Origin of the sequence: Phytohabitans aurantiacus, assembly GCF_027923225.1 — a bacterium.
GTDB classification, from domain to species: domain Bacteria; phylum Actinomycetota; class Actinomycetes; order Mycobacteriales; family Micromonosporaceae; genus Phytohabitans; species Phytohabitans aurantiacus.
In genome coordinates this window covers 1-55,954 of record NZ_BSDI01000056.1, presented here as the reverse complement: position 1 = coordinate 55,954, position 55,954 = coordinate 1, and the positions used below count along the sequence as shown (strand labels likewise).

General features: G+C 70.4%; 54 protein-coding genes (1 of these 54 cut by a window edge). 28 read left to right on the top strand and 26 right to left on the bottom strand.

All coding sequences use genetic code 11. The features are described from left to right. On the bottom strand, nt 1-244 hold the start of the coding sequence (locus tag QMG73_RS37330) for a S8/S53 family peptidase (RefSeq protein WP_281903699.1). It extends 881 nt beyond the left edge of the window; only the first 244 of its 1,125 coding nucleotides appear in the window; it begins with the start codon at nt 242-244; its stop codon lies beyond the left edge, outside the window. Between the two features lie 151 nt (nt 245-395). On the opposite strand from QMG73_RS37330, the gene QMG73_RS37325 reads away from it, so the two are divergent. After that, nucleotides 396-3,044: a CHAT domain-containing protein gene (locus QMG73_RS37325; protein ID WP_281903698.1), complete on the top strand. Its 2,649-nt coding sequence runs from the start codon at nt 396-398 to the stop codon at nt 3,042-3,044. Nucleotides 3,045-3,070: 26 nt separating this feature from the next. Here the strand turns inward: QMG73_RS37325 and QMG73_RS37320 are convergent, their stop codons facing one another. Then, nucleotides 3,071-3,463: a hypothetical protein gene (locus tag QMG73_RS37320; RefSeq protein ID WP_281903697.1), complete on the bottom strand. Its 393-nt coding sequence runs from the start codon at nt 3,461-3,463 to the stop codon at nt 3,071-3,073. Nucleotides 3,464-3,624: 161 nt separating this feature from the next. Here QMG73_RS37320 and QMG73_RS37315 point away from each other — a divergent pair, with 161 nt between their 5' ends. Further along, the gene (locus QMG73_RS37315; RefSeq protein ID WP_281903696.1) at nt 3,625-4,245 is read left to right on the top strand and encodes an RNA polymerase sigma factor; all 621 of its coding nucleotides are present in this window, start codon (nt 3,625-3,627) and stop codon (nt 4,243-4,245) included. Beyond that, the gene (locus QMG73_RS37310; RefSeq protein WP_281903695.1) at nt 4,220-4,681 is read left to right on the top strand and encodes a hypothetical protein; all 462 of its coding nucleotides are present in this window, start codon (nt 4,220-4,222) and stop codon (nt 4,679-4,681) included. The genes QMG73_RS37315 and QMG73_RS37310 overlap by 26 nt, the downstream gene beginning before the upstream one ends. 18 nt (nt 4,682-4,699) lie before the next feature. Here the strand turns inward: QMG73_RS37310 and QMG73_RS37305 are convergent, their stop codons facing one another. Continuing rightward, the gene (locus QMG73_RS37305; protein WP_281903694.1) at nt 4,700-5,884 is read right to left on the bottom strand and encodes an NAD(P)/FAD-dependent oxidoreductase; all 1,185 of its coding nucleotides are present in this window, start codon (nt 5,882-5,884) and stop codon (nt 4,700-4,702) included. A gap of 50 nt (nt 5,885-5,934) precedes the next feature. Then, a complete protein-coding gene (sigJ, locus tag QMG73_RS37300) occupies nt 5,935-6,795 on the bottom strand; it encodes an RNA polymerase sigma factor SigJ (protein WP_281903693.1) in 861 nt (286 codons plus the stop codon). Nucleotides 6,796-6,858: 63 nt separating this feature from the next. Between sigJ and QMG73_RS37295 the strand changes: the two genes are divergently transcribed. Together QMG73_RS37295 and QMG73_RS37290 are read left to right on the top strand one after the other, a co-directional pair. After that, nucleotides 6,859-7,620: a GNAT family N-acetyltransferase gene (locus QMG73_RS37295; protein WP_281903692.1), complete on the top strand. Its 762-nt coding sequence runs from the start codon at nt 6,859-6,861 to the stop codon at nt 7,618-7,620. Nucleotides 7,621-7,657: 37 nt separating this feature from the next. Continuing rightward, entirely contained in the window at nt 7,658-8,263 is a 606-nt protein-coding gene (locus QMG73_RS37290; RefSeq protein WP_281903691.1) for a cadmium resistance transporter, read from the top strand. 341 nt (nt 8,264-8,604) lie between these two features. On the opposite strand, the gene QMG73_RS37285 is transcribed toward QMG73_RS37290, so the two are convergent. The 5 genes from QMG73_RS37285 to QMG73_RS37265 all read right to left on the bottom strand — a co-directional run bounded on the left by QMG73_RS37285 (nt 8,605) and on the right by QMG73_RS37265 (nt 13,498). Next, nucleotides 8,605-8,988, bottom strand: coding sequence for a hypothetical protein (locus tag QMG73_RS37285; protein ID WP_281903690.1), 384 nt, complete (start codon nt 8,986-8,988; stop codon nt 8,605-8,607). 72 nt (nt 8,989-9,060) lie between these two features. After that, complete coding sequence (gene secD / locus QMG73_RS37280) at nt 9,061-11,262, bottom strand: protein translocase subunit SecD (RefSeq protein WP_281903689.1); 2,202 nt, start codon at nt 11,260-11,262, stop codon at nt 9,061-9,063. Between the two features lie 42 nt (nt 11,263-11,304). Continuing rightward, nucleotides 11,305-11,667: a hypothetical protein gene (locus QMG73_RS37275; RefSeq protein ID WP_281903688.1), complete on the bottom strand. Its 363-nt coding sequence runs from the start codon at nt 11,665-11,667 to the stop codon at nt 11,305-11,307. A gap of 68 nt (nt 11,668-11,735) precedes the next feature. Further along, the gene (locus QMG73_RS37270; RefSeq protein ID WP_281903687.1) at nt 11,736-12,914 is read right to left on the bottom strand and encodes a CU044_5270 family protein; all 1,179 of its coding nucleotides are present in this window, start codon (nt 12,912-12,914) and stop codon (nt 11,736-11,738) included. Continuing rightward, entirely contained in the window at nt 12,911-13,498 is a 588-nt protein-coding gene (locus QMG73_RS37265) for an RNA polymerase sigma factor (protein WP_281903686.1), read from the bottom strand. The genes QMG73_RS37270 and QMG73_RS37265 overlap by 4 nt, the downstream gene beginning before the upstream one ends. 192 nt (nt 13,499-13,690) lie before the next feature. Between QMG73_RS37265 and QMG73_RS37260 the strand changes: the two genes are divergently transcribed. Beyond that, entirely contained in the window at nt 13,691-13,960 is a 270-nt protein-coding gene (locus tag QMG73_RS37260) for a hypothetical protein (RefSeq protein WP_281903685.1), read from the top strand. A gap of 27 nt (nt 13,961-13,987) precedes the next feature. Here the strand turns inward: QMG73_RS37260 and QMG73_RS37255 are convergent, their stop codons facing one another. Beyond that, complete coding sequence (locus tag QMG73_RS37255; RefSeq protein WP_281903684.1) at nt 13,988-14,749, bottom strand: methyltransferase domain-containing protein; 762 nt, start codon at nt 14,747-14,749, stop codon at nt 13,988-13,990. 58 nt (nt 14,750-14,807) lie between these two features. Here QMG73_RS37255 and QMG73_RS37250 point away from each other — a divergent pair, with 58 nt between their 5' ends. Further along, a complete protein-coding gene (locus QMG73_RS37250) occupies nt 14,808-15,224 on the top strand; it encodes a MerR family transcriptional regulator (protein ID WP_281903683.1) in 417 nt (138 codons plus the stop codon). 284 nt (nt 15,225-15,508) lie between these two features. Further along, on the top strand, nt 15,509-17,221 hold the full coding sequence (locus QMG73_RS37245) for an HNH endonuclease signature motif containing protein (RefSeq protein ID WP_281903682.1): 1,713 nt from the start codon (nt 15,509-15,511) through the stop codon (nt 17,219-17,221). Here QMG73_RS37245 and QMG73_RS37240 read toward each other — a convergent pair. The 4 genes from QMG73_RS37240 to QMG73_RS37225 all read right to left on the bottom strand — a co-directional run bounded on the left by QMG73_RS37240 (nt 17,202) and on the right by QMG73_RS37225 (nt 21,219). Next, a complete protein-coding gene (locus QMG73_RS37240; RefSeq protein WP_281903681.1) occupies nt 17,202-17,711 on the bottom strand; it encodes a hypothetical protein in 510 nt (169 codons plus the stop codon). The genes QMG73_RS37245 and QMG73_RS37240 overlap by 20 nt on opposite strands. 75 nt (nt 17,712-17,786) lie before the next feature. Then, nucleotides 17,787-18,518 carry an SGNH/GDSL hydrolase family protein gene (locus QMG73_RS37235; RefSeq protein WP_281903680.1) on the bottom strand — a complete coding sequence of 244 codons (732 nt, stop codon included), beginning with the start codon at nt 18,516-18,518 and terminating at the stop codon, nt 17,787-17,789. Between the two features lie 55 nt (nt 18,519-18,573). After that, entirely contained in the window at nt 18,574-19,725 is a 1,152-nt protein-coding gene (locus QMG73_RS37230) for an alpha/beta hydrolase family protein (RefSeq protein WP_281903679.1), read from the bottom strand. 12 nt (nt 19,726-19,737) lie between these two features. Next, nucleotides 19,738-21,219 carry an alpha/beta hydrolase gene (locus QMG73_RS37225; RefSeq protein WP_281903678.1) on the bottom strand — a complete coding sequence of 494 codons (1,482 nt, stop codon included), beginning with the start codon at nt 21,217-21,219 and terminating at the stop codon, nt 19,738-19,740. A 26-nt stretch (nt 21,220-21,245) separates the two neighbouring features. On the opposite strand from QMG73_RS37225, the gene QMG73_RS37220 reads away from it, so the two are divergent. The 5 genes from QMG73_RS37220 (at nt 21,246) to QMG73_RS37200 (ending at nt 25,293) form a co-directional block, all read left to right on the top strand. Then, complete coding sequence (locus QMG73_RS37220) at nt 21,246-21,857, top strand: sensor histidine kinase (RefSeq protein WP_281903677.1); 612 nt, start codon at nt 21,246-21,248, stop codon at nt 21,855-21,857. Continuing rightward, entirely contained in the window at nt 21,848-22,492 is a 645-nt protein-coding gene (locus QMG73_RS37215) for a response regulator transcription factor (protein ID WP_281903676.1), read from the top strand. The genes QMG73_RS37220 and QMG73_RS37215 overlap by 10 nt, the downstream gene beginning before the upstream one ends. Nucleotides 22,493-22,674: 182 nt before the next feature. Further along, entirely contained in the window at nt 22,675-23,553 is an 879-nt protein-coding gene (locus tag QMG73_RS37210) for a CPBP family glutamic-type intramembrane protease (protein WP_281903675.1), read from the top strand. Beyond that, nucleotides 23,501-24,091 carry a carboxymuconolactone decarboxylase family protein gene (locus tag QMG73_RS37205; RefSeq protein WP_281903674.1) on the top strand — a complete coding sequence of 197 codons (591 nt, stop codon included), beginning with the start codon at nt 23,501-23,503 and terminating at the stop codon, nt 24,089-24,091. The genes QMG73_RS37210 and QMG73_RS37205 overlap by 53 nt, the downstream gene beginning before the upstream one ends. Nucleotides 24,092-24,186: 95 nt before the next feature. Then, nucleotides 24,187-25,293 carry a serine hydrolase domain-containing protein gene (locus tag QMG73_RS37200; RefSeq protein ID WP_281903673.1) on the top strand — a complete coding sequence of 369 codons (1,107 nt, stop codon included), beginning with the start codon at nt 24,187-24,189 and terminating at the stop codon, nt 25,291-25,293. Between the two features lie 66 nt (nt 25,294-25,359). On the opposite strand, the gene QMG73_RS37195 is transcribed toward QMG73_RS37200, so the two are convergent. After that, nucleotides 25,360-27,438 (bottom strand): RICIN domain-containing protein, encoded by a 2,079-nt coding sequence (locus QMG73_RS37195; protein ID WP_281903672.1) that lies wholly within the window; start codon nt 27,436-27,438, stop codon nt 25,360-25,362. Nucleotides 27,439-27,602: 164 nt separating this feature from the next. On the opposite strand from QMG73_RS37195, the gene QMG73_RS37190 reads away from it, so the two are divergent. The 6 genes from QMG73_RS37190 (at nt 27,603) to arfA (ending at nt 34,548) form a co-directional block, all read left to right on the top strand. Further along, nucleotides 27,603-28,607, top strand: a complete 1,005-nt coding sequence (locus QMG73_RS37190) for a LacI family DNA-binding transcriptional regulator (protein ID WP_281903671.1) — start codon at nt 27,603-27,605, stop codon at nt 28,605-28,607. 158 nt (nt 28,608-28,765) lie between these two features. After that, complete coding sequence (locus QMG73_RS37185; protein ID WP_281903670.1) at nt 28,766-30,025, top strand: ABC transporter substrate-binding protein; 1,260 nt, start codon at nt 28,766-28,768, stop codon at nt 30,023-30,025. After that, a complete protein-coding gene (locus QMG73_RS37180; RefSeq protein ID WP_281903669.1) occupies nt 30,025-30,933 on the top strand; it encodes a carbohydrate ABC transporter permease in 909 nt (302 codons plus the stop codon). The genes QMG73_RS37185 and QMG73_RS37180 overlap by 1 nt, the downstream gene beginning before the upstream one ends. Further along, complete coding sequence (locus QMG73_RS37175) at nt 30,933-31,757, top strand: carbohydrate ABC transporter permease (protein WP_281903668.1); 825 nt, start codon at nt 30,933-30,935, stop codon at nt 31,755-31,757. The genes QMG73_RS37180 and QMG73_RS37175 overlap by 1 nt, the downstream gene beginning before the upstream one ends. A gap of 44 nt (nt 31,758-31,801) precedes the next feature. Continuing rightward, nucleotides 31,802-33,031, top strand: coding sequence for a family 1 glycosylhydrolase (locus QMG73_RS37170; RefSeq protein ID WP_281903667.1), 1,230 nt, complete (start codon nt 31,802-31,804; stop codon nt 33,029-33,031). 2 nt (nt 33,032-33,033) lie between these two features. Continuing rightward, nucleotides 33,034-34,548 (top strand): arabinosylfuranosidase ArfA, encoded by a 1,515-nt coding sequence (gene arfA, locus QMG73_RS37165; protein ID WP_281903666.1) that lies wholly within the window; start codon nt 33,034-33,036, stop codon nt 34,546-34,548. Nucleotides 34,549-34,823: 275 nt separating this feature from the next. On the opposite strand, the gene QMG73_RS37160 is transcribed toward arfA, so the two are convergent. Genes QMG73_RS37160 through QMG73_RS37140 form a run of 5 tightly spaced genes read right to left on the bottom strand, consistent with a single transcriptional unit; the run spans nt 34,824 to nt 41,395 of the window. After that, nucleotides 34,824-35,483, bottom strand: a complete 660-nt coding sequence (locus QMG73_RS37160) for an ATP-dependent endonuclease (protein WP_281903664.1) — start codon at nt 35,481-35,483, stop codon at nt 34,824-34,826. Nucleotides 35,484-35,522: 39 nt separating this feature from the next. After that, nucleotides 35,523-36,902, bottom strand: a complete 1,380-nt coding sequence (locus QMG73_RS37155; RefSeq protein WP_281903662.1) for a glycosyltransferase family 4 protein — start codon at nt 36,900-36,902, stop codon at nt 35,523-35,525. A gap of 41 nt (nt 36,903-36,943) precedes the next feature. Beyond that, nucleotides 36,944-37,669, bottom strand: a complete 726-nt coding sequence (locus QMG73_RS37150) for a hypothetical protein (RefSeq protein WP_281903661.1) — start codon at nt 37,667-37,669, stop codon at nt 36,944-36,946. Beyond that, nucleotides 37,669-39,804 (bottom strand): RNA polymerase recycling motor ATPase HelR, encoded by a 2,136-nt coding sequence (gene helR / locus QMG73_RS37145; protein WP_281903660.1) that lies wholly within the window; start codon nt 39,802-39,804, stop codon nt 37,669-37,671. The genes QMG73_RS37150 and helR overlap by 1 nt, the downstream gene beginning before the upstream one ends. 19 nt (nt 39,805-39,823) lie before the next feature. Then, nucleotides 39,824-41,395: an MDR family MFS transporter gene (locus tag QMG73_RS37140; protein ID WP_281903659.1), complete on the bottom strand. Its 1,572-nt coding sequence runs from the start codon at nt 41,393-41,395 to the stop codon at nt 39,824-39,826. A 233-nt stretch (nt 41,396-41,628) separates the two neighbouring features. Here QMG73_RS37140 and QMG73_RS37135 point away from each other — a divergent pair, with 233 nt between their 5' ends. The 3 genes from QMG73_RS37135 to QMG73_RS37125 are packed head-to-tail and all read left to right on the top strand — an operon-like array spanning nt 41,629 to nt 44,574. Then, nucleotides 41,629-42,396 carry a DinB family protein gene (locus QMG73_RS37135; protein ID WP_281903658.1) on the top strand — a complete coding sequence of 256 codons (768 nt, stop codon included), beginning with the start codon at nt 41,629-41,631 and terminating at the stop codon, nt 42,394-42,396. 5 nt (nt 42,397-42,401) lie between these two features. Further along, nucleotides 42,402-42,977, top strand: coding sequence for a hypothetical protein (locus tag QMG73_RS37130; protein ID WP_281903656.1), 576 nt, complete (start codon nt 42,402-42,404; stop codon nt 42,975-42,977). 10 nt (nt 42,978-42,987) lie between these two features. Then, complete coding sequence (locus QMG73_RS37125) at nt 42,988-44,574, top strand: FAD-dependent monooxygenase (RefSeq protein WP_281903654.1); 1,587 nt, start codon at nt 42,988-42,990, stop codon at nt 44,572-44,574. 10 nt (nt 44,575-44,584) lie between these two features. Here QMG73_RS37125 and QMG73_RS37120 read toward each other — a convergent pair whose 3' ends face one another. Beyond that, nucleotides 44,585-44,989, bottom strand: coding sequence for a nuclear transport factor 2 family protein (locus QMG73_RS37120; protein ID WP_281903653.1), 405 nt, complete (start codon nt 44,987-44,989; stop codon nt 44,585-44,587). A 49-nt stretch (nt 44,990-45,038) separates the two neighbouring features. On the opposite strand from QMG73_RS37120, the gene QMG73_RS37115 reads away from it, so the two are divergent. After that, nucleotides 45,039-45,482: a MarR family winged helix-turn-helix transcriptional regulator gene (locus QMG73_RS37115; protein ID WP_281903652.1), complete on the top strand. Its 444-nt coding sequence runs from the start codon at nt 45,039-45,041 to the stop codon at nt 45,480-45,482. Here the strand turns inward: QMG73_RS37115 and QMG73_RS37110 are convergent. Together QMG73_RS37110 and QMG73_RS37105 are read right to left on the bottom strand one after the other, a co-directional pair. After that, the gene (locus QMG73_RS37110) at nt 45,479-46,816 is read right to left on the bottom strand and encodes an FAD-binding oxidoreductase (RefSeq protein WP_281903651.1); all 1,338 of its coding nucleotides are present in this window, start codon (nt 46,814-46,816) and stop codon (nt 45,479-45,481) included. The genes QMG73_RS37115 and QMG73_RS37110 overlap by 4 nt on opposite strands. 62 nt (nt 46,817-46,878) lie before the next feature. Further along, the gene (locus QMG73_RS37105) at nt 46,879-47,832 is read right to left on the bottom strand and encodes a DUF3500 domain-containing protein (protein ID WP_281903650.1); all 954 of its coding nucleotides are present in this window, start codon (nt 47,830-47,832) and stop codon (nt 46,879-46,881) included. Nucleotides 47,833-48,026: 194 nt separating this feature from the next. Between QMG73_RS37105 and QMG73_RS37100 the strand changes: the two genes are divergently transcribed. Both QMG73_RS37100 and QMG73_RS37095 read left to right on the top strand, forming a co-directional pair. Further along, nucleotides 48,027-49,781: a histidinol-phosphate aminotransferase family protein gene (locus QMG73_RS37100; RefSeq protein ID WP_281903648.1), complete on the top strand. Its 1,755-nt coding sequence runs from the start codon at nt 48,027-48,029 to the stop codon at nt 49,779-49,781. Between the two features lie 78 nt (nt 49,782-49,859). Continuing rightward, a complete protein-coding gene (locus QMG73_RS37095; protein ID WP_281903646.1) occupies nt 49,860-50,105 on the top strand; it encodes a phosphatidate cytidylyltransferase in 246 nt (81 codons plus the stop codon). A 108-nt stretch (nt 50,106-50,213) separates the two neighbouring features. On the opposite strand, the gene QMG73_RS37090 is transcribed toward QMG73_RS37095, so the two are convergent. Continuing rightward, complete coding sequence (locus QMG73_RS37090; RefSeq protein ID WP_281903644.1) at nt 50,214-51,791, bottom strand: hypothetical protein; 1,578 nt, start codon at nt 51,789-51,791, stop codon at nt 50,214-50,216. A gap of 141 nt (nt 51,792-51,932) precedes the next feature. On the opposite strand from QMG73_RS37090, the gene QMG73_RS37085 reads away from it, so the two are divergent. Further along, complete coding sequence (locus QMG73_RS37085; protein ID WP_281903642.1) at nt 51,933-52,895, top strand: hypothetical protein; 963 nt, start codon at nt 51,933-51,935, stop codon at nt 52,893-52,895. 10 nt (nt 52,896-52,905) lie between these two features. Here QMG73_RS37085 and QMG73_RS37080 read toward each other — a convergent pair whose 3' ends face one another. After that, nucleotides 52,906-54,099 (bottom strand): FAD-dependent oxidoreductase, encoded by a 1,194-nt coding sequence (locus QMG73_RS37080; protein ID WP_281903641.1) that lies wholly within the window; start codon nt 54,097-54,099, stop codon nt 52,906-52,908. A gap of 84 nt (nt 54,100-54,183) precedes the next feature. On the opposite strand from QMG73_RS37080, the gene QMG73_RS37075 reads away from it, so the two are divergent. Beyond that, nucleotides 54,184-54,654 carry a MarR family winged helix-turn-helix transcriptional regulator gene (locus QMG73_RS37075; protein WP_281903640.1) on the top strand — a complete coding sequence of 157 codons (471 nt, stop codon included), beginning with the start codon at nt 54,184-54,186 and terminating at the stop codon, nt 54,652-54,654. Here the strand turns inward: QMG73_RS37075 and QMG73_RS37070 are convergent. Then, nucleotides 54,558-55,136: a hypothetical protein gene (locus QMG73_RS37070; RefSeq protein ID WP_281903639.1), complete on the bottom strand. Its 579-nt coding sequence runs from the start codon at nt 55,134-55,136 to the stop codon at nt 54,558-54,560. The genes QMG73_RS37075 and QMG73_RS37070 overlap by 97 nt on opposite strands. A gap of 417 nt (nt 55,137-55,553) precedes the next feature. Here QMG73_RS37070 and QMG73_RS37065 point away from each other — a divergent pair. Next, nucleotides 55,554-55,954: sigma-70 family RNA polymerase sigma factor (locus QMG73_RS37065; protein ID WP_281903638.1), on the top strand; the 401-nt coding region annotated here is incomplete at its 3' end.

The following is a 55,954-nucleotide window of genomic DNA, read 5'->3' as shown; positions in this document are numbered from 1 at the left end:
TGTACATCAGCACGTCGAGGTCGCCGATCGATCGCACCGGTGATCCCTTCGGCAGACTCAGCGCGTAGGCGCGCTGTGCGGCGTCGGCCAGTTCGACCAAACCGGGGAGCCGGGCGATGTCGGCGCCGAGGGTTGGCAGCCGCACCAGAGCGAGTCCCAGGTCGTCGTCGGCGGACGGCTCCTCGTGGTTCACCGAGAGATCGCGCAGCGCCGTCGTGACGGTGGCGAGGTGTGGTATCGCCACAACGATCTCGTTTGTCCTGAATAGTTCGTAGTTGATGCGCTGGCTGGCGTTCTCGCCCATCTTTCGGCCCCTCTATCGAGAGCTGGTGTGCCGGTACGCTCACTGGTGCGGAGCAGTCCACGGCCCGGCTGATACAGGAGCGGTAGCCGTCGTGAGTGACACGCTCGTTCAGCAGGCGCGCGAGGCGCTCCGGCTCGCGGATGGCGATCCGCGCCGGTCCGCCGCGCTGGGTTCGCAGGTTCTCAAACGGGCCGTGGCGGCGAGCGATGCGGCGGCCGCCGCCGTGGCCGAGCGAGCGCTGGGGCTGGCCGCCATCCACCTGCAGAACCTCGACATCGCCCTGCGGCACCTGCGGGCCGCCGTCGCGCAAGGCCAGGCGGCGCGGTCGCGGGAGCTGACCGGTGAGGCCCGCATGACGCTCGCCTTCGCATTGAACCGGCGTGGCCGGCCACGACTGGCGTTGCGCGAGATCGACGCCGCGCTGGTCGACCTCACCGGTGTCGGGCGCGCCCGCGCGCAGGCGCAGCGCGGTGCGATCCTGCACCAGCTGGGCCGGTTCGACGCGGCGCTGGCCAGCTACCAGATGGCGCTGCCCATGCTGCGCCGCGCCCACGACGACCTGTGGACCATGCGGGCCCTGCTCAACCGCGGGCTCCTGCACGGGCACCGGCACCAGTTCGCGGCGGCCGAAACCGACCTGCGCGAAGCCGAACGGCTGGCCCGCAGCCTGGGCCTCGGCCTGCTGGAGGGCTTCGTCCACCAGAACCTGAGCGAGATCAACGCGCTGCGCGGTGACATCCCGACCGCGCTGAACTACCTGCACCGGGCCGAACAGCGGGTGGGGCTGCTACAGCCGGTGGCCGGCTCGCTGCTCGCCGACCGCAGCCAGTTGCTGCTGTCGGTACGGCTGGCGGTGGAGGCACGCGAGGCCGCCGAGCTGGCCGTCGCGGCCTTCGAGCGCGAACGCCGCCGGATCGCGGTGCCGGAGGTGCGACTGCTGGTCGCGCAGGCGGCCAGCGTCCAGGGCGACCTGGAGACGGCCCTGCGGCAGGCGCGGCGGGCGGCCCGCGAGTTCGCCCGCCACCAGCGGCCGCAGTGGGCGGCGGTGGCCCATTACCTGGTACTACGGACCCGCATCGCCGACGGCGACAAGTCCCGGGTGGGCGTCGGTCGGCTCGAACGCGTCGCCGACGCCCTGGCGGCGGCCGGCTGGCCCGGTCCCGCGCTGGAGGCCCGGCTGCTCGCGGCCCGGTTGGCCCTGGAACGGGGGCTGCGCACCCGCGGCCTGGCGCAGCTCGCCCTCGCCAGCCAGGCCCGGCACCGCGGACCGGCGACCCTGCGCGCCCGCGGGTGGTACGCGCAGGCCCGGCTGCGCCTGGCGGCCGGCAACCGGCGCGGCGCGAGCGTCGCGCTGCGCACCGGCTTGCGCATCCTCGACGAGTACCGTGCCACGCTCGGCGCCACCGACCTGCGCGCCCACGCCTCCGGCCACCGGGTCGAGCTTGTCGACCTGGGCCTGCGCATCGCGATGGCCGGTGGCCGCACGGCGCGCGTCTTCGCCTGGGCCGAGCAGGGCCGCGCCAGCCACCTGCTGCTGCGACCCGTCCGGCCGCCGGACGATCCGGTGCTCGCCGCGGCCCTGGCCGAGCTGCGCAAGATCGTCGCGGAGATCGATCAGGCGCGCCGCGCGAGCCGGCCGGTCGGCCGGCTGCTGCAGCGGCAGGTCATCGCCGAGCGCAGGATCCGCGACTACAGCCGCCTGCCGCGTGCCGAGGCGGCCACGCCGCCCGTCGGTCCGGTCACCTCGGCGGTACTGGCGCCCGCGGTCGGCGCCGACGCGCTGCTGGAGTACGTCGTCATCGACGGCACCCTGCACGTCGTGAGCCTTGTCGACGGGCACCTGCGCCGGCACGTCGTGGGGCCCGCCGGCGCCGTCCGCGACCTCGTCGACCGCATCGCGTTCACGCTGCGCCGCCTCGGCCGCCAGCACGCCGACGCCGCGAGCCGATCCGCGGCCGTGGCGCTGCTGCGGCACTCCGCCGCCGTGCTTGACGCCACGGTGCTCGGTCCAGTCTCCACAGTGGTCGGTGACCGGCCGCTGGTCGTCATTCCGACCGGACCGCTCCAGTCCCTGCCGTGGTCGACGCTGCCGTCGTGCGCCGGACGCGCGGTCACCGTCGCTCCGTCGGCGGCGCTTTGGTACGCGGCCAACGGGCTCCCGCCGGCACCGGTCGACCGCGTCGAGGTGGTGGGGTACGGGCTGCCCGGCGCCACGGCGGAGGCCAAGACGATCGCGGCCCTGTACGGTGTCGACCCGCTGCTCGGTCCACAAGCGACGGTCACCGCGGTCACGGCCAGGATGAACGGCGCCGGCATCGCCCACCTGGCCACGCACGGCCGGCTCGAACCGCAGAACGCCCTGTTCTCCTCGCTCCTGCTGGCCGACGGCCCGCTGACCGTGTACGACCTGGAACGGCTGGACCGGGTGCCGCGCATGGTGGTCCTCGCGGCCTGCGACAGCGGGCGGAGCGTGGTCGGCGCGGGCGACGAACTGCTCGGCATCAGCGCGACCTTCCTGGCGCGGGGCGCGCAGCAGGTGGTGGCGTCCGTGGTGCCCATACCCGACGTGGAGACCACCCCGCTCATGATCGCCTTCCATCAGCTGGTCGTCCGGGGACATCCGGCGCCGCGGGCGCTGGCCGAGGCGCAGCGCCGGATCGCCGCCGACGGGGGAGCGGCCATGGCGGCGGCGGCCGGCTTCGTCTGCATCGGCGCGGCGTACACCCTCTCGCACGCCTAGCCGGCCGGCCGCCGTCAGGGCTTGGGTCAGGCGGAGACCACGAACATCGGGCTCAGCGCGGTCGACAGGTCGACGCGCAGTCCGGAGGTGACCTTGTACGTGGCGATGGCCTGGAGGACGTCGCCCTCGTCAGCCGACCACGTCGGGTCGATCGTGACCCGCAGCTCCTGGTTCAGCGGGTCCGCCTGCGGCGCCAGCGAGTTGGACACGGTCTTGCGCTGCACCACCGTGGAACGGCTGAGGTTGACCACGGAGACGAACAGGTCCTCCTTCGTGATCACCTCCATGAGCTCCTGGCCGATCTCCACGTTGGCGACGACCGCGAACTCGGCGCCGTTCGCGACCGTGTCGGCCGTGAAGAAGGTGCCGTTGTCGACCGGGTAGAGCAGCTTGATGTTGGCGTCCTGTTGTCCGGGCATTGTTCTGTACCTCCGACGGTTGCGTATGTGCTGTCTCGACGGACGCGCCCGGCCGCCGGCTGATACCGGTCTGCCCGATGTCGTATCAAGGACTTCGCCGCCCGCTCTGATGCAGAAGGGAGCAACGTACGAGGTGTGGGCCGCTGGACGCAGGAGGAGCCATGCGCGACGACCCAGTTGTCGTAATGCTGGTCGCCCGCGCCCGGTCCGGTGAGGCCGAGGCGTGGCACCAGATCGTCGACCGGTACGCCCCGCTCGTGTGGGGCATCTGCCGGCGTTACCGCCTGAGCCAGGCCGACAGCGAAGACGTCGGGCAGAACGTGTGGCTCAAGCTGCACCAGCACCTGGCGAGCCTGCGTGACCCGGCGGCACTGCCCGGCTGGCTCGCCCGGACCACGTACCACGAGTGCCTGGCCGTCCTGCGCGCCGCTCAGCAGCGACGCCGCGCCGAGCTGGCCGACGAGGCGCCGGTCGCCACGGACGGCGGGTTCGCCGCCATCGAACGGGACTGGGAACGAGAACGCTGGCACATCGCGCTGCGCGAGGCGTACGCCCAACTCCGCCCGCACTGCCGGGAGCTGCTCGCGCTGCTGTTCGAGGATCCGCCGGTGCCATACCGTGAGATCGGTGAGCGCCTGGGTATGAAGGTCGGGTCGATCGGGCCCACCCGGGAGCGCTGCCTCGCGGACCTGCGCCGCTGCCGGGCGCTCGCCATGCTCATCGAGGCGGAACGCGCACGGGAGGGAGGTGAGGTGGATGTCCGACCAATGGTGGAACGATGACGATCTGCTGCTGCGGGCGCTGGGTGAGGCGGTACGCGGCGGTGGCGCGGTGCCGCCGGAGTTCGTCGCTGCCGGGCGGGCGGCCTTCTCGCCGCCGGACCTCGACGCCGAGCTGGCCGCCCTGATCTACGACTCGGAACGCGAGCCGGCCCTCACGCGTACCGAGACGGCGACGCTGCGGGCCCTCACCTTCGCCGCGCCTTCGCTGACCATCGAACTGGAGCTGACACCGACCGGCATGACCGGCCAGGTGGTGCCGCCCACGTCGGTGGCGATCGAGGTGCACACCGCCAGCGGCGAGACGCTCACGGTGACCACCGACGAACTCGGCTGGTTCACTGTGGACCGGGTACCGGACGGCGCCCTGCGCCTGCGCTGCCGCGACCGGGACCGGCTCGACGTCGTCACCACCTGGATCACCGCCCGCCACGAGTGAGCCCGTACGGTGGTGAGATCACGCGACCGGCTTGTTGCGCTTGCCGCCGGTCGTGGCGAGCATCCGCGACGAGATGGCCAACCGCTTCGACAGCCCGTAGGTCTTGATCGGGCTGCTGCTGACCGACTCCTTGTAGAAGATCGCCGCCCGACCGGTGATGTACCAGGGCCGAGGCGTGTCGTCGCCGTACGTGAACTGGATGACCGCGTCCCGCCGTCCGAGGCTCACCGGCTGGTGGATGTAGCCGAAGCGGAATGGCTTGAGCCGCTTGCCCCGCACCTGGCGAGCGATGTTCTCGCCGGCGTGCGCCGCCATCGGCATGCCGCTCTGGCAGGTGCCGTGGATGACGCCGTACGCCTGCCGGACGGCGGCCGCGTCGCCGATCGCGTAGATCTCCGGGTGCGAGACCGACCGCAGGGTGGTATCGGTGACGACGCGTCCGTGCTCGTCGGTGGCGATCCCGGCCTCGGTGGCCAGCGGGGCCACCCGCACGCCGGTGGTCCACAGGCAGCCGTCGCCGGTGACGAACTCGCCCCCTTCCAGTTCGACCCCGCCCGGCAGGACCTTCGTCACGCTGACGCCCGCCCGGACGGTCACGCCGAGCCGGTCCAGTGCCGCCATCAGGTACGCGCGGGCCTTGGCGCCCATCATCTCGGCCGGCTCGCCCCGGCTCAGCAGGGTGACCCGGACGTTCGGGTGGGACTCGGCGATCTCGGTCGCGGCCTCGATCCCGGTCAGGCCGGCGCCGCAGACGAGGAACTCGCTGTCACCCTGGCGGGCGAGGTGCGCGGCCATGTCCTGTGCGCTGCTGGGGCTGTTGAGGGTGAAGGCGTGCTCGGCGACCCCGGGGACGCGAGCGGTGTCGGTGGCGCTGCCGACCGCGTAGACCAGCGTGTCGTAGCCGAGCCAGACCTGGCCGGCGTCCGCGGTGGACACCTCGACGGTGCGCGCGGCGGTGTCGATCCTGGTCACCCAGCCCTGCGTGAAGTCGATGCCGGTACCGGCCACCAGGTCGGCGATGCGGTGCTCGGCGAGCTGCTGGCCGGTGGCGATCTGGTGCATCCGCAGCCGCTCGGTGAACCGGTCCCACGGGTTGACGATGGTCACGTGTACCCGTCCCTTGGCCCGTTTCGCCGCGCCGAGGGCCGCGAGCATGCCGGTGTACCCGGCGCCGATGACAACTACCTGCTTGATGTCGGTCATGCCACGAGGACGAGACAGCGGCACCGGACCGTGAGCCGCTGTGACCGCCGTCACAAACCGGCGACGGCGGTCAGCTTCTCCGGGTTGCTGATCAGGAGGATCTCCTCGGCAAGGCCATCGACGAGGTGCAGCACGAGGACCACCACCGGGGTGTCGGCGGAGTAGATGACGATGCCGGGACCGCCGTTGACCTCGGTCACCACGACGCGCGGCTCCGGCGGCATGCGACCGCCGAACGTGACCAGCGCCCGCGCCACCAGGTCGATCCCCTCGATCACCTTTTGCGGTGCCGGTGCCAGGCCGCCTCCGTCGCAGACCAACCGGACGTCGGGCGCCAATACCTCCATCAGCTGGGTGAGGTCGCCGCCGGTGCTCGCCGACATGAACGAGGCCGTCACCTTGCGCCGGGTCGCCTGATCGGTGTCGTACCGGCGCCGCCCGCGCCGCACGTGCTCCCGGGCGCGTGACGCCGTCTGGCGCACCGCCTCCGGGCTGCGCTCGACGATCGTGGCGATCTCGGCGAGGGAGTAGCCGAACGCCTCGTTGAGCACGAAGACCGCCCGCTCCAAGGGAGACAGCGACTCCAGGATCAACAGCATCGCCAGCGACACCGACTCCGAGCGGGCGACGTCGTCAGCGACGTCCGGCGAGGTCAGGATGGGCTCGGGCAGCCACGGCCCGACATAGGTCTCGCGCCGGGACGCGGCGCTGCGCAGGCGGTCGATCGCCAGCCGGGTGACCACCTGGACCAGGTAACCCTTCGCGTTGTCGACCTTCTCGGCGTCGACGGCGCTCCACCGCAGCCACGCGTCCTGGACCACGTCTTCGGCGTCGCTCCAACTGCCCAGCACCCGGTATGCGACCGAGGCGAGCAGCGAGCGATGTTCGTTGAAGATCGTGTCCTGTGGCACCGGCCGAGCCTAGCCTGCCGCCCTGCTCGGGCGCGCCGCACGGCATTCGGAATCATTACCAGCATGACGATCGGAACGAACGCCGCCGGCCGGCCCACGGCCCTCGCTGAGGCGCCGCTGCTTCAGGCCCGCAACTCCGCCGCCTTCTGGACCGCGACCGCACGGTCCCGCGGTCACGAGGTGATCAGCCGCCCCGGCTTTCTCGCCGCCGCCGGTGACGAGCGCGCCGGCCTGCGCGTACTGATCCAGGAGCCCGACCTCGGCGCCGACGAGCGTGCCGAGATCACCGAACTGGTGCGTAACGCCCCGGGTCCGGTGGAGATCGAAGACCCGTTCAGCACGACCGACATGAGCCACCTGGGCATGCGCACCTGGCAGATGCCCGTCATGCTGCGCCAGCCCGGCCCTGTCACCGCCCCGGCGATGGAGGTGACCCCGGCGCGGGACGAGAAGGACATGCACGCGGCCGAGCGTGTCGTGATCGAGAGTTTCGAGCTGACCAGGTTCGAGCCGTACCAGGCCGGCGAGGTGTTCCCCATGGCGCTGCTCGACCAGCCGGGTGTGGACGTGTTCGTGGCGCGCCTCGACGGCGAGGTCGCCGGTGCGGGCGTCACCGTCACGACGGGCGGGTACGCCAGCCACTACTGGGTCGGCACCTCGTCGGTGTTCCGCTCCCGTGGCGTCGGCCGGGCGGTCATGCTCGGCTCCCTCGCTCCGCTGGCGGGCCTGCCGGTCACCCTGACCGCGTCCCGGCTGGGCAGGCCGCTCTACGAGTCCCTCGGCTACACCGCCGCCGCGGACTCCACCTGGTGGGCCTCGCACTGACGATCTATCACGTGACGCCGCCGTACACTGCCGGCTCGTGGGAGATCTCGTCGGCACGGTCGTGACCGCCGCTGGCGTGTTCGCGGGCACGAACGTCGACGACCTGATCGTGCTGACGGTGCTGTTCCTGTCCGCGCGGGCGGCGGCCAGGCCCCGACCCTGGCATATCTGGGCGGGCCAGTACGCCGGCATCGGGGTGCTGGTGGCGGTCTCGGCCGTGGCCGCGCTCGGGCTGTCGATCGTGCCCGACCGGTGGGTCGGGTTGTTGGGCCTGGTGCCGTTCGCGTTGGGCGTGAAGGGTCTGGTCGCAGCGATCCGGGCGCGCGGCGACGACGACCCGCCGGCGCCCGCGGTGGCGACGGGAGCGGTGTCGGTCGCCGGGATCACGATCGCCAACGGCGCGGACAACATCTCGGTGTACACGCCGCTGTTTCGCACCATCGGGCCGGGCGGCAGCCTGCTCACCGTCGCCGTGTTCGCGGTCGGGGTGGCGCTGTGGTGCCTGGCCGGGTCGTGGCTGGGCTCGCACCGTACGGTGATCGCGGTGGTGCGGCGGTTCGGGCACTGGATCGTGCCGGGCGTGTTCATCCTGATCGGCGTGGTCATCGTGGTCGAGTCCGGCGTGCTCGGCCGCTTGTTCTAGGGACCCTTTGGCGCCAGGTTCAGGACCGGGCTCTGAGCTACCGCGGCGTTCGCCGTGCTCCATGCCGCTGCTCCCGCGGCCTCACCCGCCGCGTCCAGTCGCGCTCAAGATCCCGACAAAATCCCCGATTTTGTCGTGTTGGAGGCGGTTGGAGGCTGCATTATCAGGGATTTCGCTGCTACGTCCGGGTGGGTTGTGTAGCCGCGGAGGGCGAGGCCGCGGGAGCAGCGGCGCTGGAGCGCCGCGGACGTCGCGGTAGCCCGATGGCGTGTGGCGATCTGCTGCCCCTCGAAGGCAGGCTTTCACGGTCCATGGCCGGCGGTGATGCCGGGCCGCCTGTATTAGGGCATCCGGCCTATCAGCAGTCCGCCCAGGAGTAGTAGGACCGCTGTTGCCACGGGCCAGGGCCACCACCGGCGGTCCCGCCAGGTGCGGGTCACCGACAGGACGAGGCAGACCGCGCCCGGGATGGTCGCGGCGGCCAGCAGGAGCCAGTACGTGCGCTGCTCCGGCTGCCAGCACGCTCCCCGCCCAGCGGTCAGCGGATCGCACGGCTCGTCGCCGGGACCGGTCAGCGCGGGCAGCCACCACAGCAGCAGGTACGCGTACAGGGCCAGGATCGGCGCGGCGACCACCGCGAGCGGGATCGCCACGAGCCGCCGGATCGTGTGCGTGCGGCGGGGCACGGGCCACGCGTCGAGCTCCGCGCTGGATGGAGACGTCACGCGCACATCATCGCCACTGGACGCCCGGTGCGGAAGAGGGTGGCCCGGCCCGCCACCGGGCCGGGCCATCGCTCATCGCCGCGCGGTGCCGGGTTCGAACCGGACGGCCAGTGGCGTGGCGAGAAACACCGACGAGTACGTGCCGACGCCGATGCCGACCAGCAGCGCCAACGCGAAGTCCACAAGCGACCCGCTGCCCAGTATGGCGAGCGCGCCGAGGATGAAGACGGCGCCGAGCCCGGTGTTGACCGTACGCGGGATGGTCTGCAGGCAGGCCCGGTTGGCGAGCTCGGCGAGGTCACGCCGGCGCGGCTTGCCCCGGACGAGTTCCCTGATCCGGTCGAAGACCACGACGGTGTCGTTCACCGAGTACCCGATGACGGTCAGCAGCGCCGCGAGGAACACCCCATCGACGGGGCGCCCCAGCCAGGCGAACACCCCGATCACCAGTACCACGTCGTGCAGCATCGCCAGCACCGCGGCGGCGCCCCACCGCCACTGGAACCGGACGGTCAGGTACAGCAGTTGCGCGGCGAGCGCCACGGTGAGCGCCACGAGGGCGTTGCGCCGCAACTCGGCGCCCAGGCTCGGGCCGACCAGCTCGTCCCGTACCGGTGTCGCGGTGCCACCGCCGGCTTCGGCGAGCGCGGTGCGGACCCGCCGTTCGGTGCCGTCGTCGAAGCGACCGGCCCGCACCGCGACGTTGCCGTCTCCGGACTCGTTCACCACCGCGTGCGGCAGGCCGGTCGACTCCACCGCCGCGCGGGCGGTATCGGCCGGCAGCGGCTGCGCCGTCGTGTACTCGACCATCCGGCCGCCGGTGAACTCGACGCCCAGGTTCAGTCCCCGGGAGGCGATGCCGGCGAACGCGAGGACGACGGCCACTGTGGACACCGCCAACCACAGCCGTCCGCGTGACATCAGGGCCGGTTCGCGCCGCTCGATCGCCCGCCGTACCCAGCCCGCGTGGCCGAGCCCGCTCCACGCCGGCCGGCTCCACAGCCACCGCCGGCTGACCGTCGCCTCCAGCAGCAGCCGGGTCAGGATCAGCGCGGTGAACATCGACGCGATGACGCCGACGCTGAGCGTCACCCCGAATCCCCGTACCGGCCCGGAGGCGAGCACGAACAGCAGGCCGGCGGCCAGCAGTGTGGTGACGTTCGAGTCGGCGATGGCGGACAGGGCGCGGCGGAAGCCGCGTTCGGTGGCGTGTGGCAGGCTGCGGCGGCCGCCCGCGAACTCCTCCCTCGCCCGTTCGAAGACGAGCACGTTGGCGTCGATGGCCATGCCGATCGCGAGCACGAACCCGGCCAGGCCCGGCAGGGTCAGCGTCGCGCCCAGGGCCAGCAGCGCCGCGTACGAGACCAGGCCGTACGCGGCGAGCGCCACCGCCGCGAGGCCACCGGCGATGCGGTAGACCCCGGCGATGAACAGCATCGTGGCGGCCACGCCGATCAGGGCGGCCCACGTCGAGGCGTCGATCGCGGCACGGCCCAGGGTCGGGCCGACGGTCCGCTGCTCGACGATCTCCACCGGTACCGGCAGCGCGCCGGCCCGGATCAGCAGGGCCAGGTCCTTTGCCTCGGCGGCGGTGAAGCGGCCGGTGATGCGCATCGAGTCACCGGAGTACCCGACGTCGCAGACCGCCTCGGCGCCCATCTCCGGCGAGCTGATCACCTTGTCGTCGAGGACGATCGCGAGCCGCCGGGTCGGGTCACCGGGCGGTGCGCAGGCGAGCTTGGCCGAGAGCCGCTGCCAGTCGTGCTCGGCCCGGCTGTCGGCGAACTTCACCACCACCTCCCAGCCGCCGAGCTCGCCGATGACGGCGTTCGCGTCGTCGATCCGTTGCCCGGCGAGCGCCACCGGACCCAGTGGCAGCGTGCGACCGCTCTCGTCCGGCAGTACCCGGTCGGCCCCGGCCTCGGCCGCGAGCACCGGACGGAACGCGAGCTGTGCGGTCTTTCCGATGACCGCGACAGCGGTCGCGGGGTCGGTGACGCCGGGCAGTTCGACGATGATCCGGCGGTCGCCGGAGCGCAGGAGCGTCGGCTCGGTGACGCCGAGCTCGTCGACCCGCCGGCGCAGCACCTCCAGGGTCTGGTCGGTGGTGGCGCGGTTGGCCTGATTCAGTTCTCCGTCTTTGGTTTCCAGCACGATCTGGGTACCGCCGCGCAGATCCAGCCCAAGCTTCGGCGGGCGGGTGGCGACCAGCCATCCGCACACGCCGAGCACGATGAGGGCGAGAAACGCGCGCGCGGCAACGGCGCGCGACACGATGAAGTCTCCTTTGAGGACAGTGCTAACAGGACGCGGAAATCACCGCGTCGCTGGCGGCGCCCTGCCCTGGAACGTCTCGCGGTGGAGCCCGGGGCGCTGTTGCCCCTCGGCCGCGCGCACCACCCACCACAGCGCCGGGGGCGCCACGCTGACCGCGGCGGCCCAGGTGGCGCTGGCGACCTCGGCACCGGCGGCCGCCGCCCCGCCCCGCTTGACCAGCAGCAGCCCGACCTTCGCGCGCAGCTCCGGCGTGAGCGGGGCGGCGAGGACGGCATGGACGGTGCTGGCCGTCTGGCCCGTATCGTGCCGCGGGGTGGCGTCAGCGGGCCCGGTGACCGCGATCGTGCCGAGCAACAGCGCGACGACGATCGGCAGGCGCTGTGCCCACTGTCGCGCGGTCATCCCCGAACGGTACAGGCTCCCTCGCAAGCGAGGGAGCCCATATGAGCCTGTTGGTAAGCCTGCGAGCGTCAGGGGCGCTGGCCGGCCCGGTCCACAATGCCTGTTCGCAGGATCGACCACTTCTGCAGGATGGTGCCGGGCTTCATGCTCCCGAGGTCCTGGATGCGGACGGAGTCGACGGCGCCCGGCGGCTGCCCGGTGTGCTCCGGGCCGGTCACGCGGTACTCGGCGGCGATCGAGTTGTGGCCGAGGAACGCATACGTGCCCGGGGCGAAGACCAGTTCCTCACGGACGCCGATCTCGGTGCGGGTGACGGCCACGCCGGCCCGTCCGGCGGCGTCGGTGACGGCCGGGCGCAGCTCGACGCCGGGGATCCGGGCCGCGGCCCGGAAAGCGGCCGCCTGTACCGCGGGGGAGTGGTTCTGCCACAGCAGCCCCGCCAGCCTCATGAACGCCCGCTGGTCCTCGGAGATCTTGACGTAGCGGCCTTTCCGCGAGCCCGGCTCCAGGATCCACACGTAGTGGTCATGGTTGTCCGCGGGGTCGTACAGGTAGGTCAGCAGCCCGTCCGGGTCGGTGGGCACGTCGGTGTGCTGGTAGGCCGGTTCCGGCACGCACGGCACCTTGGGAGTGGTGTCCGGCCGGTCGATCGTCTCGGCCCGCAAACCGTTGCGGCAACCGGAGAGCTTCGTGCGGGCGCCCGTGTCCTCGGTGACCAGTCCGTCGCGGGTGCCGTCGACCGACAGCCAGGTCCGCACCCGCACCGGTCCCTCGACGCGTGTCTTGCCGTCCTTGCCGGTCTTCGAACGCACCTCCACCGACTCGACGTACACGAACTGGTTGTCCCTGGCCGCGGCCAGCGGGGTGGCCTCGGCGTGCTGGGCGGCCAGCAGCAGCACCCCCGAGGCACCGGCGGGCGCGGGCGTGCCGGTGGGTGCCGGTGTGCTCGTTTCGGCGGTCGGCGGGGCGGGCGCGTTGCCGGCGACGTTGGCCACGTTGCCGGCGATCAGCCCGGCCGCGATGGTCGCGGCGACGGTGGCCGGTGCGCCGATCCGCCAGGCCAGGCGCGCGCCGGCCGGCCAGCTCGCGGTACGGGGCAGCAGCCCGCCACGGGACCGGTCGTGCCGCACGGCGTGCATGACCCGGTGGCGCAGGTCGGCCGGTGGGTGCGCGCCGGTGGGCTTGAGTGTCTCGCCGAACTCCTCGACCAGCCGCAGCTCGTCGGGCAGCGTGGGATTGGGTGTCATCGCTCCTCCTCGGACATGCCGGACGGGTCCACGCCGCCCAGCGCCTCACGGACCTTGCGGCGGGCCCGGTTGAGCCGGGACCCGACGGTGCCGGGCGGGATGCTCAGTGCCGCCGCCACCTCGTCGTAGCTGAGCTGACCCCAGGCCACCAGCAGCAGCACGTCCCGGTCGCCGCGCGACAGCGCGGCCAGCGCGGCTGCCAGCGGCCGCCGGGCCGCGTCGGCGATCACCCGGGTGGCCACCTCGTCCGCCGGGCCTTCGAGTACGCCGTCCGGCGCGGCGCGGGCCATCGCGCGGTACCGGGCCTTCTCCTTGCGGTGGTGGCTGGCCAGCTTCCGGGTGAGGATGCCGAACAGCCAGGGCCGGGCGTCGGGGCGGGACAGGTCGTACTGCCCGCGCCCGCGAAACGCCGACAGGAACGCGTCCGCCACGACATCGTCGGCACCCTCGGCGCCGACGCGCTGGTGGGCGTACCGGTACAGCGTCGCGGCGTACCTGTCGTAGATCACCGCGAACCGGTCGGGGTCACCCAGCGACGCCTGGATGATCGCGGCATCGGTGTCGGCGTGCGTGTCCGTGCTCACCCCGTTCACCGCGCCCCCGGACGATCGTGGTACCCGATCACTTCGTACCTCCCGTCGCGAGCCGTCACCTGTATCTACGCACGCGACCGGGTTCCTCTTCACGGTCGCCGGTGACCGGCACAGTCAGGCTCGTGAAAGGTCCACTGTGCTGCACTGGCGACCTGCATACCGGAAAGGGACAGGGGGATCGTGATGACTCGTATGCGCAGGGCCGCGATCGGAGCCGTGCTCGCGGGCGTGCTCGGCGTGACCGGGCTCGCCGCCGCCGGACCAGCCAACGCCGCCGCGCCGGCCGGCGCCGCCGAGGGCCCGAGCACGATGATGTGGCTGCAGTACGGCCCGTACAGCACGCTGGAGGTCTGCGACATCGTCCGCGCCCTCCACGGGCCGAAGACCTCGCAGTGCGGTTGGCATTTCTACGACTGGCGGACCTACGGCTGGTACTTCGGCTCGGATCACTGAGGTCTTCCGGCCACTGGAATCCGCGGGTCAGCGGGTGGCGGCCGCCAGGAACATCGGGATGGCCAACATCAGCCGCCCGCCGCCTGCCCGCTGGGACTGCTCGGTCACCCACGCCTCGGCCTGCTCGGCGCTGATGGCACCGGCCCGCCGGGCGGCGTCGGCGTGCCCGGCGAGCAGCGGCCGCACGGCGGCATCGGTGAACACCGTGGTGTGGACCTCGAACTCCACGTCGCGGAAGCCGTTGTCCAGCAACAGGTTGCGGTAGGCACGTGCGATACGTGGATGGGGAACCGTGTCGGCGCGGGCGTGCACGATGCGGCGGGTCAGGTCGGGCAGGTCCGAGTCGATGACCATCGTGTCCCAGTCCTGCCCGACCAGCACGATGCGGCCGCCGGGCGCGAGGACCCGGCGCGCCTCGGTGAGGGCGGCGGCTGGGTCGGGCAGTACGTGGTAGACCTTGTCGGCCCGGTAGCCGTGGGCCTGCCCGTCGTCCAACGGCAGGTCGGCGGCGTCGGCGGCGCGGATGTCGAGGCCGGGATACCGGCTGCGCGCGACGGCCAGCATCGCCGGGTCCAGGTCCACGCCGATGCTCCGGGCTCCGCGCCGGGCGAGTTCGGCGGCGGCGCGGCCGGTGCCGCACCCGACGTCGACCATTGTCGTGCCGGGGTCCGGCCGTAGGAGCTGGTAGCCGCGCGCGCGTAGCGCGACGGCGTCGGGCATGGTCTCGGCGGCGTCGAGCAGGCGGACGAGCCGTTCGGTGTCCGTGTAGGCGGTGTGCGTGTCGGGCATGTGCGCGAGTGTGCGACTTCAGGTCGACCTGAAGTCAACCGCCGGGGAGTATTGGGCGATGGAGTACTCGATCGGGGAGCTGGCGGCCCGCTTCGGTCTGGCCACGCACGTGCTGCGGCATTGGGAGGAGGTGGGATTGCTGTCACCGGCCCGCCGGGTGGCGCGCCGGCGGGTATACGGCGTGACGCACGTGACCCGGGTGGCGGAGATCCTGCTGGGCAAGGAGGCCGGGTTCAGTCTCGAACAGTTGCGGGAGCTGTTCGAGGCTCCGGATCGGGCACGGCGGCGAGACCTGCTGCGCGGCCAGTTGGCCCAGGTGCGCGAACGCATCGCCCGGCTCACGCTGTCGCAGACGATGCTCCAACACGGGCTACGGTGCCGGCACCAGGACTACCAGTCGTGCCCGCGTTTCCAGGAGATGGTGCTCGCGCGGTCGGACGGAGCCGATACGGCGGAGGTTCTGGCGCACCACTGAGCCGATGGCGCTCGCGGTCATGTACGGCTAGTGCGGTGATCACGAACGTTAGTGTCTCTAATTAGAGGGGCAGTTGGCTTCCACGATCCACAGCCGGCGGTGATCCCGGGCCGGCGAACTGGTTTTGTAGCCGCCGTCGCACGACCACCCCGACGAGGGCAGGTCGTGTGCCGCGAACGGCATGGCGCGGCCGCGATCACCATTGTGGACAGACGGCGATCCTGACCCCGGCCGGGTTGGCGGTGGGGCAACGGATGTCGGTGGGTTTCGGTAGAATCGAACGTGTGATCGAGAGGCTGGTCATTCCTGAAGATCTGGCGGAGATGCCGCCTGGTCCGGGGTTGGCCGCGGTCCTCGCGCGTATCGACCGGTCGTGTGTCAACGGCCACGACATGGTCACCGTCATGCAGGCCCGCGCCCGTCAGGTCGCCCACGATCAGGCCGAGCTGTTGGCGGACATTGTGGAGGTGGCGCACTGCCCGCCCGGCACCTTTAACAGTCCGGTCGAGCGGTTGAAGGGGTTGAGCCGGTATCCGGATGATGAGGTGCGGGTCGCGTTGTGCTGGACGCGCCGCGCCGCCGGCGAGCAACTCACTCTCGCCTTGGACGTGGTCGAACGGCTCCCCGACGTGTACGCCGCTTTGCGGGCTGGGCATATCGACATTCCGCGGGCTCGGGTGTTCTGCGACGTGCTCTCCGTGCTGCCCGAAGACACCGCACGGGAAGCGGCGGCGCGGCTGTTGCCGGTCGCGGATGGTCTGACGACGGGGCAGTTGCGGGTGCGGTTGCAGCGGCTGGTCATCACCATCGATCCTGACGCGGCTCGCAAACGCCGTGACAAGAGTGTCGTGGATCGGCGTCTGGATCACGGGCTGTTGCCGGAGGGCACCGCGTTTCTGGGCGGCACCAACCTGCCCGCCGAACGGGCTGCGGCAGCGTCGGCGCGGATCGACGCGATCGCCCGCGCCGCCCGCCGCGGCGGCGATGAACGCACACTGGACCAACTACGCGCCGACACCTTCCTCGACATACTCGAAGGCCTCAACACCGCCACGGCGATCTCCACCGCACCAGCGTCACCCGGCACGGACCAGACCACCCGCACGCCCGGCACAGCGCAGGCCGCCCGTCCCGCCGGACCGGCAAAGGCCGCCAGCCGGCCCGAGCCGGGCGCAACGGCCTGCGGGGACACCGCGCCTGGCAGCGCCGGCCCAGCCAGCGCCACGACCGGCCCGGTGCGCGGCGGCGTCGAGCTCACCGTGCCGCTATCCACCCTCATCGGACTGACCGAGCTACCCGGCGACCTCGCCGGCTGGGGGCCGGTCATCGCCGACATCGCACGACAAGTCGCCGCACAACAACAACGCAGCCGATGGCGATTCACCGTCCACGACGGCAACACCCTCTACACGGGCGTCACCCGCCGCAGACCCACCGCCGACCTAGCCGACCACATCAGCGCACGGGATCGGACATGCCGAGCACCCGGCTGCCGCGTACCCGCCCACCAAGCCGACATCGACCACATCAAAGACTGGGCACACGGCGGACCGACCGAAGAACGCAACCTCGGCACGCTGTGCCGGCATGACCACGGGCTCAAACATCACGGCCATTGGGAGTACCACCAAATCACACCCGGCGTCTTCCAATGGCGCACCGCCCTCGGCCACACCTACCGCGTCCCACCCGAACCACGACCAATCGATGCCCGTTGCTCCCGCAGTCTCACCCACCGCGTTCCGCAACCCGCCGCCAGCCCGCAGGGATGGATCGTGGAAGCCTACTGCCCTCCAGGGGCAGCGGATCGCCACAGACGCCGCCGACATCCATTCCACCAACACCACCCGGACGGCAACGGACCCTCACCGCCCTGGAGAAACGCACCGGCTGTTCGAGATGGCGCATTTCATCGGGGTCACCCGTCCGGGCTGGCTACAGTAGCTGCGAACGTCGGCACTCGTGGATGGGGTTTGGTCACTTGGCCCAGGTGTTGAGCCTCACGACATTGTCGTTCCACACGTCACCCACGTAGCGCTGGTTGCCGATCGCGCCATACCGGACGTCCGACGCCCGGTTGGTGATCGTGGACCAGTAGCACTGCCCGAAGAGCTCGTACGAGCTGAGGTTGAACATCCAATAGCTGTCCATCCTGAGCGAGTAGCCTTCTCGGTCGCAGGTACCGTATTCGCCGTAGATCTCAGCGTTGTATCCGCCGTAGTCGGCGTGTTCGTGGAGTCGGGCCAGCAAGGTCGACGCGTTCGCGCGCAGCTGGCTGGTGGCCTCGCTACCGCACACTTCCTTCAGCGGAATCGTCTTGGTCGACTCGTCTGCCGGCTGTGCCACCAATACGCAGCCTTCCTTCGGCGGTGACGCGGCGGCAGGTGCGGCCACGCCGACAGACGCGATCAGCCCGATGACCAGTGCACCGAATCGGCGACGTGCTCGTGGTACGCGAACCAATGGTGTGTCCCTTCCGTGTGTCATCACGGCGACCGTACGCGAGGGTGCTGACGAATCGGTCACGCAACCCTTTCGCGGCGCTGGCGCACGCGTGGATCTTCACGAAGAGCAGGAGTGCAACGCTTCGTAGATCCCGATGGCGAACATCCGGTGCCCTATCTTCCCGGGGTGGATGCTGTCCGGGAGTTGCTCCCACGCGAAGCTACCGCTGGTGTCGAAGAACGGCCGGAGATCGAGCCAGCACGTGCCCCGCTCGTCCCGAACCTCGATCATCTTCGCGATGTACTGCTGCTGCGTATACGGCGTCCGGAAGGCATCGGGGTACATCATCAACGGGGGGTTGACGATGAGGAACTTCGTGCCCGGTGACACCGCGAGAATGTGATCCATCAGCTGAAGGTAGTTGGCCTTCAACTGCGCCGGAGTAACGATCGGGTTCGCCAACTGCTCGTTCGTCCGCCAGTCCATAGTGACAATGTCCGGCTGAGAGTTCCGGACGCACTCCGTGATCCACCATCCGCCGCCGCCGGGGAGGAAGTCTGTGATCTTCGTGGCGCCGACGGCCGAGCCGATGTCGACGTGCCACGCGTGCGTTGCTCCCTGTGCCTTGACCCGCTCCGGCCACCCCTGGTCCGGGGTGTCCTGAACTCCCCAGTTGGTCATCAGGGAGTCGCCCATCACGGACACCTTCAGCTGCGTGCCAGCGGGAGCCGGGGTACAGCCGTACTGCGTCTGAGCCGCCTTGCGTACTTCGAAGTTGGACGGTGCGGCAGATGCTGCGGTTCCGGATCCGACGATGCCAATCATGGCTATCAGTGCAAGAAGCTTCACGCTGGTTCCCTCTCTCATTGCCGTCTGGCGGGACAGTGTAAGTATTTGGCTCGGGTCAGAGAGTTGGGCTTGCGGCGACGTTGAGTCCTTCGAAGGTCACCTCCGGGAAGGCGGCCGATGGGCGGTCGAGCAGCGGCTGGCGCGCGTTCGACAGCGTTTGTGCGAAGAACGCCCAGACGTACGCCTGCTGGATCGCCAGCGCCCGTGCGGGTTCGATGGCACCGAAGTGGCCGTAGAGGTGGCGGTCGACGCCGAACTGGTCGAGCAGCACCCCGAGGTCGCTGAAGTCGCTGTGACCGGCGTCGTCGACGTGCAGTTCGCGGCGCCAGCCCCGCAGGTTCGCCCAGTAGGTCGCCCAGGTCGGGTCCAGGGCGCGGGTGTGGTAGGCGCCGCCGAGTTGGAGGAACGGGCGGCAGGTGAGAGCGCCGGCGTCGCTGGCCGGCGGTAGCACGCTGCCGTCCAGGTTGAGCCCGGACTTGATGGGCTGGCCGGCGAGGATGGCGTTGGCGGCGGTGGAGCCGCCGGCGGAGTGGCCGAACATGCCCGTCCGGGTCAAATCGAGCTGGCCGTCGAAGCCCGCGACGATGTGGCCGGCGTTGATCCGCGCAAGCTCGGCGAGGACGAAGCCGACGTCGGCCACCCGGGTCCGCTGGGCGAGGAAGCGGTCCGGCTGAACGGTGTGTTCGAGGCGGCCGCCGGGGAACTGCACGACGTACGCGTCGAAGGTGTGGTCGATGGCGACGACCACGAAGCCACGGCTGGCCAGATCCTGCACGACGGTGGTGCCGAACGCCCGAGGGTTGCCCAGGCCGGGCGAGTACAGCACCACCGGGTGCCCTCGGTGCCGCCGGCGGATCGGGGCGCCCTCGTGCCCGGCGGTGCGGACGGTCCGCATGAGCTCGGGCGCGAGCTGGCTGGCGGTGGCGACCTCGCCGGCCGCCTCGTGCGGCATGAACGCCGCGACCGGTCCGGTCGGGCGGCTCGCCGGGTACCAGAGCTGGACCATCAGCTCACGAACCGGCCGGGACGGCTCCAGCGGGTCGGGGCGCGAGTCGTCGATCAGGTGTACCGCCACGGTGCCGACGGGGTGCGGGCCGGTGGGTGCGGGCAGCGCCGCGCCCACCGCGGTGCCGGCGGCGGCCGCCGGTGCGGGCGGCGTGGCCGCGGCCGATGCCAGCGTCAAGACCAGGACAAGAGCAAGGTTCACTGTGCGCATCGTTCAGCCCTCACAGACGCGGTGCGCCGGCGCCTTTGGCCGGAGCAGGTACTGGTCGGAGGCGGTCCGGGCGCACTCCGAGGTGTGGTACGAGGTGTGGCCGTCGCCGGTGCGGGTGAGCAGGGCGGCGCCCTGGATCTGGGCGGCGAGGCTGTGCGCCCACCGGTAGGGGTCGGAGGGATCGTGTACCGCGTGCACGATCAGACTGGGTACGCCCCGCACGTCCAGGAGCCGGTGCGGGTTGGCGGCCGGGACTGGCCAGTCGATGCAGAAGTTGACCTGCCACGTTTCGGAGGCGCCTTGCAGGTGCGGGGCGAGCTGGCGGCCCATCTGGATGCGCTGGCGCATCTGGGCGTAGGTGCGGATCTGCGGCGCGTACTCCATGCAGCCGATGGCGAGCCGGTTGAAGTAGCCGGCCTGGTACACCCCGGCCGGTGCCGCGGCGAACGCCGACGCGTCGCCCGCGACGGCGGCGGCGAGCGATCGGGAAAGGCCGGCCCAGGACACGTCGGGGCCGAAGATGGCCGGTTCCTTGAGGACCAGCAGCCGGATGGTGCCCATCCGGATGTCTTCGCCGGTCGCCGCCCGCACCGCGCCTTCGACGGGTATCGGGTACCGGTCAGCGGCGGCGACCAGGCGGTCGAAGACGGCGCCGACGTCCTGCCCGCGCAGCGCGCACTCCGTCGCGGTGTCGCACCAGCGGGCGAACCGGTTGAACGAGTCCTCGGCGGCCATCATTTCGTCGGCCACCTGCTGGCCCTCGGGCTGGCTGTGGTCCAACGCGGCGTCCAGCACCATGGCGCGGGTCTGTCGCGGGAACAGCTCGGCGTAATTGGCCGCGAGCTGGGTGCCGTACGAGATGCCCAGCCAGCTCACCTGCTTCACGCCGAGCGCGACCCGCAACGCCTCGTGGTCGCGGGCGACGCTGACCGTGTCGGTGTGCGCCATGAGCGATCCGGTCTTAGCGAGGCAGCTTTCCCCGACCGCGCGGTTGTGCCGGCGCATCGCGTCGAACTCCCGCTCCGACCGGGGGAACAGCGTGGTGGCCTCGGTGAACGCCGGTACATCGCATTGGGGCTGGGGGCTGCCGCCGGTGGCGCGCGGGTCCAAGCCGACGATGTCGAAGCGGGCGCGAAGGGTGGGTGAGAAGTACCAGTCGTCGGCCACGACGTAGTGGACTTCGCCATCGCCGGGCCCGCCCGCGTTGAAGAACAGCGTGCCGACGCGGTGCGCCGGGTCGTCGGCGGGGCGCCGCGCCACGGCTACGGTGATCTGCTCGCCGCGTGGCTTGGACCAGTCCACCGGCACCCGCATGGTGCCGCACTGCTTGGTGGGCGCCGTCGGGCACGGGGTCCAGTCGACGCTGAATCCGGGTGGTCCCGCCGAGGTCGGCCCCGCGTAGGCGGCGGGGACGTATCCGGCGATGACGGCGACGGCCAGCAGTCCGCTGGCGAGTACGCGTATCCGGGCGCGAAGTCGTGGCATGTCGTTTCTCCTGACCTGGATCGGCTGTGCGGGGGTCCCGGGTGCGGGTGCTGGAGGCCGGCCAGCGGGAGCGGCAGCGGTTGGAGCGCGACCTGCACGACGGCGCGCAGCAGCGACTCATCGCACTGTCCTTGGACCTTGGCCGGCTCAGCGCCCGCCTCGGGGCAAATCACGAGGCGCAGGGCACGCTCGCCAAGGCCAAGCAGGAGATCGCCCAGTCACTGGACGAGCTGCGCGACGTGGCGCGCGGCCTGCATCCCGCCGTGCTGACCGGTCACGGCCTGCCGGTGGCTCTGGAGTCGCTGGCCGCCCGGGCGGCGGTGCCGGTCCGGCTCACCCTGCGCCTCAACGGCCGGCTCGCCGAGCAGGTCGAGGTCGCGGCGTACTACGTGGTCTGCGAGAGCCTGGTCAACATCGACAAGCACGCGCACGCCTCGTCGGCCACAGTGGACCTCTGCCACCGCGACGGGCAGCTCGTCGTCGAGGTCGTCGACGACGGCACGGGCGGCGCCGACACCGAACGCGGCACGGGCCTGCGTGGGCTCGCCGACCGGGTCGAGGCGCTCGGCGGCCGGCTGCGGATCTGGACCCCGCACGGCGGCGGCACCCGGGTGCGGGCGGAGATTCCATGCGGGTAGCCATCGCCGAAGACAGCGTCCTGCTGCGTGAAGGGCTGGCCAGCCTGCTGGCCGACGCCGGATTCGAGGTGACCGCCCGCTGCGGCGACGCCGAGCAGCTTCACCGGGAGATGCTCGTCGCGCAGCCCGACGTGGCCATTCTCGACATCCGGCTGCCGCCGACACACCGCGACGAAGGGCTGCGGGCCGCGATCGACATCCGCGCCCGGTACCCGCGGGTCGGCGTGCTGGTGCTCTCGCAGTACCTGGAGATCGGGCTGGCCATGAAGCTGCTGGCCGACTCCGCCGACGGCGTCGGATACCTGCTCAAGGACCGCATCAGCGACGTGCCCGACTTCCTGGCCGCCGTCCGGCGCGTGGCGGTCGGCGGCTCCGCCGTCGATCCGGTGATCATCTCGACGCTGCTGGCCAAGCGGCGGCGGGACGACCCGCTCGGCGCGCTCACCCCGCGCGAACGCGAGGTGCTCGAGCTCATGGCGGTCGGGCACTCCAACCAGGGCATCGCCGACCGGCTGGTCATCACGTTGCGCGCCGCCGAGAAGTACGTCTCCAGCATCTTCGGCAAGCTCGGCATCCCGTCCACCGGCAGCGAGTCCCGCCGGGTCCTCGCCGTGCTGCTCTACCTGCGTTCCTGACCGCGCCCGCCGCGGCGAACACACCAGAAAACCGCCCCCCGACCGGCCTGTTTCCCGCCTGTCCGCGTCCCCGCGCCGGTGCCACCTTGAAGGTCATGAGAAGCCGCGTCATCCAAGACGGCGACCCCGGCGGCGAACGCCCGCGGCGGTCACCGCAGCCGGCCGGACCCGTGGAGGCACCCATGTCCAGAATCCTGTCGCCGATCCGGCGGCATCCCCTCGTCGCGTTCTTCGTCCTGGCCTACGCCCTCGCCTGGGGCGCCATCCCGTGGGACAGCTTCTTCGCCCCGGGGGCGCTGATCGCCGCCCTCATCGTGGCGTTCATCCGGGACGGGCTGGGGGGCCTGCGCGCGATCGGCGCGCGCCTGATCCGCTGGCGGGTCCACTGGATCTGGTACGCCCTCGCCCTCGCCGTGCCGCTGTCCGTGCACGCCGCCACCATCGGGCTCAACATGGCCGCCGGCGCGCCCGGGCCGGATACCGGCCAGTTCCATCCCTGGTACGGTGTCGCGCTGGTCATCGGCATCAACATCGTCAACCCCACCGGCGGGCCGTTCGGTGAAGAGCCCAGCTTCCGTGGCTTCGCGGTGCCCATCCTGCAGGAGCGCCGCACACCGCTGGCCGCGGCCGCCGTCCTGGCCGTACTGGTCACCGGCTGGCACGCCCCGCTGTTCTTCATGGACTCCTTCGGGCTGGAGCCGATCGAGGCGGTCACCACGCTCGCGGTCACGTTCTGGTACGTGTGGCTGTTCAACCAGGCCCGGGGCAGTGCGTTGATCACCCTCATCGCACACGCGACCGAGGGGAGCGTCGAGTACCGGGCCGGCGACCTGTGGCCGGCTGGCGCCGACTCCACCCGCCTCACCTGGCTCTACCTCGCCGCCTGGACCCTGGTCGTCGCCGTACTGATCGCCGGCCACTGGCGCTTCTGGACCCGTCCGGCACCCGCCGAGGCCACGGACCGCGCGCGACCCGACCGGAACCGGGATGGTGCCCCACAATGGACGGATGGACCGCGTGAGAGCGTCGATTCCGTTTCCCGGCACGGTGCGCAGGGCTGAGAGGCCGCGGGTGCGGCCCGGCGACCGCGACGCGCTCGGTGTGGTCAACACCGCGGTGTGCGCGGTCGCCGCGAGGCGCTTCGGTGTCCCGGTGCCGAACGTGTTCGCCACCCTGGCACGGCACCGCAGGCTGTTTCGCGCGTGGCTGCGCTTCGCGGCGCGGCTCATGCCATACGGCACGCTGCCCCGGGTCGACGCCGAGCTGGTGATCCTGCGGGTCGCGGTCGAGTGCGGCAGCGACTACGAGTGGCATCAGCACGTGCGGCTGGCGCGCCGGGCCGGGCTGAGCGACGAGCAGATCGAGCGGGTCGGCGCCGGGCCGGACGCGCTGGGCTGGACCGATCACCAGCGCGCCCTGCTGCGCTCGGTCGGCGAGCTCACCGTCGACCGCACGATCGGCGCCGACACGTGGGCCGCGCTGAGCACAGCCTACGACCAGACCCAGCTCATCGAGGTGTGTCTCCTCATTGGACAGTACGAGATGCTGGCCGGCACCCTCAACGCGCTGGGTGTCGAGCCCGACCCCATCGTTCCCTGACAGGGCCTTCGGGGGCGAACCAGGGTGGTCCCCGATATGTCCGCCGTCCCTCGTGCGCGAGGCTCGATCTTGACGGACTTCCCACGGGGGTGGAGATGAAGAAGGCGTATCGGGCCCTGCTGACCACGACGGCGGCGTTGGCGGTGCTGGCGGCACCGGCCGCGGTCGCCGCCGCGCCGAAGAAGCCGGACCGTTCGGGGCTGCAGAGCCGGTTGGACGGCATCGTGGCCGCCGGTGCGGTGGGCGCGCTGGCGCGGGTGCGTGACGAGCGCGGGGTGTGGCGGGGCGCCAGCGGCGTCGCCGAGCTGGGCACCGCGCGGCCGGTACCGGTCGACGGCCGGTTCCGGGCGGGCAGCATCACCAAGACGTTCGTCGCCACCGTGATCCTGCAGCTGGTCGACGAGGATGAGTTGCGGCTCGACGATCCGGTCGCGGCGTGGCTGCCCGGCGTCGTCACCGACGATCGCATCAGGGTGCGCCACCTGCTCAACCACACCAGCGGCCTGTACGACGTCGTGCGCACCCTGCCGATGCCGCCACAGCCGGAGTTCTTCGCCAACCGGTGGCGTACCTGGACCTCCGACGAGCTGATCGCGCGGGCGCTGGCGCATCCGGCGACGTTCGAGCCGCCGGGTGAGGCGTACTCGTACTCCAACACCGGCTACCTGCTGCTCGGCGAGATCATCGAGAAGGTGACCGGGCAGCCGTACGACGCGGAGATCGAGCGCCGGATCATCTGGCCGCTGGGCCTGTCCGGCACCACGTTGCCGGGCACGTCGCCGCGGATTCCGGGGCCGCATCCGCACGGCTACGTGCCGGGCGACGGGGAGGGAAATCTGCTCGACTACACGCGGATGAACCCGTCGCTGTTCGGTGCCGGCGGCGAGCTCATCTCCACGGCGAAGGACCTCGACACCTTCTTCGCCGCGCTGCTCGGTGGGCGGCTGCTGCCCGGTCACCTGCTGGCGCAGATGAAGGAGCCGGCCGTCGAGGGTCGCGGCTACGGGCTCGGGCTGGCCTGGTGGGTGACCTCGTGCGGGATCCCCGTGTACGGCAACGACGGCGACGCGCTGGCGTACCAGGCGTATTCGTTCTCCACAGTGGACCTGAGTCGCCAGGTGACGGTCGCGCTCACCCCGAACCACACCGGTGACCTCGACGACCTCGTCGAGGCGTTCGTGAGCGAGGCGGTCTGCGGCTGACCCCCGCCGTGATCAGGGCGTCCCTCAAGTCGCTAGAACGACTTGAGGGACGCCCTGATCACGGGACTACTGGATGCCCTCCTTCGCGATCCGCCACTGCTGGCAGGTGCAGCCGGTGCTACCCCACTGGTCGACGACGGCGCCGTCGGCCTGCGAGTTCTGGTACACCTCCAGGTACTTGCCGCTGTTGCGGTTGATCACGTTGTAGTAGCCGGACGTGGTGGGTACGAGGCTCCATTCCTGGGTCGCGTTGCTGGTCGGACCCCACTGGCCGGCCTGGGTGCCGTCGGCCGTCGAGGCGGACGGGATCTCCAGGTACTTCCAGCTGTTCTTGTTCGTGACGTAGAAGTAGCCGCCGCTGCTGGTGCCGATGCGCCAGACCTGGCGGGGGTTGCCGACGAAGCCGTACTGCACCGCGCCGGCGCCGTCGGCGGTCGAGCCGTTCGCGATCTCCAGGTACTTGCCGCTGCTGCGGTTGACGACGCGGAACTCCGCGGGCATCGCGGTGCTCGTCTGGTACACGGCGATCATGTCCAGCTCGGCGTAGGTGCCGCTGTAGGTGAAGCGGATGGTGTTGTTGCCCGCGTTGAGGCTCGCGGTGAGCTGCGCCCACCGGTACCGGCCCCAGTCCACCGTCGGCGGGTAGCTGATGGAGGTCGCCGCCCCGCCGTTCACGCTGACGGCGTGCGAGCTGTTGGCGCCCGTACCGTTGTCATAGCGGACGTTGACTGTGTAGCTGCCGGCGCTGGGCACGCGGACGTTGAACTCGACGTAGCTGTTCGAGAAGTTGATGTTTCCGATCTTCGAGCCGTTCGAGGCGTCGAAGTGGGTGACGGTCTGCACGTTGCTGAGCGTGGCCCGCTCGGCCTCGTAGTACTGCGCGGCGGTCGGGATGGTGCCGACCCGGATGTCGTTGTAGCCGGTGCTGGTGTTCTCCACGTTGGTCGCCTGGTAGAGGGTGAGCCCGTCGGGGCTGGTGTCGAAGCCCTGCGCGAAGCCGGAGAAGTAGCCGCCCTGGGTGTCCGATGCGTCGTAGGTGACCGCGTACGGCAGCCGCTCCCACGATCCCTGGCCCAGGTTGTAGTTGGCGTAGAAGTGCTGGCCGCCGCTGATGGCACCGGCGGAGGTCAGGCCCCACTTGGACGAGACGAGCACCGTGCCGTTCGGGCCGCCCTGCGGGATCCAGCGGACCATCGGCGACGAGCCGATGCCGCGGCCGTCGGCCAGCGTGATCGGCGTGCCGAGACCCGCGGGCCAGGTCACACCGTCGGAGCTGAGCTTGAAGTAGGCGGGCGCGGTGTTGAGGCTCTGGCTCGGCCGGTTGACCACCTCGTACGTGGCGATGTACTGCCCGTTGCCCATCCTGGCCACGGTGATCATGCCGGGCCGGTCGCTCTGGTTGCCGACCGCCGCGACGTTGCCGACCGCTCCCCAGGTGGCACCGCCGTCGGTCGAGCGGCGGTAGACGACGGCCTGGAGCACGCCGCTGGCCTTCTGCCGCTCGTCGCTGTAGTAGACGACCAGGTTGCCGGAGGAGTCGAGGTTGATGGCGGGTTCCCAGACGGTGGTCGTGGTGGAGGAGGGGCTGGGGTCGTAGGTGGCGGGACCACCGGTATCCACTGTGGACAGGAACGACCAGGTGGAGCCGCGGTCGGTGCTCTTGTAGACGACGATGCGGCTGCTCGACCGGTCGGCGGGCATGATCATGCCGGCGAGCAGGATGGTGCCGGCCGCGAGGCTGCCCACCTGCTGCGGCACCTCGTACAGGTAGGGCTGCGAGGTGAGGGTGAGCGTCGGGAAGGTCTGGCTCGGTACGACGTTCGTGACCAGGCTCCAGCTGGAGCCGCCGTTGGTGCTGCGGTAGATGGGGTAGACCTGTACGCCGTTCACGTAGATGAGCTGGTCGAAGGTGACCAGGAGCTGACCGTTGTACTGGCCGTTGTTCTTGAGCGCGATGACCTTCGCGTACGTGGTGCCCGCCGGGTCGAACGAGCTGCCGGCGGCGGGGGAGTAGACGAGCGACCCGTTGCCGGTGGTGACGGCCGCGGCAGGGCTGCTGGGCAGGATCGCGGTGAGGCTGCCGGCGAGGAGCGCCGCCGCGGCGAGGAGTGCTCGCCGCCGGGGACGTGGGCGCGTGAACTGCATGGTTGTGCCCCTTCGGTGGGTGACAGGGCCCCGCGAGGTAAGCTTCTACAACGTTGTAGAGACTCACAGTGCGCAGCTCGGGAGGGATCGTCAATGGTGACCTAGGTCACAGCTATGCTCTGAGACAGTTGGAGGCGCTGTCGATCAATGCCCGGGAGTGATGGATGCCAGCGACGATGCACGACGTGGCCAAGCTGGCCGGTGTGTCGGTCAAAACGGTGTCCAATGTGCTCAGCGGATACCCCTACATCCGCGAGACGACCAAGGCCAAGGTGCTCGCGGCGGTCGACGAGCTCGGGTACCGGATGAACATCTCCGCGCGCAACCTGCGCGCGGGCCGCACCGGCCTGATCGGCCTGGCCGTGCCGGAGCTGAGCCTTCCGTACTTCGGCGAGCTCGCCGACGCCGTTATCCGTGCCGCCGAGGAGCGCTCCTGGACGGTACTGGTCGAGCAGACCGGCGCCGACCGTGAACGCGAGGTCGGCGTGCTCTCCGGAGCCCGCCGGCAGCTGGTCGACGGGCTGATCTTCGCCCCGCTGACCGTCTCCTCCGCCGACATCGAGCAGTTCCGCGGCGACTTCCCGATCGTGCTGCTCGGTGAGCGCACGTTCGACGTGGCGGTCGACAACGTGACCATCGGCAACGTCGACGCCGCCCGCACGGCGACGGCCCACCTGATCGAGACCGGGCGGCGCCGGATCGCCGCCATCGGCACGCACCCGACCGACGCCGAAGGCCCCGCGGTCCTGCGCCTGGAGGGCTACCTGGCCGCGCTGCGCGAGGCGGGCATCGAGCCGGACGCCGAGCTGATCGTGCCGGCCGGGCTCTGGCACCGCGCCGAGGGGGCGGCCGCCATGCGGCAACTGCTGGAGGCGGGCACCCGCTTCGACGCCGCCTTCTGTTTCAACGACACGCTCGCCCTGGGCGCCATGTACGCCGTGCTGCGCCACGGTCTGCGCGTGCCGGAGGACATCGCGATCGTCGGGTTCGACGACATCGAGGATGCCCAGTACTCGATGCCGCCCCTGTCGTCGATCGCGCCTGGCCGCGAGCAGATCGCCCGCGCGGCCGTCGATCTGCTGGCCAAGCGGATCGAGGAGCGGGAGCACCCGCACCAGCAGGTCGTGGCCGACTTCGAGCTGCGGGTCCGCGAGTCCACCGCGGGATAACCGGCCCTCGATCCATTACCGGCCCGTTACCAAACTGTGACATGCCGCGTCATTGACGCCCGCCGCGAGCGTGACCAATCCTCTTCTACATCGTTGTAAAAGCGCCCTGAGCGCGGGAAACTCAAACGACCGCAGTTACGCGGAATGAGGTATAGACCATGAAACGACGCTCCCTACTGCTCGCCGCGGCGGCGACCGCCCTCGCGCCCGCCGTCGCCGCGTGCGGCAAGGACGACAGCGGTCAAAGTGGTGGAAAGACCACGATCACCTTCTGGAACGGCTTCACCGACGCCGACCGGCCGGTCGTCGAGGAGATCGTGCGGCGGTTCAACTCCTCGCAGAGCGAGGTCGTCGTCGACATGACGATCCAGCCCTGGGACACGATCAACCAGTCGCTGCTGTCCGCGTACGCCGCGAAGAAGGGCCCCACGATCGTCGGGCTGCCCGCCGAGCAGTTCACCGGCTACGTGACGGCCGGGGTGTGGGCGGACGTGGAGCAGGCGTACAGCGGCGGCGGGCTCGACCCGGCCACCCTGCCGAAGGCCAGCATCGACGCCACCACCTACAAGGGCAAGCGGTACGGCGTGCCGATGTCGGCCGCGGCCGGGATGCTCTACTACAACAAGGCGCTGTTCACCAAGGCCGGCCTCACGGCGGCGCCGACCAGCATGGCCCAGGTCGGCGAGTACGCGGTCAAGCTGAGCAACCACAGCGCCGGCGACGAGACCAAGAGCCAGTACGGCTTCCTGCTGCCCGACCACGGTGCCCTGCCGCACTGGGCCGTGCTGTGGTGGGCCGACGGTGGCGGCGTCGTCGCCGAAGACAACAGCCGCTCGCTGCTCGGCGACCCGGCGAGCATCGCCACCGCCCAGTACTGGACCGACCTGATCGCCAACAAGCACATCTCGCCCGCCGGCGTGAGCGGCGTCGACGCCGACAACCTGTTCGCGGCGGGACGGGCCGGCATGGTCATCAACGGGCCGTGGTCGTCCGGCGCGTTCACCAAGGCCGGCATCGACTTCGGCATCGCGCCGGTGCCACCCGGCTCGGCCACCCAGGCGGCCGCCGCCATCAGCGTCAACATGCAGCTGGCCGCCAACGCCTCCGACGCCCAGAAGGAGGCCGCGACCAAGTTCTTCGCGTTCTGGAACAACACCGAGTCCCAGACGTACTGGGCGGTCAAGACCGGCTACCCGCCGAACCGCACCGACGTACCGGCCAGCGCGCTGGCCGAGAACCCGACCTCGGCCGGGTTCAGCGCGGCCAAGGGCGCCCGCCTCTACCTCGCCGGCCTGGCGAAGGCCAGCCAGATCGACACCGACGTGGTGGTGCCCACCGTGCAGAAGATGACACAGGGCAAGGGCACCGCGGCCCAGCTGCTGCCCGATGCCGCGAAGCAGATCGACGCCCTGCTCTGATGATGTCCGCCCGCACCCGGCGCCGGCGGCGCTCACCCATCGAGCGCCGCCGCGCACTGACCGCGCTGTCGTTCCTCGCCCCGGCGCTGACCGTCATCGCGGTGTTCGTCCTCTGGCCGATGGCCAACGCCCTGCGCACCTCGTTCACCGACGCGCGCATCATCGGCGGCGGCGACTGGATCGGCACCGCCAACTACAGCCGGCTGCTGTCCGACGACCGGTTCACCAACGCGCTGGGCAACACCGCCGTCTACGCCCTGGTGACCACGCCGGTATCGGTCGCGCTCGCCCTGGGCGCCGCGCTGCTGCTCAACCGCGCGATACCCGGACGCGGCTTCTTCCGGGCCGTGCTGTTCTTCCCGTTCGTCGCCTCGCTGGGCATCATCTCCATCGCCTGGGCGTTCGTGCTCGACCCCCAGGTCGGCATCGTCAACCACTGGCTCGCCCAATTAGGACTGTCCATCGGAGACGGTGTGCGGGACCCGGACTGGGCCATGCCGGCGGTCATCCTCGTCGGCATCTGGCGCAACACCGGCTTCTTCATGGTGATGTACCTGGCCGGCCTCCAGACCATCCCGCGGGAGTTCCAGGAGGCGGCGGCCATCGACGGCGCGGGCGCCATCCGGCGGTTCCGCAACATCACCTGGCCGCTACTGGCCAACACCACGATGTTCGTGGCCATCATCGCCTCGATCTTCTCGTTCCAGGCCTTCGACCAGATGTACGTGATGACCGCGGGCGGGCCGTTCTTCAGTACCGAGACGCTCGTCATGCTCATCTTCGACACCGGGTTCCAGGACTTCGACATGGGCTACGCCTCGGCCATGTCGTGGGCGCTGGTGCTCATCATCATGGCGCTGAGCCTGGGCCAGATGGCCTACTTCCGCCGGCGGACGGTGCAGTACTGATGACCATTTCACGTCCAATCAGGACCTTCGCCTCCGTCGCCGTGCTGGCGCTGCTGTCGCTGGCCTTCCTGCTGCCGTTCCTGTGGATGCTCAGCGCCTCGCTGCGCACTCAGGGCGACCTGCTGGCCAACCCGCAGACGCTGTGGCCCGAGCACATCACGTGGGACAACTACCGCGAGGTGTGGCAGCGCATCCCGTTCGGCCGGCAGTTCCTCAACACCGTCGTCTACGCGGGCATCATCACGGTGGTGTCGGTGCTCCTGGACTCGATGGCCGGCTACGCGTTCGCCCGGTTCACCTTTCCCGGTCGCGGCCCGCTGTTCGTCGTCGTACTGGTCACCCTGATGCTGCCCATCCAGGTGACGCTGATCCCGGTATTCCAGCTCCTCAACGACCTCGGCTGGATCAACACGTACCAGGGGCTCATCGTGCCGCGCGTCGCCGACGCCTTCGGCATCTTCTTCATGCGCCAGTTCTTCCTGTCCCTGCCGCGCGACCTCGAAGACGCCGGGCGCATCGACGGGTTCTCCGAGTTCGGCATCTGGCGCCGCATCATGATGCCGCTCGCGTGGCCCGCCGTGCTGACGCTGGGACTGTTCAACCTGCTCTACAACTGGAACGACCTGCTGTGGCCGCTCATCGTGACGACCGACGAGAACATGCGCACGCTGTCCGCCGGGCTCGCCCTGTTCAAGGGCCAGCACAGCGCCGAGTACGGGCTGCTGATGGCCGGCGCCATTCTCGCGCTGCTGCCGATGGTGGCGGCGTTCGCGCTGGTGCAGCGCAGGTTCATCGAAGGCATCGCCACCACCGGGCTGAAGTGACAGGGCTGAAAGTGACAGGGCTGAAAGTGACGGGGACGGGCACAATGCGTTGGTACGAACAGAACAAGCTGCACTTCGCCATCGGCTTCGAGGACACGTTCATCCCGCAGACCCGGCCGGGGGAGCGGGCGCTCGACGAGTACGAACTGACCGGGCACTACGAGCACTGGCATGAGGACTTCGGAGCGGCCAGCGCCGCCGGCGCCAGCATGGTCCGCTGGGGGATTCCCTGGTACCGGATCCAGCCGGCCCGCGACCGCTGGGACTGGAGCTGGCTGGACCGGGTCGTCGACCGGCTGTCCGAAGTAGAGCTGGAGCCGATCGTCGACCTCATGCACTACGGCACTCCACTGTGGTTGGAGGAGCAGTTCGCGCACCCCGACTACCCGAAGCTGGTCGCCGAGTATGGCGCGCGGGTCGCGGAGCGCTATCCCGGGCGGCTCAACGCCTTCACGCCCCTCAACGAGCCCCTGCTGAACGTCCTCTACTGCGGTGAGTACGCCTACTGGCCGCCGTACCGCAAGGGCAACGAGGGATTCGTGACCCTGCTGCGCGCCATCAGCCGCGGCATCTCTCTTACCCAGCGGGCCATCGCCGACGTCGCGGGCGAGCACGCCAGCTTCGTACACGTCGAGGCGTCGTTCCGGTTCACCGGCGACAGCGACAAGGTGCCCTTCCTTCGGGAGCGGGCATACGTGGTGCAGGATCTGGTGACCGGCCGCCTCGACGACCGGCATCCGCTGGCCGGGCACCTGCGCGCGCACGGGTTCACCGACGAAGACTTACGGTGGGCACACGAACACGCCGTCCAGCCCGACGTCATGGGCGTCAACTACTACCCGATGCACTCGACAGAAGTGGTCGAGGCGGGCTCCACACAGGACGGTGGCCCCTTCGACCTGCGCCCGCGCGTCAACGCCTGGACCGAGGGCCTGGTCGACGTGCTGACCGCGTACGCACAACGATACGGCCGGCCGGTGTTTCTCACCGAGACCGCCTGGACCGGCACCGTGCGGGAGCGGCTGGACTGGCTCGACGCCTCGGTCGCGGCGGTGCACGGGCTTCGCGACAGCGGCGTCGACGTCATCGGATACACCTGGTGGCCGCTGTTCGACATGATCGAGTGGACGTACCGGCACGCCACCGGCCCGGCGCTCGACCATCGCCTCGCCATGGGCCTTTTCGACCTGGAAGAGGGCACGCTGCGGCGCCTGCGCAACCCGGTCGCCGACCGGTTCCACCACCACGCCACGTCTGGTTCGCAGGGAGTTTGATCATGCTCAAGGGATTCGTCACCCTCGACCCCGAGGCGCGCGTGGCGCCGGTGCGCCGCCGGCTCTTCGGCTCCTTTGTGGAGCACCTCGGCCGCTGTGTCTACACCGGAATCTACGAACCCGGCCACCCCACCGCCGACGCCGACGGCTTCCGCAGCGACGTCCTGGACCTGGTGCGGGAGTTGGGCGTCTCCACGATCCGGTACCCCGGTGGCAACTTCGTCTCCGCGTACCGGTGGGAGGACGGCATCGGACCGGTGGCGCGGCGCCCGGCGCGGCTCGACCTCGCGTGGCACAGCACCGAACCCAACACCGTCGGCGTCGACGAGTTCATGCGCTGGTGCCGCCTGGCCGGTGTCGAGCCGATGCTCGCGGTCAACCTCGGCACCCGCGGCATCCAGGAGGCGGTGGACCTGCTCGAATACTGCAACATCGAGTCCGGAACTCGCCTGTCCGACCTGCGCCGCGAACACGGCGCGAAGAACCCGCACAACGTGCGAATGTGGTGCCTGGGCAACGAGATGGACGGGCCCTGGCAGGTCGGGCACCGCAGCGCCGCCGAGTACGGCCGGCTCGCCGCACAGACCGCCCGCGCCATGCGGATGGTGGATCCGAAGCTCGAACTCGTGGTCTGCGGCAGCTCCAGCTCCAGCATGCCCACCTTCGGCGCCTGGGAGCAGACGGTGCTGGGGGAGACCTACGACGAGGTCGACTACATCTCGGCGCACGCCTACTACGAGGAGCACGACGGTGACAAGGCGAGCTTCCTCGCCTCCGCCGTCGACATGGATTACTTCATCGGCTCGGTGGTCGCCGCCGCTGACCTGGTGCGGGAGAAGGGCAAGAAGCAGAAGCGGATCAACATCTCCTTCGACGAGTGGAACGTCTGGTACCAGTCACGCCTGGCCGCCGAGCTGCCCACCGACTCCTGGCCCGTGGCACCGCGGCTGCTGGAGGACCAGTACTCGGTGCTCGACGCGGTCACCATCGGCGGCCTGCTGATCAGCCTGCTGCGCCACAGCGACCGGGTACACGCCGCGTCGCTCGCCCAACTGGTCAACGTCATCGCCCCGATCATGACCGAGCCCGGGGGACGGGCGTGGCGGCAGGCGGCCTTCCACCCGTTCGCCCTGACCTCCCGGTACGCGGCCGGCGAGGTCCTGCGGGTACAGCCAGCCTCACCCAGCCAGAAGACCCGCCGCTACGGCGACGTGCCGATCCTCGACGCGGTGGCCACAGTGGACGATGATGGGCAGGCGTCGGTGTTCGCCGTCAACCGCTCACCGGCCGAGGCGATGACCCTCGCGGTCGACGCGCGCACGCTTGGCGACGCCCGCATCGTCGAGTGCGTAACCCTGTCCGACCCAGACGCCTACCGCGTCAACACCGCCGACCACCCCGACGCCGTGGTTCCCCGTCCAAACACGACCGCGACAGTCGCCGACGGCCGCGCCGAGCTCCTGCTCCCGCCCGCCTCCTGGACCATGCTCCGCCTAGCCCCACCCCCCACGAGCTAACCCCACCCCCCCCACGAGCTAGCCCTCCCCCACGCCGCGCCGCTCACCCCGTCCGAGCCCTTGCCGTCGATCAAGGCCAATCGCATGGATCAAGGGCGAATACACGCGGAAAAGAGATCCAACCACGTGCGTTCGCCCTTGATCGGCGCACCGGGCGTGGCGACACGCCGTGCCGCGCGGTCGGCGGGTGGGTGTGGATGCGCGGACCCTGAGGCCGCGGGAGCAGCGGTCTTGCGCGCGGCGGGCGTCGCGGTAGCTCGAATCTTGGAAGGTTTTTAGACGGCGGTGAGGAGCGCGTCTAGGGGGCGGGGTAGGGCGTTTTGGCGGGTCGTTGCCTCGACCAGCAGGCGCGCGTAGCGCAGGTTGCGGCGGGAGCTGCTGCGCAGGAAACGCCACAGTTGCGCGCCGGGCTCGCGGCCGCGCCAGGCGGGTTGGGTCTGGAACGAGCGGAACGCTCGCAGGTCGCCGTGGGCTTCGAAGAGTGCTTCCACGTCGGCGGTGCCCATGGCGCGGATCAGCTCGTCTTCGAGGTCGTCGACGCAGACGTAGAAGCCGAGGTGCTCCATGTCGGCGCGGGTGCGGGGCGAGCCGACCCCGGCGGCGTCCAGGCCGCGGCGGAAGATCTCCTCTTCGCGCAGGTCGCACAGGCCGGCGAGGCGCAAGCCGGTGCCCAGCGGGCCGAACCTCGCCAGGAAGCGGCCGATCGCGTGCGCGCCGCCGATCGGCACGACGACGACCCGTTCCGCGTCCAGATCACGGCCGAGGCAGGCCGCTGCCGTTTCCAGGGCGATCTGGTCGCTGATGCCCTCGACGAGCACCACGGCCAGGGCGGACTCGGCCTTCGCCAGGGCGCGTCTCGTCGCCAGGAGCGAGGCGGCGTTGCCGCCCAAACGACCATCGAGCGCTTCGCCGGCAAGCTCGCTCGCGCACGCCATGGCGCAATGATCGGCGTGCGCGAGCGGATCGACAAGTGATTAACGAGCGGTCAGGCGGCCGATCTCGTCGAGCAGCTTGGAGACCTGGCTGACCACGCTGAAGTTCTCGGTGGCGTACGCCTCGGCGACCGCGCCCTTGGAGCCCTTCCAGTTCTCCTCGACGGCGCGGACCACGGCGGCGGCGAGCGACGCCGCGAGCTCCTGCCGGTTGTCGGTCTCCGGCACGAGCACGCCGACCTCGGGGGTCACGAAGTCGCGCGGGCCGCCGGAGTCGGCGCCGATCACGGGCGTGCCGCAGGCCATGCACTCGATGAAGACCAGGCCGAAGGGCTCGCGGTAGGAGGGGAAGCAGCCGACGTCGGCGCAGTTGAACAGTACCGCGAGCTCGTCCTGCTGCCGCGGGCCCAGGAAGTAGGTGCGCCGGAGGCCGAGGTCGGCGGCGAGGTCGTGCATCTGGACCTGCGCCTCGACCGGTCCCGAGCCGATCACGAGGGTGAGGATGCGCAGCTCGTGCTGCTCGTAGATGGCCGCGGCGTGGAGCAGGGCGTCGAGCCGCTTCCAGTCGGCGAACTTGCCGCAGAACGCCACGACCGCGTCGAACCCGCCCGCGGGCACCACCGGTTCGGGCTTGCGGTCGCTGCCCTCGGGCGGCTGGGTCATGAAGCCGGACAGCACGTTGGCGCGATCGGCGTACACGTTGGTGGGCTCGGTCAGCCGGCGGAACACGTCCTGGTTGTAGCCGTTGTGGGAGAGCACCACGCGCTCGCGCGGGAACTCCGGGAACACCCCCAGAAACGCCTCGACCTGCTCGGCCGAGATGGCCGCGACCACGTCGACGCCGTGTGCCGGGTCGGCGTAGTCGAAGACCTTCTCGTCCTTCATGAACGGCAGGAAGCGCATCGGGAACTCGTCGGGCTGGTCGCCGCGCAGCTCGTTGGCGTACATCTTCAGCTCGGTGCCGTGGGTGAAGCAGAGCAGCGGCATCGTGCCCTTGCCCGCCTCGGCGCGGCGCCGGATCACGTCGCGCATCACCACCGGGTTCATGAAGGCGTGGTGCGCGATCGCCAGCTCGAAGCGGTCACCGGTGCGTTCCTCGATCTCGTCCATCCAGGTCGCGACCTCGTCGGTCAGCCGCTGGCGGTACGCGGCCACCTCGGACTCGCTCATGCCGTGCCAGCGGTAGCTGCTGACCGGGGAGACGGATTCGCAGATGGGGATGTCGTGGTCGAGCTCGAAGACGTGTACGTCCTCGTCCTGGAAACGCTGCCGCCGGGACGGGTACATCGAGTAACACCGCCAGCCGGGCAGCGCGTCGTACGCGTGGTGGTGCGCCTCGTGCAGGATTCCCGATCCCGGTGCGAACTCCCCACCGCGTTGCCAGTTGTTGGTGCCGAGCTGAAAGATCAGCCGGTCGCCCATCCACGCCTCCCTGTAGCGCCCGTCACTTTTTCGACCCGCTATTACAACAGGTTGAGCGCCGCGACCGGCGGCGCCGCACCGCCGCTCAGCGGGAACCGGGCCGCCCCGGCGTGCGGCCCGCGCAGCGACCGGTAGCGGTGGTGAACCAGCGTAACCTCGTCGAAGCTGAGCGTGATCGGATCGAGGGGCAGCCTCGCCGTCTCGGCCACCAGCGTCTCGTACCCGGGCCGGGGGCGCTTCATGAAACCCAGGCGCGTGTGGACGAAGGCGTGTCGCGCCGGATCGGTGTCCCAGGCCCGCCGGCCCAGGTTGAAACAGCGGGGAAGCTGGGCGTTGAGGCGTTCCAGCAACCTGTGCCGTCGTACCGTCGAATCCTCGTCGGCGCACGTGCCGACCAGCTGGAACCCGTTGTCGGCCAGGGTCAACCGGTCGAGCGTGACCGTGATCGTGCCCAGTGCCGCCGTCTCGCGGGCGACGATGTCGCACAGCAGCTGCGGGTCGATGCCGGCCTTCACGAAGTCGGCGGCGCGCACGGGTCCCCAGGCGCTGCTGCGGGTCAGGGTCAGGTGCGTGCAGTGCATCTGCTCGGCGTCGTAGAACTCGGCCACCGGCTCGTCCGCCCCTTCGACCAGCTGGCGGAGCCGCTCCCGTACCCGCAGGAGCGGCCCCGCCGACTCGACGGGCAGGAACGAGACCAGGGTCAGCCCCCAGCGCCGCTCCAGGTCCTTCGCCGCGGCCGAGGCGGAGAACCCGACGGTCGAACTCATCAGGTGAGTATGACCAATCGCTGGGTCGCCCGGGTCATCGCGACGTACCGGTCGACGGCCCCTTCGATACCGTCGCCGAACGCCTGCGGGTCGACGAGGACGACCAAGTCGAACTCCAGTCCCTTCGCCAGCTCCGGGGTCAGCGACCGCACGCGCGGGGTCTCCCGGAACGCCGGATCGCCGATGACACAGGCGACCCCGTCGGCGTGCGTGGCGAGCCAGGCGTCGAGGATCGAGCCCAGGTCGGCGACCGATCCGTGCGTCACGGGGATGCCGCCGCTGCGGATGGAGGTCGGCACGTTGGCGTCGGGCAGTACGGCCCGGATGACCGGTTCGGCCTCCGCCATGACCTCGGCCGGCGTCCGGTAGTTGATGGTCAGGGACGCCATGGTGATCCGGTCGATCCCGATCCGCTCCAGCCGCTCCCGCCACGACTCCGTGAACCCGTGCCTGGCCTGGGCGCGGTCTCCGACGATGGTGAAGCTGCGCGACGGGCAGCGCAGCAGCAGCATCTGCCACTCGGCGTCGGTCAGCTCCTGAGCCTCGTCGACGACGATGTGCGCGAACGGGCCGGCGAGCCGGTCCGGTGCCGCGACGGCCGGCGACGCCGTCTCGTCTACAAGGGACTGCCGCATGTCCTCGCCGCGCAGCATGATCAGCAGACCCTCGCCGTCGTCGAAGGTGTGCGCCGCGAGCAGGTCGTCGACGACTCTGTCCATGTAGGAGCGTTGGGCGGCCAGAGCGGCGTCGTGGCGGTGCTGGCGCCTCGATACCTCCGGATCGCCGAGGCGCTGCCGGGCCGCGTCCAGGTACGGCAGGTCGGACACCGTCCACGCGCGGGCGTCCGCGCGCCGCAGCCTCCGGACCTCGTCGGGCGCGAGCCAGGGGGCACACTTGCGCAGATAAGCCGGTACCGTCCACAGGTCGCCGACGATGTCCGCCGCCTCCAGCACCGGCCACGCGCGGTTGAAGGCGGTGCGCAGTTCCTTGTTGCGCAGCAGCGACAGGCGCAGCAGGTCAGCCGACTCGTCGCCGTCGTACTTGTCCATCAGGATCCTGAGCAGTTCCTCCCAGACGTGGTCGCGCGCCTCGTTGTGCGGGACACCGGGCTCGGCCGCCTCGAACGCCTCGGCCCAGTCGCCGGCGCTCAGCCAGAGGTCGGACTCCTCGGTGGCGACCCGCATCCCCGTGGTCGGGGGCTCCTCGTAGAACCTGACCGCCGCCTCGACCGCCTTGACGAGCTCCGCCGACGATTTCAGCGCGGCCACCTCCGGGTCGGTCTCGACACCGGCGGCGGCACCCTCGGTGACGAGGTCGCGCAGGGTGCAGATCTGCACGTCCTCCTCGCCGAGGCTGGGCAGTACGTCGGACACGTAGGCCAGGTAGGGCTGGTGCGGGCCGACGAACAGTACGCCGCCGCGGCGCTCACCGAGGCGAGGGTCGGAGTAGAGCATGTACGCGGTGCGGTGCAGTGCCACCACGGTCTTACCGGTGCCGGGGCCGCCGTCGACGACCAGCGCGCCGCTGGACCCGGCCCGGATGATGGCGTCCTGGTCGGCCTGGATGGTGCCCAGCACGTCGCGCATTTTTGCTGAACGGTTGCCGCCCAGGCTGGCGATGAACGCGGACTGGTCGTCGAGCGCGGCGTTTCCCTCGAACCCGTCCGGGGTGAACACCTCGTCCCAGTAGTCGCCGATCCGCCCGCGCGTCCACCGGTACCGGCGGCGGCTCGCGAGGCCCATGGGGTTGGCGTGCGTCGCGGCGAAGAACGGTGCCGCGGCGGGCGATCGCCAGTCGTGCAACAGGCGGCGGCCTGAGCTGTCGGTCAGGCCGAGCCGTCCGATGTAGACCGGATCGGTGCCGTCCGCGCCGACCACGCGGCCCAGGCACAGGTCGACGCTGAAGCGGCGCAGGGTGCGCAGGCGGGCGGTCAGCCGGCGTACCTCCTGGTCCCGGTCCACCGCCTGCCGGCCCTTGCCAGCGGGCGCCTTGCGCACTGTGTCGAGGCGCTCGGTCAGCTCGGCGGTCACCTGTTCGAGACTGTCGGCGATGGCGGCGAAGTGCTCCTCGTCGCGGGCGATCAGCGCTGGGTCGGCCTTGTGGGACAGCCGGTCGGGAAGGTCGAACACGCTCATGGTCACGGTATTCAAGTCCTCAGCTCCGATCTTCAAGTGCGCGACGCTCGTCGCCGGTGAGGGTGGACAGGGGCTTCTCCTTGATGAACACCACCGCCAGTACGGAGAGGAACGCGATGGGCGCGGCCACCAGGAACAGGTCCGAGGTCGCCGTGCCGTAGATGTCGCGGATGACGGCGAGGGCCGGTGCCGGGAGCGACTGCGGATCAGGCACCTTCGCACTGCCGCCTCCGGTCGACGCCGCGCCGAAGTGGTCGACGTACAGCGAGGTCACCCTGTTGGTGAGCACGGCGCCCAGGGCACTGACCCCGATCGCGCCGCCCATGCTGCGGAAGAAGGTCAGCGTCGAGGTCGCCGCGCCCAGCTTGGCGGCGGGTACGTCGTTCTGCGCGGCCAGTACCAGGTTCTGCATGAGCATGCCGACGCCGATGCCGAGCAGCGCCATGTACGCGCCGAGCAGCACCGCGCTGGTCTCCTCGTCGATCGTGCTGAGCAGCGCGAGCCCGCCGGTCATCACGACCGAGCCCACCACGAGGTACGCCTTCCAGCGCCCGAACCGCGTGATGAGCTGTCCGGCCACAGTGGACGACACCAGCACGCCGAAGATCATCGGCAGGCTCATCAGGCCGGCCACGGTCGGCGACTTGCCGAGCGCCACCTGGAAGTACTGCGACAGGAACACGGTGCCGCCGAACATCGCCACGCCGACCAGCGTGCTGGCCACCACGGCGAGGGTGACCGTGCGGTTGCGGAAGATGCTGAGCGGGATGATCGGCTCCGCGGCCCGCGACTCGTTCCACACCGCGAGCGCCAGCAGCAGCACACCGCCGCAGACGAACGCGCCGGTCTGCCACGAGCCCCAGGCGAACCGGTGACCGGCCAGGCTCGACCAGACCAGCAGGGTACAGACGCCACCCATGATCAGTAGAGCGCCCAGCCAGTCGATCCGTACCGTCCGGCGCACGACCGGCAGGTGCAGTGTCTTCTGCAACAGCACGATCGCGGCCAGCGAGAACGGTACGCCGATGAAGAAGCACCAGCGCCAGCCCAGCCACGAGGTGTCGACCAGTACGCCGCCGATCAGCGGGCCGGCGATCGTGGCCGCCGCGAACACCGCGCCGAAGACACCGGAGTACCGGCCGAGCTCGCGCGGCGGGATCATCGCGGCCATCACGATCATCGCGAGCGCGCCCAGGCCGCCGGCGCCCACGCCCTGCGCGACGCGGCTGGCCAGCAACACGGTGACGTTCGGCGCGAAGCCGGCGACCAGCGAACCGACCACGAACAGGCCCAGCGAGAGCTGGATCAGCAGCTTCTTGCTGTACAGGTCGGCCATCTTGCCCCAGAGCGGCACGGTGGCGGTCATCGCCAGCAGCTCGATGGTGACCACCCACGTGTAGACCGACTGGGTGCCGCCGAGGTCGGCAACGATGCGCGGCAACGCGTTGGAGACGATCGTCGAGGCCAGGATCGAGACGAACACGCCCAGCATGAGGCCGGACAGTGCCTGGATCACCTCGCCGTGCGACATCCGTTGGGGCTGCTCGGCCGGTACTTCTTCGTGGGCTGCCGTCTTGGCGGCAACGGTCATCAACTCTCCTTGGTCGAAGTGGTGGTGGCGCGCTGTTGTGCGCGCGCTTCAGCGCGCGGTCTTCTCACGGGAATGGCCGGCAATTGGCTTAGGTGGACGATTCTGCGCCCCAACCCGGGTCTTGCCGCAAGCCCCCTGCCGTGCTATATGTTAGAAAGGGAAAGGGGAGAGCACTCCGCCTTTCCTTTTTTGTTGGGCGTGTGCGGCCGCCGCTGTCGGAGTAAGTTGTCGTGATGCCTGCCGCGTACACCGAGAGTGACCAGTTCCGTGGTGCCCGCATCCACCTGTGCGATCTCGCCGGCCTCGAGATTCGCGATTGCGAGGTCAGCGGCCTGAAGATCGTGGACTGCTACGGGGGCGACGTCTACCTCGGTGGCGCCTTCGGCCGTGTCGTCGTCAACGACGTCGACGTGACCGCCTACGTCGAGGCCGAGCTCGACCGGACGCATCCCACGCGGGTGCTGGCGCGTGACGCCGCGTCCTGCGCCGACTACCGGGCCGCCTGGGATGCCATCGAGACGCAATGGGAGGCGACGCTCGACCGCGCCCGGCTCCTGCCCGAGGCCAAGCTGCACGAGCGGGTCGACGGCGAGTGGTCGTTCGTCGAGACCCAACGGCACCTGCTGATGGCCAGCGATGCCTGGCTTGGTAACGCCGTGCTCGAGGAGGACGCGCCGTATCACCCGTTGGGCCTTCCGCACGGCGGTATGCCGCCCGACGCGGTGGCGAAGCTCGGGTTCACCCTCGATGCCACCCCGACGCTCGACGAGGTACTCGTGCCGCGGCTCGCCCGCATGGCCACGATGCGGCGTGTCGTCGACGGGCTCACCGAGGCGGAGCTCGATCGGGTGTGTGGTCGCAAGCCGGCCGACCCATATCCAGACCAGGAGTACGTCGTGCGCCGCTGCCTCAAGGTGGTGCTCAAGGAAGAGGCCGAGCATCACCGTTACGCGGTACGCGACCTCGCCGTGCTCGAGGCCGGCGGTGCGATGAGAGCATGATCGGCGTGAGAGCCGAATTCGCTGAGCTGCCGCCTGTGCCGTTCGAGCTGCGTGGAGATCTGGAGTGGCTGGCCAAGCAGCCCGCGCACGACCAGTGGACCATCAACGGCAACGCCACCACGCGGCTGCTGGAGTTGCTGGCCCAGTGCCGGCGCGCCCGAGTGCCGCTGCCGGCGGCCTTCACGCTTTTCATGGCCACGTCGGCGCTGCAGGACCGGGTCCGTTCCAGCACGGCGTGCTTCCTCGACCTCGCCCACGCGCCCGTGCCACTGCCTCACGGCGGCGGCCACCTCGTCAGGTTCCTCGCCGACCAGCAGGGCTGCCTGTACTGGTACCTGCGCGTGACCGGCGACGGCGCCGACCACGCGGTGGTCTGCTCGGGCGAATACTACGACGTGGCGGACGAGGAGACGGCGGACCCCGATCCGTTCGAGATTGAGTTCTGCGCCGAGTCGTTCGAGGCGTTCCTGTGCCGTTTCTGGCTGGAGAACGAGATCTGGTTCGCCACCGCCCGCGATACTCCCATGCCCGACGTCGGCGCCGAATACATCGACCTGTACCGCGAGAAGCCAGCGGAGTAGCTTGCTGCGTATGCGGCACGTGGAGACTCCGGTGCTGGTTGTCGGCGGCAGCCTTGTCGGCCTGTCGATGTCGGTCTTTCTCGCCCGCCACGGCGTCGAGCATCTTGTCGTCGAACGCCATCCCGGTACGGCCATCCACCCTCGGGCGGCCTTCCTGATGCAGCGGACCGTCGAGCTGTACCGCGGGGTGGGGCTGCAGGAGGCGGTGATCGCGGCCGCGGAGCGCGAGTTCGAGCAGAACGGCGCGATCATGGCGGTCGACTCGCTCGGCGGGCGCGAGCTGCAGTGGTTCTTCGAGAACATCAACGAGGGCGTCGAGCACCTGAGCCCGTCACCGCGAATCTTCGTGACGCAGATCGGGCTGGAGCCGGTGCTGCGCGCGCGAGCCGCCGAGCTGGGCGGGCAGCTGCGGTACTCGTGCGAGGTCGTCTCGTTGGAGGTCGAGCCCGACGGGGTGACCGCGCTGGTGCGCGACCGCGGCACCGGCGAGGAGTCGACGGTGCACGCCGCCTACGCCGTGGCCGCCGACGGGGTGCGCAGCGCCGTCCGCCGGCGGCTCGGCATCCCGATGGCCGGGCACGGCACGTTCTCCGACAGCATCACGATCTACTTCCGCGGCGACGTACGCCCGCTGCTGCGCGGGCGCAACCTCAGCGTCGTGTACGTGGTGAACCCGCGACTGCAGGGCTTCTTCCGGTTCTCGTTCGACGGCCGATCGGGGTTCCTGGTTGTCAACTCCGCTGTGGACGGTGACGGCCGGCGCACCACCGCGATCGGCGAGGGCGCCACCGAGGCCGACTGCGTGCGGTACGTGCGGGACGCGCTCGGCGCGCCGGACCTGCCCGTCGAGATCGAAGACGTACAGCGGTGGAACGCGGCCGCCGAGTGGGCCGAACGGTTCCGCGCCGGCCGCGTCTTCCTCGCCGGCGACTCCGCGCATGTCATGCCGCCGACCGGTGGCTACGGCGGCAACACCGGTGTCCACGACGCCCACAACCTGGCTTGGAAGCTCGCTCACGTGCTCGACGGTCGGGCCGGCGCCGCCCTGCTCGACACGTACGAGGCGGAGCGGCTGCCGGTCGGGCGGCTGACTGTCGAGCAGGCGTACACCCGCTATGTGACCCGCCTGGATCCAGGGCTGGGCACGGACGGTCTCGCGCCGGTCGTCGATGACGCGATGATCGATCTGGGCTACCGGTACCGCTCGACGGCGATCGTCGAGGACGGCGCCGACGACGCACCGTGGGAGGACCCCCGCACGCCGAGCGGCCGGCCCGGTCTGCGGGCCCCGCACGTGCCGATCCGGCGCGACGGCACCGAACTGTCCACACTGGACCTCATCGGCCGCGACGCCGTACTCCTCACCGGCGCCGACGGCGAAGACTGGGTACGGGCCGCGGAGGGGCGCGTAGAGGTGTGCCGCGTCGGTGATACCACGGGCAGGTTCGCCGAGGCGTACGGGCTCGGACCGGGTGGCGCGACCCTCGTGCGCCCCGACGGCGTGGTCGCGTGGCGTGCCCGCGAACCGGTCGACGACGCGGGCGCCGCGATCGACGCGGCCCTGGCGCGGGTCCTCTGCCGATTCCCGGTCGGGTAGGCCGGTTACGTCAGCCCGGTGTCCCGGCGGTCGCCGCGCGCAGGGCGTCGTGCAGGGAGTCGAAGCGACGCGCCGTACTGATCGCACCGTCGCGGACCTTGAACAGCGTCGCGACGGCGACGGGTGGCCCCGCCGTGTCGGCGTCGGCGTTGTCCGGCCAGGTCGCCTCCTGCTCGACGACCATGGTGAGCTCGTCGACGGGGTGTGCCGACACCGGCCGGAGCCGGATCCCGGACGTGACGATCCAGTCGGCGAAGTCTCGCGCGGTGATGCGCTGCTCGCCCCTCGGGCCGGACACCTCCACCGGATCGGTCACCACCGCCAGCGCGGCGGCGAGGTCGCGGCGGTTGACCGCGTCGTGCCAGGCGTTGATCAGGTTCTCCAGCATGGCATCCTCCTCGTATGCGTATGGCATGCGACTATCGTATGCGATACGCATACCTATCGTCGACGGAGGGGTCGCCTTGGAGCTCAGTGGGCAGGCGTTGTTCGCGTTCGTGCGGTTCTGGTCCCGGCGATGGACCGGCGCCGGCCTCGGCGTCGACGCCCAGCGCGGCCGCGACGTGATGGTGCTCGAGGCGGTGCGCGCCCTCACCGAGCGAGGCGGGGCAACCTCGATCAACGAACTCGCGCGTGAGCTGGGGCTGGACCAGTCCGGCGCGAGCCGGATGGTGGCGCACGCGCAGCGGGAAGGGCTCGTCGCCCGGGTCGCGCCGAGTCGGATCGGCGCCACGTCGGCGATCACCAGCACCGCCGCCGGCGAGGAACTGCTCCGTCAGGCCCACGCGTGGCAGGACGAGGTGCTGCGCACGCTCACCGCCGGATGGGCGGACGACGACGTCCAGACCCTGATCAAGCTGATGGACCGGCTGGTGCGAGCGCAGAACGCCCTCGACGGACGCGCTTAGCTCTTCGGCGGGATGTTGAGGTTGGCGCGGAACATGTTGTCGGGGTCGAAGCGTGCCTTCAGCTCGGTCAGCCGGTCGTAGTCGGCGGCTGTGTAGGCGGTGCGCACCACGTCAGGGCTCGCGTCTTCCACGCCCGTGAAGTTGAGGTTCATGCCCCCGGTGCTCCAGCGGCGCAGCTCGCGCAGCAGTTCGTCGCGTAGCTGGCGGTTGCGCTGGTCGGCGTCGGCCGCCGCGAACAACGAGAACGCCGCGTCGCGCCCGCCCACGCAGTTCGGGACCTTCGGCGGGCGGGCGTAGGCGCCGCCGAAGTGTCGCAGCTCGACGACGAGTGGCACTTCCGCGCGCGGACCGGCCAGCGTGACCAGCGTGTCGACCGCCTCGGCGGTCAGCTCCTTCAGCAACACGTTGCGGTCGTAGGCCACGAAAGGCTCGCCGGTGGGCTCGTGGTGGACGGTGTCGACCTCGGCATACGGCATGTCACGCACGGTGTCGAGAAGGACGGGGCCGAACTCGCGCAACGGCCGCGTCAGGCGCTCGCCGTCGGCCGCCTCGCCGCTGTACGCGACCCGGACATGGGTCACGAACTGTCCGCGTAACGGCTCGGGGATCGCGGGGTCGTCCGGGTACCGCATGAGCAGTACCGAGGAGGCCATCTCCTCGGGGGCGGCGCGGGTCCACTCGGCGTAGGCGTGCAGCGCGTCGGCGGTGGCCGCGCCGGTGAAGCACAGTTCGCCGCCGTACAGGCGCGGCACGTCGAACAGGTCCACCTCCGCGCCCACCACCAGGCCGAAGTTGTCCTTGCCACCGCGTACCGCCCAGAAAAGCTCGGCGTCGCTGTCGGGCGACGCCTCGCGTAGCGCGCCGTCGGCGGTAACGACACGCAGCCGCCGCACATGGTCGGCGCCGAAACCGAATCGGCGGCCCAGCAGCCCGGCGCCACCGCCCACCAGGTATCCGATGGCGCCCACGCCGGGGTTGGATCCGCTGAGCGGAGCCAGCCCGTGCGGCGTGGCGAGCGCCACGACGTGCCGCCACTGGGCGCCGGCCTCGATCCAGGCGGTCTTCTTCTCCGCGTCGACGCGGACGCCGTCCATGCGGCGCGTGTCGACCAGCACCGCGTCGTCAGCGGATGCCGCCGGACCATGCCCGGTGGCCCGCACCGCGACGGCTCGTTTCTCCCGCGCGGCCAGCCGGACGGCGGCCACCATGTCGTGCTCGCCGGTCGCGCCGACAATGTACGCCGGTCGCGGCTCCAGGGCCTGGTTCAGCCCCAGTCGCTGGTCGTCGTATCCCGGCTCGGACGGTCGAACGACGCTCCCCGCGATGCCCTCCATACCGGCACGCTAACAACGATGTGCGGTGCTCGCCGGCGCCGACGTATCTCGATGGTCACTCCTTACCCGGAGTGCAGGCGTGCGTAGTGTGCGCGGAGCAGGTCGGTGCCCCAGTCGTCGCGTAGGTGCCGCCATACGGAGTGGGCGTGGTTGCCGCCGTCCTGGGTGTTGTCGTATTCGATGAGGAACTCGGGCGCCCGCACGCAGTAATAATGGCGCTCGCCGGGAGTCGTCGGGCCTGCCCACGCGAATCGGATCCGGTCGAGGCCCGCCGCCTCGGCGTCGCGCCAGCACGACAGCGCGTACGGTGTCGGCGCCCGGTGCAGGTACCGCTGGACGAGCTGGTCGAGGACTTCCCGCTGTGCCGGACGCAGCTGGTCGCGGCCGATGCCTTCGGGCAGCAGCGTCGGGTCGGCGACCGGGTCGTAGCGGGTGAGGATGTCGTCGGGTGCGTCGCCGGAGCTGATGCCGAGCGCGCGCTGGTCGGGGTCGAGCCCGGTCGCCAGCTGGCGGGCCAGGTCTTCCTCCGGGCCGAGGATGCGGCGTCCGGCGTGCGGCCCGGAGGGTACGACCGCTGGTTCGGAACCGATGAAGTGTGGCGTGAACGTGATGCCACCGGGCGTCACGATGACGTGTACGGCCAGGTGGTGGCCGTTGATTCGCCAGCCCCACGGCTCGTCGCCGTCCGGGTCGCCGAGCACGCGCAGCCAGTACCGGTCACCCTCGGGCGGCGCGCCGGTCACCAGTTCGCGCCGGACCCGCTCGACCTCGACGGCGCCCATGGCGAGGTCTCCACCGGCGGGGGAGTGGCCCGACAGGAGCAATTCGATCGCGAGTGTGTGCTGTGCGTCGCTGAGATACTCCATCGGAAGGCCGGGCCGGTTTCCCGGAAGGTACGTCCACTGCCGCAGATCGGAGTCGGCGAGGTCACCGCGGACCAGGCTGCGCTGCTGTTCGTCCAGGCTCGCCACGAGGGCGCGTGCGCATCGGCGAGCGTCATCCACGCTGGTCTTCATGATGCAAGTGTGCCGGTTCGCTCCGATCGGCTTTGGTGCTTCCGGTCCGTGCGGCCGGTCGTTCAGTGCGCGAACTCACGAGGTGGTGAGTACCCGTGCGGTCGCGAGCCGGAGCGCGGGCGGGCTAGGTTCCTGACGGCTGGCCTGACGCATGCTGACCAGCCGTTTCGCTCGTGGATCAAGGAGTGGTCATCGTGGTTTCTGGGCACCTGGGTGTGCGGCTTGGCACAGCGGCGGATCGGGACTGGATTTTCGGTCTGCGGCATGCGGTGTACGCCCAGGAACTCGGCCAACACCGCGACAACCCCGGCGGGCAGCTCAGCGACGACCTGGACGATCACGGCGTCGTGTATCTCGTCGTCACGTGCGACGGCTCACCGGTCGGCTTCGTCTGTATCACGCCGCCGTGGGTCGGTCGCTGGTCGTTGGACAAGTACCTGTCGCGGGTGGACTTGCCGCTTCTGGACGCACCGGACGTGTTCGAGGTCCGCATCCTGACGGTCGCGGCACCCTGGCGCGGTACCGGGGCCGCTGCCCTGCTCATGTACGCGGCGTTGCGTTGGGTGGAGTCCCGCGGTGGCCGGCAGCTGGTGGCGATGGGTCGAGCCGACTTGGCCGGAATGTACTCCGCCGCCGGGCTGCGTCCGACCGGTCACACCGTGGTCGCCGGCGCGGTGACGTTCGAGGTGATGTCGGGAGACGTCGCCACGCTGGCCGCGCGTACGCAGCGCCGGTACGCGCTGCTGCTGAACCGCCTCGGAGGCGCCCTGGATTGGCGACTGGACGTGCCGATGCGTCCCGGGCCGGACGGTTGCGCACACGGTGGGGCGTCGTTCGACGGCATCGGTGCCGACTTCCGCCGCCTGCACCGCCGCCGCGAGGTCGTCGCGGCGGACGTACTCGACGCCTGGTTCGCCCCGGCACCGGGTGTTCTGGAGGTGCTGGCCGAGGATCCGGCGTGGCACGCCCGCACCTCGCCGCCGGTCGACGCGGAGGGGTTACGAGCGGAGATCGCCGCGGCACGCGGTGTGCCCGTCGACTCGCTCACCCTCGGCGCCGGGTCCTCAGACCTGCTGTTCCGAGCGTTCCGCCAGTGGCTCACGCCGACGAGCCGGGTGCTGCTGGTCGATCCCAGCTACGGCGAGTACGCCCACGTGACAACGGAGGTGATCGGTTGCCGGGTGGACCGGCTGGCGATCGGCTCGGCCGACGGATGGCAGATCGATCTGGACCGGTTCGCCGACACGCTGGCTGGGGCGGACTACGACCTGGCGGTGCTGGTCAACCCGAACAATCCCACTGGCGGGCAGCTACCGGTGCGCGCACTGCACGACATGCTTCGCCGAGTGCCGGTGCGCACCCGGATCTGGATCGACGAGGCGTACATCGGCTACGCCGGTTGGGAGCGGTCCGTGGCGTCCTGGGTCGCCGATCAGCCCAACCTCGTGGTCTGCACCTCGATGTCGAAGATGTACGCCCTGTCGGGCATGCGGGTGGCGTACCTCGTCAGCGACCTGTCCACGGCGGCCTCGCTTCGCCGGTGGACGCCACCGTGGGCGGTCAGCCTGCCCGCGCAACTGGCTGCCGTCGCGGCCCTTCGTGACCGGGCGTACTACACGGCGCGCTGGGCGGAAACCACGGTGCTGCGGGCGGAACTGGCCGCGGCGCTGGGCGCGGTGGACCCAACCGCCGTCATCGACGAGGCCGTAGCCAACTTTCTCCTGATCACGCTGCCTACCGGCGGTCCGAGCGCGGCCGAGGTCGTCGCGGCGTGCCGGCTCGACGATGTGTACCTGCGCGACCTGTCCCCGATGTCGCCGGCGTTCCAAGGGCGAACCATCCGGGTAGCCGTGAAGGACCCTGCCGGCAACGCCCGGATCGTCGACGCCTACCGCGCAGCCCTAGCCGCCGTGACCGCCCGCCTCCCCGTGGGTGCCGCAACACGATGATCACTGTCCGCACGCTCGTTCCGGGCGCTGGCGTGCTGCTGGTCGGAACGGTTCCGGTCCTGGCCGCGGACACCACCGGTGGTCTACGCCGGGCGGCAAACGGCGATCCTCGGCGTCTTCAACCGGGACCTGCCCACGCCACTCATTCTGGGGTTGGTGGCGGCCGTCACGATCGGCGCGCCCATGGGCGACCTGTTCGAGTCGATGATCAAGCGAGGAGCCGGAGCCAAGGACGCCGCCTCCTGGCTGGCCGGCTCCGGCGGCCTGCTGGACCGAATCGACTCCCTGCTGTTCGCGCTGGCCATCGTGCTGCTGCTGGCATGACTCGACCCGGTCAGGTCGTGTGCCGCGAAGGGCGAGGCCGCGGGAGCAACGGGCATGGCGCACGACGGACGCCGCGGTAGCTCAGCGTCTTTCGAGCCCGCCCACAGATCAGCCCGGCGGGGCCGGGTACGGCGGATCCCTGAACGATGGCGGTTCGTCGCGTCGCGCCCGCGCCGCCACCGCGATGCCGAGAATCACCGCGAGCACAGCGCCGAGCGCGGGATACGGCCGGGCGTTGAGCCACGGCACGCTCAGCACCGGCACCATGACGGCCGCCGCGACGACCAGCGCGGCCAGCACCGCCCACGCGGCCCAGCGGCCCCGCACGGCGTTGGCGTTGAGCGCGCTCAGGACGATGCCGACGCCACTGACCGCGGCTAGCAGCGTCAAGCCGATCGCTACCACCCCGGTGAACCCCTGCAGCATCCCGTCGGGGCTGTACAGGCCGAGGCTGGCGAAGAGGGCCAGCGGCGCCGTCACCGCCAACAGCGTGCTGAACACGACCAGCGCGGTCTTCCTGGTCACCGCGGCGCCACCGACCGCGATACCGGCGGTGATGAGGCCGGCGAGGAGGGCGGCGAGCACCGCTGCCAGCAAGAGGCCGGCGGGCGTGCGGTCGAGCGGCTGCGGGGGATTGTTGAACGAGCCCTGGCTCGATGTTTCCACGCCGGTCCGCCGCCACTCGCCGCCCACGTCGCGCACGGCGAGCCCGTCACGGCCGTTGGCGACCACCACCACGTAGCCGCCGGGCCGTGCGCTGATCGCGAGCGCACGCGAGGCCAGGTCCGTCGAGACGTTCGCGATCTCCGGGTACCGGTGGGCGAGCAGGTCACGCTGCCGGTCCGTGATCTCCCAGCTCACCGACCAGGTGGCCCCGCCGTCGCGGCTCTGTTCCACCCGCAGGTGGGACGGCACCACCCGGTAGCAATCGCGGTTCGCCGGAGCCGGCGCGCACTGCTCGGTCACCGGCGACCGGCCCGACGCGGTGAACGCGGGCTCCTCCTCGGGCGTCAACTGCCGCCACGTCGCGCCGTCCTCGCTCACCCGCCATGCCGACGCGTCGCCCGGTAGCGGTTCCTGGAAGGTGTACGCCACGCCGACCGCGAGGCCGGTGCGCCACGGTACGACGGTGACCGCGCTCGGGTAGTACACCGCGCTCGTCGCGGCCATCGCCAGCGTGGCCACCGGTAGCACCACCACAATGGACAGACGGCGGGCCAGATCCGGCCGCAGCCGCCAGGGCCGCCCGGGATCGGGCCGGCGCCGCGCCCGTGCGGCGAGCCAGGCGGCGAGGGCGAGAACCGGCAGCGCGGCGAGATCGGTGCGGTCCGCCAGGATCACCGACTGCCCGCGTACCAGGCTCCACAGCGCCGACGCGGCCGCCGCACCGGCCGGGTGCGCTTTGGTCAGCGCGAACCCGACACCCACCACCACGATCGCACCGTGGGCGGCGACGGCGGCCGGCAGCCGCCGCACCGCGAGCACGGCGACCGTGGCGAGAACCGGCGGCGCCACGAGCAGCCCGGCCAGGTCGCTGAGCTTTCCGGTCACCGGTCCCGGATACGCGGCCTTGAGAATGTGGTCGTTCACCGCGAGCAGCACGAGCGCGAGCACGGTGACCGGGTGGGTGAGCCAGGTCAGCACGGCGGCGCGGTGGCGCCTGGCGATGTCGACGCGTTCGGACATGCCGCCCATGTTCCGTGGCGAAGATCGCGATTCGACACCGCCGCGACAACGATCCCTAGCGTTTTCATTTCTGCTTCATGTGCCTTTCGCGCGCCACCTTGGGAGTGCTGCGCGTTGCCACGAAGATCTACGATCAGCCTCGTGAACGTCAACGGGGAACCGCGCCGCGCCAGCGCGTACGTGCTGCTCTGCCTCGGTTTGGTGGCCGCGAGTGCCTGCAGCCAATCGCGGCCGGAGCGTGCGCCATCGTCGACCCCGCCGCCCGTGTCGAGCAGCGCCGCGGTATCCAGGGCGATCGACGGCACGGCTTTCTACTTGGAGTCGAAGGGCGCCATTCTGGAGGTTCACGCCGTTCGCGGGTCGGACAAGCCGGTCAGCATCGTGGCTGACACGGGGCCGTGTCCGTTCAACACCGCTGTCATATCGCCAGACGGCACTCAGATCGCTTGGGCCGCCACCAACGATCCGACCGGTGGGGGAAACCTGGTGGTGTCCGATCTGCGTGGTGCCAACCGCCGTACGCTGCCGGTCGGTGCCAGTTGCGTGGGCAGGACATCGCTGATCTGGTTCTCCCCCACGGCGATCCTGGTCAGAGACTCCGACGACACAAGCCGCCAGGTGCTTCACAGCGCCACCACCGGTGAGCCGCTCAGAGATGTGTTCCGGGGCGTGTGGTCCGCCAACGGCGAGTGGGCGGCCACCACGGACGGCAGCGGCGAGCCGATCGTGATGCCGAAGGGGAGTCCCGGAGCCGCACGCCGGTTCACCTACACACCGCCGTCCGCTGAGGCGAAGCGCCACGACGGTTGGAGCGTACGCAGCGTCTCCCACGACGGCCGGTACGTCTCGGTGGGCTGGAACAACAAGGATCGAAGTCGCGATCTGGGTAGCTTCGCCGTCGTGGAGACGGCCACCAGCAAGGTAGTAGATCTCCCGGTGACCGGTGAGGTATCCAGCATCCACTTCCTCACCGACGGCACGGTCCTGGTGCGTGTCGCCGGCGGAAAGCTGGTGCTGTTGGACGAGCGGTTCGTCGTGCTCGCCGAGGCGGCGGAGCCGGCCTCGGTAAGCAACCTTCCTCTACTGTGGTACGTCACGGCCTAGGTAGTTGGGGTCAGGCGGCGGCCCTCTGGTTCCAGTCGATGTGGTGGTCGTACATCCAGGCGTGCGACTTCGGGTTGGCGAAGAGTCTCAGCGCGACAGGCATCATGAGGTCGCGGAAGACGCGGGCGACGGGCCCGGCGGTCTTGCTGTTGGAGAGGGTCTTGGAATAAGCCACCACCTTCTCGACGCGCGGGCGGCGCAGTCGCTCGTACGTGGTGTACGCCGTGGCGACGTCGGGTGCGTCGCGTAGGCATTTGGCGAGGACGATGGCATCCTCTATCGCCATCGAGGCGCCCTGGCCGGCGGATGGGGAGGTGGCGTGTACGGCATCGCCGATCAGCGCGATCGGCCCGCTGTGCCAGACCGGGCTGGTGGGGATGTCGTGCACCGGATACGCGCCCACCTCACCGGCGAGATTGCCGAGGATGCGGCCGATGACCGGCATGTCGTCGGCGAAGAGGTCGGTCAGGTGTCGCTGCCACCACCCGGGTGTCATCGCGTCCAGCTCCTGCCGGCTCGGCTCCTGCGGGCGGTGCAGGTTGGCGAACCAGTAAACTTCGCCGCCTTCCCGGACCAGGTAACCGAAGAAGGCCCGCTTGCCGAAGACGAAGTGTTGGGTGTCGGTGGTGGGAGCCAGCGAGCTGTCATGGCTGTAGCCGCCGACGCTGAGCAGCCCGGTGAAGCGCGGGCGCGGGCCGTCAGGATCGAGCAGCCGGCGGGTGCGGGAGTGGATGCCGTCCGCGCCGATGAGGAGGTCGCCGGTGGCTTCGGTGCCGTCGGTGAAGCGTGCCGTGACTCCGGTGGGCGTGGCGTCGTATGTGTCGAGCCGCTTGCCGTACTCGATGGCGATACCGCGGGCGTGGGCTTCGGCGCGCAGCACCTTCTGCATCTCGCCGCGGCGGACGCAGACGCTCACGGTGCCGTCCGGCAGCGTGGTTCCGTTGGCCACCTCGCCGAGGCGCTTCCCGGTGCCGCTCCACATGATCATGCGGGGGATGGGGAAGCCGTCGCCCCGGCGGGCGATGTCGACGTCGATGGCGCGCAGCGCGTCCAGGCCGTTGGAGGCGGTGTTGAGAAACAACCCGGCGTAGTCGTCCGGCTGCTCGTACGCCTCGTGAACGACCGGTTCGATGCCGGCGCGTCGCAGCGCCATGGCCGCGGTAAGCCCGCCGATCCCACCACCGATGATCAAAGCCTTCGTCATTGCAGTCTTCCCGTCCTGGTGCTATCCTCATGACGCTCAGTTATTTAGTTCGTCCGAACGAAATATATGGGGAGAGTGGCGCGAGTGTCAAGGGATGCGGATCGGCGTGAACTGCTCGCCGCGCTGCACCAGGCGGGCCGCGAAAACAGCAACGCCGCGGTGATGTTCCACGCCGCCGTCGGCGCCCGGATGGGCCTCAACATGACCGAGGAGAAGTCCCTGGACCTGCTCGAGCGGGAGGGCGCGTTGACAGCCGGCGAGATCGCCGCGCGCACCGGGCTGGCGCCGGCGTCGGTAAGCGGCCTGATAGACCGGTTGGAGCGCAAGGGATTCGTCCGCCGGGTACGCGACAACGACGACGGGCGCCGCGTCATCGTCGAGATGAACCGGGAGCATGTGGCGAGCTTCGGCACCCTGTTCGCCGGGTTCGTCGACGGCCTCGAAGCGCTGTACGCCAGTTACACCAACGAGCAACTCCACGTGATTCTCGACTTCCTGCGCCGGTCAGCCGCCATCCAGCGCGAAGCCACCGGCGAACTCACCAGCCAGACCTGACGGCGACGCGGGTGTGACGATGCGGTGGAGACACGACGAGTGGGCGCAACGGTGGAACGCCGAACGCCTTGTCGCCCGTGTCGACGAGCTCCGGCGCGGGACGCCTTCCATAGCCGCATCGACCAGTTGCGCGCCGACCCCAGCGGCAAGGTCCGCCGCCACCAGCCGCGACAGCTCTGAGGCGCCGCCCGCCGCTTGCCACTTGGCAGGCCACTTTGGACGTCGTCGGCACTCATCACCGGGATCAGCTCGATCTTCGCGCCCATCTCCATGAAGAGCGGCTCGGCGATCACCGGAATGTCCGACGGGTCCTCCAGGTCGAACACGATGAACGCGCCGCGCTGACCGCCGATCGCGGTGAAGTAAGCCGCTTCTGGCTTGAGCCTTTCGAGCGTCGCGTTGAGCACCTTGGGCAGCCTGCCGTCCTTGATCGCCCGGTTGCCGGCCTCGGTGTCGAACTCCGCCCTCATCAACACGCGCATTGTCATCACCCCTGGCTGTTACGTGTCCCCCCACCAGCAGTATTTCGGCGGCGGTGCCTTCGCGCGGCGAAATCCCCACATCCAAATCAAGATCGAGTTTCGGGCTACCGCGACGTCCGCCGCGCTCCATACCGTTGCTCCCGCGGCCTCACCGTGCGCGGCTACACGACCCGGCCGTACGTAGCAGCGAAATCCCTGATGTTGCGGCTTCCGGGTGTGTACGAGGCGACAAAATCGGGGATTTTGTCGGGACGTTGAGCGTGACTGGGCGCGGAGGGCGAGGCTGCGGGAGCTACGGTCTGGGGCACGACGGTCGTCGCGGCAGCTCAAATCCTGAGACGATCAGATCCGTTGGAACCGATTGGGTGGTTGGCGCGACTGGGTAGCGTGACACGGTCTGCGGTTAGGGAGCCCGAGGTGGGCGGGAGCGCGTTGGATGATTTCGGCGCGGTGTATCGGGCGCATTACGACGGCATGATCCGGTTGGCGTATGTGATTACGGACAGTGTGGCGGCCGCCGAGGACATCGTGCAGGAGGCGTTCGTCGAGCTGTACCGGCACTGGCCGTCGGTTCGTGAGCCGGAGAGTTGGCTGCATACGGTGGTGGTCAACCGGTCGCGGTCGTGGTGGCGGCGTTTGGTGGTGGCTCGCCGGCATGTGGCTCGCGGCTCGCCGCCGGTGTTTTCACCGTCGGCTGAGGACGGTGCTGTGGTGCGTCAGGCGCTGCTGGCGTTGGGTCGCCGTCAGCGTGCGGCCGTGTTTCTGCGTTTCTATCTTGACCTGCCGGAGGCGGCGATCGCTGAAGCGCTCGGCTGCCG

Excerpts from the sequence above, each read along its gene's own strand:
- QMG73_RS37320 (WP_281903697.1), bottom strand. The coding sequence starts at position 3,463 with ATGCCCGGACAACAGGACGCCAACATCAAGCTGCTCTACCCGGTCGAC.
- QMG73_RS37315 (WP_281903696.1), top strand. The coding sequence starts at position 3,625 with ATGCGCGACGACCCAGTTGTCGTAATGCTGGTCGCCCGCGCCCGGTCC.
- QMG73_RS37310 (WP_281903695.1), top strand. The coding sequence starts at position 4,220 with ATGTCCGACCAATGGTGGAACGATGACGATCTGCTGCTGCGGGCGCTG.
- QMG73_RS37305 (WP_281903694.1), bottom strand. The coding sequence starts at position 5,884 with ATGACCGACATCAAGCAGGTAGTTGTCATCGGCGCCGGGTACACCGGC.
- QMG73_RS37295 (WP_281903692.1), top strand. The coding sequence starts at position 6,859 with ATGACGATCGGAACGAACGCCGCCGGCCGGCCCACGGCCCTCGCTGAG.
- QMG73_RS37275 (WP_281903688.1), bottom strand. The coding sequence starts at position 11,667 with ATGACCGCGCGACAGTGGGCACAGCGCCTGCCGATCGTCGTCGCGCTG.
- QMG73_RS37270 (WP_281903687.1), bottom strand. The coding sequence starts at position 12,914 with ATGACACCCAATCCCACGCTGCCCGACGAGCTGCGGCTGGTCGAGGAG.
- QMG73_RS37260 (WP_281903685.1), top strand. The coding sequence starts at position 13,691 with ATGACTCGTATGCGCAGGGCCGCGATCGGAGCCGTGCTCGCGGGCGTG.
- QMG73_RS37255 (WP_281903684.1), bottom strand. The coding sequence starts at position 14,749 with ATGCCCGACACGCACACCGCCTACACGGACACCGAACGGCTCGTCCGC.
- QMG73_RS37250 (WP_281903683.1), top strand. The coding sequence starts at position 14,808 with ATGGAGTACTCGATCGGGGAGCTGGCGGCCCGCTTCGGTCTGGCCACG.
- QMG73_RS37240 (WP_281903681.1), bottom strand. The coding sequence starts at position 17,711 with ATGACACACGGAAGGGACACACCATTGGTTCGCGTACCACGAGCACGT.
- QMG73_RS37225 (WP_281903678.1), bottom strand. The coding sequence starts at position 21,219 with ATGCCACGACTTCGCGCCCGGATACGCGTACTCGCCAGCGGACTGCTG.
- QMG73_RS37215 (WP_281903676.1), top strand. The coding sequence starts at position 21,848 with ATGCGGGTAGCCATCGCCGAAGACAGCGTCCTGCTGCGTGAAGGGCTG.
- QMG73_RS37210 (WP_281903675.1), top strand. The coding sequence starts at position 22,675 with ATGTCCAGAATCCTGTCGCCGATCCGGCGGCATCCCCTCGTCGCGTTC.
- QMG73_RS37205 (WP_281903674.1), top strand. The coding sequence starts at position 23,501 with ATGGACCGCGTGAGAGCGTCGATTCCGTTTCCCGGCACGGTGCGCAGG.
- QMG73_RS37200 (WP_281903673.1), top strand. The coding sequence starts at position 24,187 with ATGAAGAAGGCGTATCGGGCCCTGCTGACCACGACGGCGGCGTTGGCG.
- QMG73_RS37195 (WP_281903672.1), bottom strand. The coding sequence starts at position 27,438 with ATGCAGTTCACGCGCCCACGTCCCCGGCGGCGAGCACTCCTCGCCGCG.
- QMG73_RS37190 (WP_281903671.1), top strand. The coding sequence starts at position 27,603 with ATGCCAGCGACGATGCACGACGTGGCCAAGCTGGCCGGTGTGTCGGTC.
- QMG73_RS37185 (WP_281903670.1), top strand. The coding sequence starts at position 28,766 with ATGAAACGACGCTCCCTACTGCTCGCCGCGGCGGCGACCGCCCTCGCG.
- QMG73_RS37180 (WP_281903669.1), top strand. The coding sequence starts at position 30,025 with ATGATGTCCGCCCGCACCCGGCGCCGGCGGCGCTCACCCATCGAGCGC.
- QMG73_RS37175 (WP_281903668.1), top strand. The coding sequence starts at position 30,933 with ATGACCATTTCACGTCCAATCAGGACCTTCGCCTCCGTCGCCGTGCTG.
- QMG73_RS37170 (WP_281903667.1), top strand. The coding sequence starts at position 31,802 with ATGCGTTGGTACGAACAGAACAAGCTGCACTTCGCCATCGGCTTCGAG.
- arfA (WP_281903666.1), top strand. The coding sequence starts at position 33,034 with ATGCTCAAGGGATTCGTCACCCTCGACCCCGAGGCGCGCGTGGCGCCG.
- QMG73_RS37160 (WP_281903664.1), bottom strand. The coding sequence starts at position 35,483 with ATGGCGTGCGCGAGCGAGCTTGCCGGCGAAGCGCTCGATGGTCGTTTG.
- QMG73_RS37155 (WP_281903662.1), bottom strand. The coding sequence starts at position 36,902 with ATGGGCGACCGGCTGATCTTTCAGCTCGGCACCAACAACTGGCAACGC.
- QMG73_RS37150 (WP_281903661.1), bottom strand. The coding sequence starts at position 37,669 with ATGAGTTCGACCGTCGGGTTCTCCGCCTCGGCCGCGGCGAAGGACCTG.
- helR (WP_281903660.1), bottom strand. The coding sequence starts at position 39,804 with ATGAGCGTGTTCGACCTTCCCGACCGGCTGTCCCACAAGGCCGACCCA.
- QMG73_RS37140 (WP_281903659.1), bottom strand. The coding sequence starts at position 41,395 with ATGACCGTTGCCGCCAAGACGGCAGCCCACGAAGAAGTACCGGCCGAG.
- QMG73_RS37135 (WP_281903658.1), top strand. The coding sequence starts at position 41,629 with ATGCCTGCCGCGTACACCGAGAGTGACCAGTTCCGTGGTGCCCGCATC.
- QMG73_RS37125 (WP_281903654.1), top strand. The coding sequence starts at position 42,988 with ATGCGGCACGTGGAGACTCCGGTGCTGGTTGTCGGCGGCAGCCTTGTC.
- QMG73_RS37120 (WP_281903653.1), bottom strand. The coding sequence starts at position 44,989 with ATGCCATACGCATACGAGGAGGATGCCATGCTGGAGAACCTGATCAAC.
- QMG73_RS37110 (WP_281903651.1), bottom strand. The coding sequence starts at position 46,816 with ATGGAGGGCATCGCGGGGAGCGTCGTTCGACCGTCCGAGCCGGGATAC.
- QMG73_RS37105 (WP_281903650.1), bottom strand. The coding sequence starts at position 47,832 with ATGAAGACCAGCGTGGATGACGCTCGCCGATGCGCACGCGCCCTCGTG.
- QMG73_RS37090 (WP_281903644.1), bottom strand. The coding sequence starts at position 51,791 with ATGTCCGAACGCGTCGACATCGCCAGGCGCCACCGCGCCGCCGTGCTG.
- QMG73_RS37080 (WP_281903641.1), bottom strand. The coding sequence starts at position 54,099 with ATGACGAAGGCTTTGATCATCGGTGGTGGGATCGGCGGGCTTACCGCG.
- QMG73_RS37070 (WP_281903639.1), bottom strand. The coding sequence starts at position 55,136 with ATGCGCGTGTTGATGAGGGCGGAGTTCGACACCGAGGCCGGCAACCGG.